The organism is Hoeflea sp. (genome assembly GCF_039975035.1).
Classification (GTDB): Bacteria; Pseudomonadota; Alphaproteobacteria; order Rhizobiales; family Rhizobiaceae; genus Hoeflea.
In genome coordinates, this window is record NZ_JBDWHW010000264.1 from 1 (window position 1) to 42,664 (window position 42,664).

The 42,664-nt window shown below is 61.0% G+C and carries 41 protein-coding genes and 1 pseudogene; 14 read left to right on the top strand and 28 right to left on the bottom strand.

The window, feature by feature from the left end; translation table 11 throughout:
• Together ABJN75_RS23635 and ABJN75_RS23640 are read right to left on the bottom strand one after the other, a co-directional pair.
• The coding region (locus tag ABJN75_RS23635) for a D-amino acid dehydrogenase (RefSeq protein ID WP_348442135.1) at nt 1–1,145 on the bottom strand (1,145 nt) is incomplete at its 3' end.
• 293 nt (nt 1,146–1,438) lie between these two features.
• Entirely contained in the window at nt 1,439–1,792 is a 354-nt protein-coding gene (locus ABJN75_RS23640; RefSeq protein ID WP_348442136.1) for a VOC family protein, read from the bottom strand.
• Nucleotides 1,793–2,071: 279 nt separating this feature from the next.
• On the opposite strand from ABJN75_RS23640, the gene ABJN75_RS23645 reads away from it, so the two are divergent.
• Nucleotides 2,072–2,680 carry a DUF938 domain-containing protein gene (locus tag ABJN75_RS23645; protein WP_348442137.1) on the top strand — a complete coding sequence of 203 codons (609 nt, stop codon included), beginning with the start codon at nt 2,072–2,074 and terminating at the stop codon, nt 2,678–2,680.
• Nucleotides 2,681–2,735: 55 nt separating this feature from the next.
• On the opposite strand, the gene ABJN75_RS23650 is transcribed toward ABJN75_RS23645, so the two are convergent.
• Nucleotides 2,736–3,599 carry a universal stress protein gene (locus tag ABJN75_RS23650; protein ID WP_348442138.1) on the bottom strand — a complete coding sequence of 288 codons (864 nt, stop codon included), beginning with the start codon at nt 3,597–3,599 and terminating at the stop codon, nt 2,736–2,738.
• Between the two features lie 182 nt (nt 3,600–3,781).
• Between ABJN75_RS23650 and ABJN75_RS23655 the strand changes: the two genes are divergently transcribed.
• The 8 genes from ABJN75_RS23655 (at nt 3,782) to ABJN75_RS23690 (ending at nt 9,925) form a co-directional block, all read left to right on the top strand.
• Nucleotides 3,782–3,928, top strand: coding sequence for a hypothetical protein (locus ABJN75_RS23655; RefSeq protein WP_348442139.1), 147 nt, complete (start codon nt 3,782–3,784; stop codon nt 3,926–3,928).
• Between the two features lie 63 nt (nt 3,929–3,991).
• The gene (locus tag ABJN75_RS23660) at nt 3,992–4,969 is read left to right on the top strand and encodes a PaaX family transcriptional regulator C-terminal domain-containing protein (RefSeq protein ID WP_348442140.1); all 978 of its coding nucleotides are present in this window, start codon (nt 3,992–3,994) and stop codon (nt 4,967–4,969) included.
• 95 nt (nt 4,970–5,064) lie between these two features.
• Nucleotides 5,065–6,060: a 1,2-phenylacetyl-CoA epoxidase subunit PaaA gene (paaA, locus tag ABJN75_RS23665; RefSeq protein WP_348442141.1), complete on the top strand. Its 996-nt coding sequence runs from the start codon at nt 5,065–5,067 to the stop codon at nt 6,058–6,060.
• Entirely contained in the window at nt 6,057–6,350 is a 294-nt protein-coding gene (gene paaB / locus ABJN75_RS23670; protein ID WP_348442142.1) for a 1,2-phenylacetyl-CoA epoxidase subunit PaaB, read from the top strand. The genes paaA and paaB overlap by 4 nt, the downstream gene beginning before the upstream one ends.
• Nucleotides 6,350–7,126, top strand: coding sequence for a 1,2-phenylacetyl-CoA epoxidase subunit PaaC (gene paaC, locus ABJN75_RS23675; protein WP_348442143.1), 777 nt, complete (start codon nt 6,350–6,352; stop codon nt 7,124–7,126). The genes paaB and paaC overlap by 1 nt, the downstream gene beginning before the upstream one ends.
• A 5-nt stretch (nt 7,127–7,131) precedes the next feature.
• Entirely contained in the window at nt 7,132–7,686 is a 555-nt protein-coding gene (paaD, locus tag ABJN75_RS23680; protein ID WP_348442144.1) for a 1,2-phenylacetyl-CoA epoxidase subunit PaaD, read from the top strand.
• Nucleotides 7,687–7,699: 13 nt separating this feature from the next.
• Entirely contained in the window at nt 7,700–8,776 is a 1,077-nt protein-coding gene (locus ABJN75_RS23685) for a 2Fe-2S iron-sulfur cluster-binding protein (RefSeq protein WP_348442145.1), read from the top strand.
• A gap of 960 nt (nt 8,777–9,736) precedes the next feature.
• A complete protein-coding gene (locus ABJN75_RS23690; RefSeq protein WP_348442146.1) occupies nt 9,737–9,925 on the top strand; it encodes a hypothetical protein in 189 nt (62 codons plus the stop codon).
• Nucleotides 9,926–10,107: 182 nt separating this feature from the next.
• Here ABJN75_RS23690 and ABJN75_RS23695 read toward each other — a convergent pair whose 3' ends face one another.
• On the bottom strand, nt 10,108–11,052 hold the full coding sequence (locus ABJN75_RS23695; RefSeq protein ID WP_348442147.1) for a homocysteine S-methyltransferase family protein: 945 nt from the start codon (nt 11,050–11,052) through the stop codon (nt 10,108–10,110).
• 56 nt (nt 11,053–11,108) lie between these two features.
• Complete coding sequence (locus ABJN75_RS23700; RefSeq protein WP_348442148.1) at nt 11,109–12,503, bottom strand: FAD-binding oxidoreductase; 1,395 nt, start codon at nt 12,501–12,503, stop codon at nt 11,109–11,111.
• 145 nt (nt 12,504–12,648) lie between these two features.
• On the opposite strand from ABJN75_RS23700, the gene ABJN75_RS23705 reads away from it, so the two are divergent.
• Nucleotides 12,649–13,686, top strand: a complete 1,038-nt coding sequence (locus ABJN75_RS23705; protein WP_348442149.1) for a helix-turn-helix domain-containing protein — start codon at nt 12,649–12,651, stop codon at nt 13,684–13,686.
• Nucleotides 13,687–13,946: 260 nt separating this feature from the next.
• On the opposite strand, the gene ABJN75_RS23710 is transcribed toward ABJN75_RS23705, so the two are convergent.
• From ABJN75_RS23710 to ABJN75_RS23765, 12 genes and pseudogenes are all read right to left on the bottom strand, one after another.
• Nucleotides 13,947–15,755: an SLC13 family permease gene (locus tag ABJN75_RS23710; protein WP_348442150.1), complete on the bottom strand. Its 1,809-nt coding sequence runs from the start codon at nt 15,753–15,755 to the stop codon at nt 13,947–13,949.
• Between the two features lie 170 nt (nt 15,756–15,925).
• Nucleotides 15,926–16,537, bottom strand: a complete 612-nt coding sequence (locus ABJN75_RS23715; protein WP_348442151.1) for a DUF6656 family protein — start codon at nt 16,535–16,537, stop codon at nt 15,926–15,928.
• 261 nt (nt 16,538–16,798) lie between these two features.
• Nucleotides 16,799–17,728: an ornithine cyclodeaminase gene (locus tag ABJN75_RS23720; RefSeq protein ID WP_348442152.1), complete on the bottom strand. Its 930-nt coding sequence runs from the start codon at nt 17,726–17,728 to the stop codon at nt 16,799–16,801.
• 49 nt (nt 17,729–17,777) lie between these two features.
• Nucleotides 17,778–18,215, bottom strand: coding sequence for a TIGR01841 family phasin (phaP, locus tag ABJN75_RS23725; protein ID WP_348442153.1), 438 nt, complete (start codon nt 18,213–18,215; stop codon nt 17,778–17,780).
• A gap of 666 nt (nt 18,216–18,881) precedes the next feature.
• Nucleotides 18,882–19,127 carry a hypothetical protein gene (locus ABJN75_RS23730; RefSeq protein ID WP_348442154.1) on the bottom strand — a complete coding sequence of 82 codons (246 nt, stop codon included), beginning with the start codon at nt 19,125–19,127 and terminating at the stop codon, nt 18,882–18,884.
• Nucleotides 19,128–19,210: 83 nt separating this feature from the next.
• Nucleotides 19,211–19,816 (bottom strand): GNAT family N-acetyltransferase, encoded by a 606-nt coding sequence (locus ABJN75_RS23735; protein WP_348442155.1) that lies wholly within the window; start codon nt 19,814–19,816, stop codon nt 19,211–19,213.
• A 339-nt stretch (nt 19,817–20,155) separates the two neighbouring features.
• Complete coding sequence (locus ABJN75_RS23740) at nt 20,156–20,734, bottom strand: hypothetical protein (RefSeq protein ID WP_348442174.1); 579 nt, start codon at nt 20,732–20,734, stop codon at nt 20,156–20,158.
• Nucleotides 20,711–23,656: pseudogene (locus ABJN75_RS23745) on the bottom strand (sarcosine oxidase subunit alpha family protein); the annotation flags it as partial. The pseudogene ABJN75_RS23745 and the gene ABJN75_RS23740, both read right to left, overlap by 24 nt.
• Nucleotides 23,653–23,994: a sarcosine oxidase subunit delta gene (locus tag ABJN75_RS23750; protein ID WP_348442156.1), complete on the bottom strand. Its 342-nt coding sequence runs from the start codon at nt 23,992–23,994 to the stop codon at nt 23,653–23,655. The gene ABJN75_RS23750 and the pseudogene ABJN75_RS23745, both read right to left, overlap by 4 nt.
• An 11-nt stretch (nt 23,995–24,005) precedes the next feature.
• A complete protein-coding gene (locus ABJN75_RS23755; protein ID WP_348442175.1) occupies nt 24,006–25,256 on the bottom strand; it encodes a sarcosine oxidase subunit beta family protein in 1,251 nt (416 codons plus the stop codon).
• A gap of 126 nt (nt 25,257–25,382) precedes the next feature.
• A complete protein-coding gene (locus tag ABJN75_RS23760; protein WP_348442157.1) occupies nt 25,383–26,216 on the bottom strand; it encodes a DUF3883 domain-containing protein in 834 nt (277 codons plus the stop codon).
• A 158-nt stretch (nt 26,217–26,374) separates the two neighbouring features.
• The gene (locus ABJN75_RS23765; RefSeq protein WP_348442158.1) at nt 26,375–26,695 is read right to left on the bottom strand and encodes a hypothetical protein; all 321 of its coding nucleotides are present in this window, start codon (nt 26,693–26,695) and stop codon (nt 26,375–26,377) included.
• Nucleotides 26,696–27,303: 608 nt separating this feature from the next.
• Here ABJN75_RS23765 and ABJN75_RS23770 point away from each other — a divergent pair.
• Nucleotides 27,304–27,915: a rhodanese-like domain-containing protein gene (locus ABJN75_RS23770; protein ID WP_348442159.1), complete on the top strand. Its 612-nt coding sequence runs from the start codon at nt 27,304–27,306 to the stop codon at nt 27,913–27,915.
• Between the two features lie 414 nt (nt 27,916–28,329).
• Here ABJN75_RS23770 and ABJN75_RS23775 read toward each other — a convergent pair whose 3' ends face one another.
• From ABJN75_RS23775 to ABJN75_RS23790, 4 genes are all read right to left on the bottom strand, one after another.
• Entirely contained in the window at nt 28,330–28,794 is a 465-nt protein-coding gene (locus tag ABJN75_RS23775; RefSeq protein WP_348442160.1) for a DsrE family protein, read from the bottom strand.
• Between the two features lie 115 nt (nt 28,795–28,909).
• On the bottom strand, nt 28,910–30,238 hold the full coding sequence (locus tag ABJN75_RS23780; protein ID WP_348442161.1) for a PhnD/SsuA/transferrin family substrate-binding protein: 1,329 nt from the start codon (nt 30,236–30,238) through the stop codon (nt 28,910–28,912).
• Nucleotides 30,239–30,324: 86 nt separating this feature from the next.
• Complete coding sequence (locus ABJN75_RS23785) at nt 30,325–31,530, bottom strand: acyl-CoA dehydrogenase (RefSeq protein ID WP_348442162.1); 1,206 nt, start codon at nt 31,528–31,530, stop codon at nt 30,325–30,327.
• Nucleotides 31,531–31,678: 148 nt separating this feature from the next.
• Nucleotides 31,679–32,152 carry a hypothetical protein gene (locus ABJN75_RS23790; protein WP_348442163.1) on the bottom strand — a complete coding sequence of 158 codons (474 nt, stop codon included), beginning with the start codon at nt 32,150–32,152 and terminating at the stop codon, nt 31,679–31,681.
• Nucleotides 32,153–32,268: 116 nt separating this feature from the next.
• Here ABJN75_RS23790 and ABJN75_RS23795 point away from each other — a divergent pair, with 116 nt between their 5' ends.
• On the top strand, nt 32,269–33,297 hold the full coding sequence (locus ABJN75_RS23795; protein WP_348442164.1) for an AraC family transcriptional regulator ligand-binding domain-containing protein: 1,029 nt from the start codon (nt 32,269–32,271) through the stop codon (nt 33,295–33,297).
• A gap of 223 nt (nt 33,298–33,520) precedes the next feature.
• Nucleotides 33,521–33,757, top strand: coding sequence for a LuxR C-terminal-related transcriptional regulator (locus ABJN75_RS23800; RefSeq protein WP_348442165.1), 237 nt, complete (start codon nt 33,521–33,523; stop codon nt 33,755–33,757).
• Nucleotides 33,758–33,993: 236 nt separating this feature from the next.
• Here the strand turns inward: ABJN75_RS23800 and ABJN75_RS23805 are convergent, their stop codons facing one another.
• Nucleotides 33,994–34,680, bottom strand: a complete 687-nt coding sequence (locus ABJN75_RS23805) for a D-lyxose/D-mannose family sugar isomerase (protein ID WP_348442166.1) — start codon at nt 34,678–34,680, stop codon at nt 33,994–33,996.
• 152 nt (nt 34,681–34,832) lie between these two features.
• Here ABJN75_RS23805 and ABJN75_RS23810 point away from each other — a divergent pair, with 152 nt between their 5' ends.
• Nucleotides 34,833–35,327, top strand: a complete 495-nt coding sequence (locus tag ABJN75_RS23810) for a MarR family transcriptional regulator (RefSeq protein ID WP_348442167.1) — start codon at nt 34,833–34,835, stop codon at nt 35,325–35,327.
• A gap of 55 nt (nt 35,328–35,382) precedes the next feature.
• Here ABJN75_RS23810 and ABJN75_RS23815 read toward each other — a convergent pair whose 3' ends face one another.
• From ABJN75_RS23815 to ccoG, 6 genes are all read right to left on the bottom strand, one after another.
• Nucleotides 35,383–36,234, bottom strand: a complete 852-nt coding sequence (locus ABJN75_RS23815; protein WP_348442168.1) for a hypothetical protein — start codon at nt 36,232–36,234, stop codon at nt 35,383–35,385.
• 192 nt (nt 36,235–36,426) lie between these two features.
• Nucleotides 36,427–37,839, bottom strand: a complete 1,413-nt coding sequence (gndA, locus tag ABJN75_RS23820; protein ID WP_348442169.1) for an NADP-dependent phosphogluconate dehydrogenase — start codon at nt 37,837–37,839, stop codon at nt 36,427–36,429.
• A 206-nt stretch (nt 37,840–38,045) separates the two neighbouring features.
• On the bottom strand, nt 38,046–38,204 hold the full coding sequence (gene ccoS / locus ABJN75_RS23825) for a cbb3-type cytochrome oxidase assembly protein CcoS (protein WP_348442170.1): 159 nt from the start codon (nt 38,202–38,204) through the stop codon (nt 38,046–38,048).
• The gene (locus tag ABJN75_RS23830; protein WP_348442171.1) at nt 38,201–40,537 is read right to left on the bottom strand and encodes a cation-translocating P-type ATPase; all 2,337 of its coding nucleotides are present in this window, start codon (nt 40,535–40,537) and stop codon (nt 38,201–38,203) included. The genes ccoS and ABJN75_RS23830 overlap by 4 nt, the downstream gene beginning before the upstream one ends.
• Nucleotides 40,534–41,043, bottom strand: coding sequence for a FixH family protein (locus ABJN75_RS23835; protein ID WP_348442172.1), 510 nt, complete (start codon nt 41,041–41,043; stop codon nt 40,534–40,536). Before ABJN75_RS23835 ends, ABJN75_RS23830 begins: the two co-directional genes overlap by 4 nt.
• Nucleotides 41,043–42,626 carry a cytochrome c oxidase accessory protein CcoG gene (ccoG, locus tag ABJN75_RS23840; RefSeq protein WP_348442173.1) on the bottom strand — a complete coding sequence of 528 codons (1,584 nt, stop codon included), beginning with the start codon at nt 42,624–42,626 and terminating at the stop codon, nt 41,043–41,045. The genes ABJN75_RS23835 and ccoG overlap by 1 nt, the downstream gene beginning before the upstream one ends.
• Nucleotides 42,627–42,664: the final 38 nt, after the last annotated feature.

Genomic DNA, 42,664 nt, shown 5'->3' on the forward strand with positions numbered 1-42,664 from the left:
CCGTGGCCGGTGTTGAGATAGAGATTGTCGTAGCGCGAGGCCCCGAGCACCGGCGTGCCGTCCGGCGTCATCGGCCGTAAGCCGGTCCAGCCCTCGGCCTTGGAGATGTCACCGCCCTTGGGAAACAGGTCACTGATGACGTGTTTGACCGTGTCGGTGGCGTGCGGCCCAAGGCGGTCGGAATAGCCGGCGATCTCGGCGGTGCCGGCGACGCGGATGCGGTCGCCCAGCCTTGTGATCGCCACCTTGTGGGTCTCGTCCATGATGGTCGATTGCGGCGCAAACGCATCCTCGGTCACCGGCAGCGTCACCGAATAGCCCTTGACCGGATAGACCGGCAGTTTCATGCCGATCGGGTTGAGCAGCCGCGGCCCGTAACTGCCCAGCGCGCAGACATAGGCGTCGCCTGTAATCCGTCCCGCGATTTCGGTGTCCACACCGGTAATTCTGCCGTTCTCCACGGCGATCGCCTTGATTGATTGGCCATACTGGAACTCAACGCCCATCTCGGCGCATTTCTCTGCCAGCGCCATGGTGAACATGCGGCAATCGCCGGTCCGGTCCGCCGTCAGCCGCAAGCCGCCGACGAACTTGTTGCGGACCTCTGCCAGCGCCGGCTCGGCGGCAATGCAGCCATCGCGATCCAGCACCTCGTAGGGCGAATCATACTCGGCCAGAATCTCCTGGTCGGCCTTCGAATCTTTGAGCTGCTTGGCGGTGCGGAACAGTTGCAGCGTGCCCTGCGCGCGGCCATCATAATCGATGCCGGTTTCCGCAATCAGATCAGGCATCACATCGCGCGAATAGTTCGAAATCCGCACCATCCGGCTCTTGTTGGTGCGGTAGCTCTCCTCGTTGCAGTTTTGTAGCATCTGCAGCCCCCACTTCCACATGGTCGGGCTGATCAGCGGCCAGATGAACAGCGGCCTGCGCTTCATGAACAGCCATTTGATCGCCTTGAGCGGCACCCCGGGCGCGGCCCAGGGCGAGGTCATGCCGTAGCTCAGTTCCCCGGCATTGGCATAGCTGGTTTCCAGCCCCGGCCCGGTCTGCCGGTCAAGCACCACCACGTCGGCTCCCCCCTTGGCCAGATAATAGGCGGTGGTGACGCCGATAACGCCGGCTCCCATTACGACAACTTTCATGACTGGCAATCCTTCCCGGCATTTCACGCATACTTTGAAGCAAATCAAACCCGATCCTAGGGTAAATAACCTGCGTTGCAAGCGATGCAGTCACGCTCTCAAACGTGGTGAATGCTCATGGCCTAAAGCTCCTTGAAGACCTGCTCGCAATAGTCGACAAATGACAGCGTCAGGGACCCTGGGAGCGTGATCTGCTTTGCGCACACCCTGCAATCCCTGGCCATTGTCTCGGGATCATTGTCAGACATCACCGGCGCAAGCCCGGCATCGGCGTTCGGACCTTGGCCGTCAGATTAACGCCGGTGCGACAGCACGTTGAGCAGCTTGCCAGTGGGGTCGCGAATGAAGAAGCGGCGCACGCCCCAGGGCTCGTCGGTGAGGTCGTGCACCACCTCGCAGCCCCGCGCTTTGACGCGGGCATAGACGGCGTCGACATCATCGACTTCAATGGAAAGATCCGGCACCGGTGCACCGGAGCCGCCTTCGCTGAGAATGCTCATCTGCGTCATCGAGGTTTCACCCGAAGCCAACGTGACGATCCAGCCCAAATCCATGGCGGTTTCGAGATCAAACAACTCGGCATAGAAGGCACCGACGTCAGCGACGGCGTCTGCAGCGATATTGGCGACGATACGGCGTACAGTCATATTTTCCTCCGTATTGGGCGAGCGGCAATGGCTGATCCATAACCGGTCTTACGTCGACGGAATCTCGGTCGCCCTGTAGCTCGCGTCCACCCCCTCGATCAGAAAAAGCAGCCCCTTGCGCATTTCTGCTCCGCAAGCGACGAACGCCCTGACAGGCAGGTAGAGTGTATCAGGCCTCGGACGCGTGGCGTTGCAGATGCAAAATCCTGTCAGAACGTGTAGACCGGCTGTTGATGCCCGTTCAGCCGCCTCGCTTCGCACTGCCCCAAAGGATCAAAGATGCCGTCGCAAGACCCAAAACTGACCAGTCCCTCCGCGCTGCGCAACCGCGGCCCGATAGCTGATCTGCTGCGCCACGTGCTTCCTGACAGCGGAACCGTGCTCGAAATTGCCAGCGGCTCCGGCGAGCATGTCATCCATTTCGCATCCCTGTTTCCGCACCTTGTCTGGCAGCCCTCCGATCCGTCGCCGCAGGCCCGCGCCTCGACCCTGCATTGGGTGCAGGCCGAAGCCTTGGGCAATGTGCTGCCGCCGCTCGATATCGACGCGTCGAGCCAGACCTGGCCAATTGAACGGGCGGACGCCATGATAGCCATCAACATGGTCCACATCAGCCCCTGGCCGGCGACACAAGGGCTGCTCAAGGCCGCAGGCAAGCTGTTGCCCGCCGGAGGCATTCTGGTGCTTTACGGCCCCTACCGGCGCCAGGGCCGGCCGCTTGAGCCAAGCAATGCGGAATTTGATGCAAGCCTGCGCGCCCGAAACCCCGAATGGGGCATCCGCCTGCTTGAGGATGTGGCGCGCGCTGCAGAACCCGCAGGACTGGCCATGACCTCCGTCACCGAAATGCCCGCCAACAATCTCGGCGTGGTGTTTACGCGTCAGTGAAGCATGCAGATTTTGTCGCGGATCGTCGCACAATCGCGCTTTGTTTCGAAAAAATTCACGCGCTGCGGAGCGGTGGAAGCGCAAGAACGTCGACCGGCGACATCCGCAGCACCTGTTCGGTGACGCTGCCGATGAACAGTTTCGCAATTCCGGTTTGCCCATGGGTCGAAATCACGACGAGATCGGCTTTTTCCGCGTCCGCTGCTTCCAGGATTTCGTGCTGGGCCGTTGTCGCCTCGAAACGGACCATTGGCGCAACGCCACCAAAGTTCGCCGTAGCTAGAAACTCTGAAAGTCTGCGTGACGCATCCCTGCTTTCGTCACTCCGGTAGGTCTCGCGCTCGCTTTTTGGCATGGTGTGGCTGAAAGCCAGCCGCAGCGCCGGCGCATCGTAGACATAAAGCAATGAGTTTCGCGCCTCACCGGAAATCCCGAGCGAGGGAAACCTTTGCAGCGCTTCGCGCGAACCGTCGGACAGATCGGTGGTTTGCATCACATGACGGTAATTTCCGGCCGGCGGCGCATTGACCATCAGCACCGGGCATCCCACCGCACGGATTGTCCGCTCTGCCGTGGTGCCGATGAACACATCCCTGAGCACCTGTCGGCGATGCGGCCCGATGACCAGAAGATCGGGTTTTCCATCTTCGACGGCTTGAACGATACCGGCGAAGGGCGAGGCCAGAATGATCCGGGTTTCGCATTCCAGTTGATCGGCATCCCGCAGGGTTTCGCCCATCTGGCGCAGCAACGTCTCCGCTGCATCGCGCTCTGCCTCGACGATCCGCCGCTGCTGGTCGTCATCGACCACATGAACCAGGGTGATGCCGGCTCCAAGCTGCCTCGCGAGCAGGATCGCGCGCCTCAGCGCCCGGTCCGACCGTTCGGAAAAATCCGTGGCCATCATGATGTTTTTCATTGCATCCGGTCCCTGTCACCTGTCTCGATCTGGAAGCGCCAAGCGGGGAGTTCGCACCCAGCCCTGTCAGAATCAAGTATCTTTTACAATGTTGTGCCTTAGCAAGGCGGAATTGGTCAAAGGGCGTCCAAACGCCTCTGCGGCATCAGACCGCAAGGCAGATCGCGCTCGGCTTCCTGATCATGCAGGATCTTGTCGTGGTGTTGGCCATTGTGCTCGAACCGTTTCAGGATGCAGCCGACCGCGCCGTCGATATCCTGTGCGGCGGCAAGCAAGACGAACGCAGGGATTTCCCTTCAATCGAGACCGAGGAGAAACAGCCAAGTTGAACCTTTGCCTCCTGTAGCACGAGGCACGAGCCTTGCGTCGCTGCCCTCCCGGACATGTGCTTCGTGACCAGCCGGGCAATTGCGCCCGACACGTTCGCAAGGCTCCCCCTTTCCGCTCCGCCCAAATCCGGCTATTGCCTCGTCCCCATGCACGCACCCGATCCGATCACTGAGACCATCACCGCACGCCTTGCCGCACTGCATGCCGGCCAGCGCCTGTCGGCCTGGTCGCTGATCGTCAGCTTTCTGGGCGATGCCATAGGCCCGCGCGGTGGCGTGGTTTCAGCTGGCGCCTTGCAGACGCTGATGCAGCGGCTGGGTGTCGGACATGGCGCGGTGCGCACCGCGCTCTCGCGGCTGGCTGCCGATGGGTGGATCGAGCGCGACCGGGAGGGCCGCAACAGTTTCTACCGGCTCTCTGGCGATGTTGTCGAAACCGTGCTCTCCGCCGAACGCCGGATCTATGCCCAAAACTCGCTGTTGCCGGCGGGCGCGCCGCGATCGCTGGTGATCGCCCCCGCGCCGTTGCCCGATGCCACCCTGGATCTGATTGAGGCCGCGGGCGCATTGCAGCTCTCACCGCAGGTGTTTGTCTGCTTTGCCGCAGTATCCGGCCTTCCCGCCGCGCTCTACCTGCCTGGCGCGACAGTGGCGCAAACAACGGCGCTCACCCCGGGCGCGGCGATGCTCAACGCCATGGAGCACGCCCGGCAGGCCGCCGAGATGGCCCGGTTGCACGCTGCCTATCTGCCTGTCGCCGCAACGCTCAAAGCCGGCCCAGCGCCCCCGCCGGAAGACGCCATGGCGCTCAGATGCCTGATGATCCATGAATGGCGGCGGCTGGCGCTCAGGGTGCTCGCCATCCCCGCCGATCTGGTCCAGCCGACAGACCCCGAACCTGAAACCCGCGCGCTGATCGCAGCGATCTACGCCCGCCTGCTTCCGGCCTCGGAAAACTGGCTCGACGCCAATGCATCCACGCCTTCACGACCCTTGCCGCCGCCCGATGCGCGGCTGGCAAGGCGATTTGGCGGCGGCTGACCACCAAACGGGTCGCGGCCGGACATGTTACAGAATACCATTGACATTCTTTAAGCTTGTAACATATGCTGTCCTTCATAGTGGAGGATCTCGATATGTACAGCCAGGGCCTTATCGGCGCGGATTCAAGCACAACGGAATCGGAAGAGTTTCTCGCCGCATTCCAGGCGCGAATTGACCGCGAGGAAAAAATCGAACCCAACGATCCGATGCCCGAAGGCTATCGCCGCACGCTGGTGCGCCAGATCGGCCAGCACGCGCATTCGGAAATCGTCGGCATGCTGCCCGAGGGCAACTGGATCACCCGCGCGCCCTCGCTTCGCCGCAAGATAGCGCTTCTGGCCAAGGTCCAGGACGAGGGCGGCCACGGCCTCTATCTCTATTCCGCCGCCGAAACGCTGGGCGTCTCCCGCGAGCAGATGACCGGCGAGCTGTTGTCGGGCAAGGCCAAGTACTCGTCCATCTTCAACTACCCGACATTGACCTGGGCCGATATCGGCGCAATCGGCTGGCTGGTCGATGGCGCCGCGATCATGAACCAGATCCCGCTGTGCCGCTGCTCCTACGGCCCCTATGCCCGCGCCATGATCCGCGTCTGCAAGGAAGAAAGCTTCCACCAGCGCCAGGGTTACGAGATCATGATAGCGCTGGCCCGAGGCTCGGAAGATCAGAAGGAATTGGCGCAGGACGCCTTAAACCGCTGGTGGTGGCCGTCGCTGATGATGTTTGGACCGTCTGACACCGACAGCACCAATTCCGACCAGTCGATGAAATGGAAGATCAAGCGCTTTTCCAATGACGAGCTCAGGCAGAAATTCATCACCGCCACCGTGCCGCAGGCCGAATTCATCGGCCTCACCGTCCCCGATCCCGATCTCAGGTGGAACGAGGAGACAAAACTCTACGAGCACGGCGAGATCGACTGGGCCGAGTTCAAGGCGGTTGTCTCCGGCAACGGCCAGATGAACCGCGACCGCATCCGCGACCGCAACAAGGCCCATGACGACGGCGCCTGGGTGCGTGAAGCAGCGCTTGCCCACGCCGCCAAGCGGGCTGACCGCAAGCACATCCCCCAGGAGGCAGCACAATGAGCAAGACCGAAGAATTGACCCCGCTGTGGGAAGTCTTCATCCGCCCGCGCAACGGCCTGCATCATCGCCATGTCGGCTCGCTGCATGCGGCTGATTCCGCGCTTGCGCTGCAGGCAGCCCGTGATGTCTACACCCGCCGTGGCGAAGGCAACTCGATCTGGGTGGTCCGCTCGGCTGAAATCTCGGCCTCCGATCCGTCCTTTGCGGAAGCCAATTTTGAGCCCGCCGACGACAAGATCTACCGCCACCCCTCGTTCTACGAGATTCCCGATGAAGTGGGGCACATGTGATGAACGCGGCCGTTGCAAGCGCCGGGGAAACCGCAATCCGCGCCATCGTCGAAATCGCTGATGACTGCCTGATCCTCGGCCACCGGCTGTCGGAATGGTGCGGCCATGCGCCGACGCTGGAGGAAGATCTGGCGCTGGCCAATATGGGGCTCGACCTGCTCGGCCAGGCCCGCGCGCTCTACGCCCATGCCGGCGACCTCGAAGGCAAGGGCAGAAGCGAGGACGACTTCGCCTTCCTGCGCCGCGAACGCGACTATCGCAATTGCCTGCTGGTCGAACGCAGGAATGGCGATTTCGCCGTCACCATGGCCCGCCAGCTTTATTTCGCCGCCTTCATGGAACCGTTCTGGCGCGCCATTACCGCGACATCCGGCGACGAGACCCTGCGCGGCATCGCCGCCAAGGCCGAAAAGGAAATGGCCTATCACCTGCGCCATTCCGGCGAATGGGTGATCCGGCTGGGCGACGGCACCGCGGAAAGCGCGATGCGCATGCAGGCCGCAATCGACGAGTTGCACCGCTACACCGGCGAAATGTTCATGGCCTCGCCGGCGCGCGCAGACGCCATCGCAGCCAAGCTGCTGCCCGACCCCGAAAGCCTGCGTGCCGGGTGGGACCAGACCATAGCCACCGTGTTTGCCGCCGCCAGGCTCGAGCTGCCGGAAGTCCGCGTCCCGCAAAAGGGTGGCCGCGACGGCCTGCATGGCGAGGACATGGGCCATCTGCTGGCCGAATTGCAGTTCATGCAGCGCGCCTATCCCGGCCAGGCCTGGTGAGCGGAATGTCCGCCTCATCCGAGACGCCGACCATGACCGAGGGCCAAGGCAGCCGGGAGCGAGGCAACGACGTTGCAGATTTCCAGCTCGCCCGCGCGCTCGAAGTGGCAAGCACTGTCCCCGATCCGGAAGTGCCTTGCGTCACCGTTGCCGATCTCGGCATCCTGCGCTCGGTCAGCCGCGATGAGACCGGCCAGATCGTCGTCAAACTGACGCCGACCTATTCCGGCTGCCCGGCAGTGATTGCCATTGAGATGGCGGTGGAAACAGCACTTCTAACCGCCGGAATTGACTCCAGAATCGAACGCGTCATCACGCCGGCCTGGACCACCGACTGGATATCCGACGAAGGCCGCGAGAAACTGCGCGCCTATGGCATCGCCCCGCCGGCGGGCGCATCCGGCGGCAGGCGGGCCTTCTTTGCCGAAGACACCGTCGCCTGCCCGCGCTGCGGCTCGACTCACACCACAAAAGTCTCCGAATTCGGCTCCACCGCCTGCAAGGCGCATTACCGCTGCGACACCTGCGCCGAGCCTTTCGACTATTTCAAGTGCATCTGAGGGAACCTTCATCATGGCCGCACCGCGCTTTCACGAACTCGAAATTGCCGCCGTCCGCAACGAGACGCCGGATGCGGTCGCCATCACCTTTGCCATTCCCGGTGATCTCGACGAGACCTTCGCCTTCGTGCCGGGCCAGTATCTGACGCTGCGCGCCGACATCGGTGGCCAGGACATGCGCCGCTCCTATTCGATCTGTTCGCCGCTTGAGCAGACCGGCCGCCGCACCGTCGGCGTCAAGCATATCGAAAACGGCCGCTTCTCGGGCTTCGCCCAGAGCCTCAAGCCCGGCGACCGGATTCAGGTGATGCCGCCGCAGGGCCGGTTCACAGCTCAGATCGGCGGCGACCATGATTATCTGCTGCTCGCCGCAGGCTCCGGCATCACGCCGTGCCTGTCGATCGCCAGATCGGTGCTGGCCGGCGAACCCGGCTCCAGCGTCACCCTGCTTTACGCCAACCGCAATTCCGCAAGCGTCATGTTCCGCGATGATCTCAATGATCTCAAGGACCGCTACACCACCCGCTTCACGCTGCTGCATGTCATGGACGAGGAAATCCAGGACGTCGAGATCATGAACGGGCGTCTCGATGCCGCCAAGCTCGAAACGCTGGCAAGCCATGGCCTGATCGACCCGAAATCAGCCGACGCCATCTATATCTGCGGTCCCGAACCGATGATCCGCTCGGCCTCAACCGCCATGCTGGGGCTCGGCGTTGACCGGGACCGGCTGAAATTCGAGCTGTTCACCCCGGCTCCCGGCGCAGCCCCCGCGCCCGAGCCGAAGCCTGCCAGTGGCATCAAACACGGCGCCGCAGTCGAAATCATCCTCGACGGCGCCCGCCGCATGATCACCGTCGACGCCGAAGCCGACACGGTGCTCACCGCCGCCATGCGCGCCGGCCTCGACCTGCCCTATTCCTGCGCCGGCGGCATGTGCTGCACCTGCCGCTGCAAAATCGTCGAGGGCACCGCCACCATGGACGAAAATTTCTCGCTCGAACCCTGGGAAATCGCCGCCGGCTTTACGCTGGCCTGCCAGTCCCGCCCGACGACGGACAAGCTGGTGCTGGATTTTGATGCGCAGTAACCAGGTCGGGGACAGTTTCGTTTCGGGCTGACACCGGGTCATGGTCAGGCTGTCGGCTGATCGCCCGAAAGCTAACCGTCCCCTGCATTTAGACAGCCGCACACGCGGCCCGCGCGACATGTGCCGCCGGGGTGTGAGCAGAAGCAGGATCCGGAGGGCCGCACGCGGGCAGTGCCTCAGGTAAGCAAGCAATAGGGTGGCGCTACGCGCGCGCGGCCCGGAACTCGCCGGATGGCGTCCCCATCCGGCAGGCGGCAGCCTCGCATGACACGGAGGTTGGCTTCCTCACCTGCCCCTCTTCAGGGCCCTCCATCCGGGTTGCCCCGGCCGCGGTCTGGACAAACCGCGGGAGATGCTTTGGACGCGTGTTCCGGCACGGACCCTGCTCGCCTTGCGCAAACATGTCCGCCACAGGCCCGGAACCGGGGCTGCCGCCCTGCCCGCGTACCGCAGGCAGGAAACCTGGACCCCGGCCCGGTGGCTGGCTGGCGCGGCACTCCCGAAAGGAAAGCGCGCCGCCAGCGGAACCGCACTGGCCATCGCCTCGCCCCGCGGGCCACGCTGACGTTTGCGTGGCCGCATCGGGGGGCATTCCCTCCCGCCTGGCTCGAAACGTTCGCGATCCATCCGGCAGCGGGAGTGGACCAAGCATGGCACGGAGATGCAGGGTGGGGACAAAACGGCGACGATTTTGCGGCAAATGCCTGAAATCGCTGGGGTTGGGGTGTGGAATTGTCCTCATTTCGGGAGGAATTTTGCAGGTTGGCCGCCCGTTGACGCGGACCGCCCGCCGTTACGCGCGCGCTGCAGTCTCCGGCGGCATGCACGAGCCCCGACCAAGACAAGCGGAGCGACGTCGTTCGAGGTTCCATGCCGTGCCCCATCCCCACGCAAACCATTGGGAAGCATCACGGAATGGATCCTCGGGTCGGGGCCCGAGGATGACGAAACGTTGGATCGGTGCTTGATGACGACGCGGGTGCAGAGGGCGGCATGTATTGCATCTGCCGCTGCAAGATCGTCGAGGGCACCGCCACCATGGACGAAAATGTGTCGCTCGATCCTTGGAAAATCGAAACCGGCTTTACCCTGAGCTGTCAGGCGCTAACGGATACGGCCCGGCTGGTGCTGGATTTCGATGCGCAGTAGGGGTGGGGGTGGGAGGCACTTTCGGCCCGTTTGAGACCTTTGAGGAATTCAGTCGCACTCGCACTCATGGCCCTTTGCAGACCTTCGTTCTCTACGCAGCGGACCGCTTCGAGCCCATTTTTCGAATGCCGCGCATTGCACGAATGGCAGCTAGCTGTCTCAAATACGTTGGTACAGGCCGCTCACGCAGCAGCCAACAGGGCCCGCCCGATTTTCTCGACATGCACATAGTCCGTGCCGCAACACCCACCAAAGACATTCATTTTCGGATGGGCCGCTCGGAGATCAACGTACTGGCTCGCCAATTCATCAGGATTGCCTTCTTCGAGATGACCCAACTGGCACAAGGTACCATGATCCAGAGATGACGCGTTGGCACGCAATCCACGAATGCGATTTGCCCAAGGTTCGGTCGCAAGTGCAGGGCCGAAATCGACGGGATGCGAACAATTAATCATGTAGTACGCAGGGGCGTTTTCGGTTCCCGCATCGACCGTTTCGATAGCTTGTTTCAATGTTTCACCGCTTCGAAGTCTACGGTCCTTCTCAATCGTAAACGCAATAACCGACGGTATGCCCGCTTTGGCAGCTGCCCTTGCTATGCCAATAGCCTCGTTCGTTGTGTTCAACGTCAGCGCCGTTACGATATCAGCACCCGCGGCCTTGAACGTCTCGATCTGTTCGCCGTGGTATGTTTCGGCACTCTCGACGGTTAAGTCCTGATTTGTTTGGTAGGCGTCGCCCTTTGGGCCAATGCAACCGCTGATCAGGGTGTCTTCCGGTGCCAGCCCGGCGGCGGCGGCGCATTCACGATAAAGCTCAAAACACTTGTGGTTCATCTCCGCCAATCCTTCGGTCGAATACCCAAGCAAAACACCCCAATCACGACTGGCCCGGTAGGTCAGGCTGTCAAAGATGAAAGGGGTTCCCAGCTTCACGGCGACTCTCGCAAAGGCAGTATAGTATTCTCGCAATGCCTGGGCTGACCGCTCATCATTCAGCAGATGAAATGCGCTAAATTCTGGAAGCTCGAAGCCACGTTTATACATAAGCCAAGTCTCGGTGCCGCCATCGGTCAAGAAAATGTCGTCCGTCTGATGCGGCAATCTGGTTGTCGGCTGGGACATGTTATGCTCCTGTCGAAAAAATTGATGTGTGCCTGTGGGAAAATGGTTCGCTGGTCCTACGCCTCAGGTGCAATATTTTGATTGAAGCGGAACCGATTTTTCGGATCGTATTTGGTCTTTATCTTGACAAGCTGTTCATAGTTCGGCCCGAAACTTGTCCGCGTCAGCGCCGCGTTGTCCTCACCATGTCCCGCAAAATTTAGGTAAGCACGCCCATGATGGCCAAATCGTTCGGAATTGGACCAGCCTTCACGAGACCAAGCAATGTTTGCCTCATCGTCACTGGGATCGGACCACACGCTATCGAGTGAGTACATCCATCCCATGGATCGGTCGCCAAAAGCGGTGGCGTCCGCTGCAACTCCGGCGGTTGCTCCACCAAAGTTCCAAAGCGATGAGAGTGAGTTGTCCGAAGGCGCTGCCAAAGCGTTGGCCATGGCAAGGTCAATCATCTCATCTGTTAGTTCTGTCAGATAGCGGGCTTTCCAGTAGCAGCGAAAATCTCCGGCGGGCATGAGTGTGTCAAACAGCTGCTGCACATCGCAATAGTTCATCCGTCCGGAAAAATCGGTCGACAATTCGCCAAGCTCGCGAAGTGGTTGAAGAAGCGTTTCACCTTCAGCAGCATCACCATTGTAAACGCAAGCCAGCGTAAAGACCCGCTTACCCCAGTGTTCCTCAGGGAAATCCTCACCGCCTGCCGTGGAAAACTCGCAAAGCGATCCAACTCTATCGCCATGTTTGGCAACAAAGTCGCGCCATGTCCGAATGGGTTCGGGGCCGTCTTCGACGAGGTAGATTGGAGCAGCGAACATTACTTCGGGGCCTATTGGGTGCAGCGCGAATTCGAACTGCACCACGACACCGAAGTTGCCACCCCCACCTTGAAGGGCCCAAAGCAGTTCGGGGTTTTCGTCGGCACTTGTGTGGATCAGATTGCCGTCAGCGGTGACAACGTCGGCGGACATAAGGTTGTCGATCGACAAACCATGCTGTGCGCGCAGCCAGCCAATGCCACCCGAAAGCGTTAATCCTGCTACACCGGTATCGGAAATCAACCCACCTGGCGTCGCCAGCCCATGAACCTGAGTTGCAGCGTCCACGTCACGCCACAACGCGCCGCCTTGCACCTTTGCCACCCGTGCAGTTGCATCAACCGTCACGCCGCGCATCAGCGAAAGGTCGATCATAACGCCGCTGTCACAGACCGCATGGCCCGCAACGTTGTGCCCCCCGCCACGAATGGCAATGGGCAAATCAAAGGCAACCGCGTGCTTGACAGCGGCCTGCACGTCGCCAGCAGTTCTGCATTGAGCTATCAAAGCCGGGCGGCGATCTATCATCGCATTCCATACGGCCCTTGCTCCGTCAAATCGCGCATCTTCTGGGCCGATCATCTCGCCACGAAAATCAAGCGAAAGGGTTTCTGGCGTGTTTCTGAAATCATTCATCGTAGATATCCTCTTTCCAAATTCACTTTCACCTAACCCAATACCCGGAAGCATCAGAGTGGCATTGTGGCCAAGCACAAGGCATACTGGACAAGTGACCATGGCAAATCTGCCAATACCGTGCCCAATTGGACAAGGAGCAGTCATGACCCAGGCTAAGAAGCCCCTGATTGTGCTGCTCGCTGCGCCGGAAACATCAGCATCCGTTCTCTATGGTTTGTATGATGTCTTGCTGTCCGCTGGTGCCGTATATTCTGACATGGTCACAGGATCGCCAGGCGATGAACTGTTGGACATCAGGATTGCGTCGGCAGACGGAAAACCATTCCATTGTATTGGAAATATTCCGGTTGAACCGCATATGTCGGCGAACGATCAAGTGACACCAGATGCCGTTGTCATCTGCGACATGTATACGTCGATCTACGATGTGCCGAAGGGCCGATACCCCCGAGAAATTGCGTGGCTGCGAAAGATGCACGCGGAAGGCGCTATGTTGACTTCGGTCTGCTCAGGATCGCTCCTTCTTGCAGAAGCAGGGCTTTTGGACGGGAAAGAAGCGACAGCGCATTGGGCGTACCGTGACATGTTTCAACGCCATTATCCAAAGGTTGCATTTCGCAATGAATCCATTCTGTGTTTGGCAGCCGAAGCAAACAGCATTGTGACCGCAGGTGGAGTCAGCGCGTGGCATGATTTGGCTGTATACCTGATCGCCAGATTTTGCGGTTACCAGCATGCGATTGAAACCGCGAAGGTATTTCTGATTAGTGGCCACTCTGAAGGCCAGTCACCTTACTCAGTCATGACCCGTCCAATGGAAACCTCGGATGCGCAAATTTCTGACTGCCAAGTTTGGATAGCTGATAATTACGCTCTCGCTAGGCCGGTCGAACAAATGGTTGCCCGATCCGGCCTGAACCCTCGTACTTTTTCACGTCGATTTCGTTCTGCAACTGGCTTTGCGCCCATCGAATATGTGCAGGCGCTCAGGATAGAAGAAGCCAAGCAGATGCTTGAAACCGATATGCATTCAGTGGATGACGTTGGCGGTTCAGTTGGTTATGAAGACCCAGCATCGTTTCGTAGGGTATTCAAACGAGGCGTTGGTCTATCACCAGCCGCCTATCGAAAGAAATTTCAACGCATCTCGCAGATCGCCAAGCCAATTGCGGCGGGGTGACGTCGAGGTCTTCACGAAGCGGACGTTGGCGCAGCTGCCGCGAATGTCTCATAAATCCGCTTAGTTGCCGTAAGTCCAATTCGCAACGAACGACCGCTCCCCGCCCGAAACCGACCTCAACTCACGATCAGTAAGAGCACCTGTCTCCCCTCACCGCCCCGCAAACGCCAGATACACCGCATGCGCATCACCCCATCGAGATGCGCGCCGCAGCCGCTCTTGACCACGGTGATCTCCCCGGTCGCCCCTCGCCCCCCCCATCAAATCCCGGTAAACGCCCAGATCGCCAGGCAGCTGGCGATGCCGACGACCAGGTTCATCACCAGTCCGACTTTGAGAAAATCGGCAAAGCGGTAGTTGCCGGCGGCATAGACCAGCGTGTTGGTCTGGTAGCCGATGGGGGTGGCGAAGCTGGCGGAGGCGCCGAGCATGATGGCGTAGATCAGCGGTTTCGGGTCGATGCCGAGCGATGTGGCGAGACCGATGGCCATCGGCGTCAGGATCACCGCCACCGCATTGTTGGAGATCAGCTCGGTCAGCACCGAGGTCAGCGCATAAAGCACAAACAGCACCACCAGCGGCGACACGGTTTTCAAAAACGGCGTCACCGCATCGACCAGGCTTTGCACCACGCCGGTGTTGTCGAGCCCGCGGCCGATGGCGAGCATGGCGAAGATCAGCACCAGGATCGAGCCGTCGATGGATTTCCAGGCGTCCTCGGCCTCGACGCAGCGGGTCAGCAGGATCATGCCGACGCCGAGCAGCGACAGGGTGACGATCGGCGCCACGTTGAAGATCGACAGCACGATGACGCCGATCATGGTCAGCATCGCCAGTCCGGCCCGGTGGCGCTTGTAGGGTCTGAGTTTCGGCACGGCGGCTGCGACAAAGCTTTCCGACTGGAGAATATCGGCCAGATCGCCGGGGCTGCCTTCGAGCAGGATGCGGTCGCCGGCGCGCAGCCGCACCTCCGACAGTTCAGGTCCGGGATTGTGCTTGCGCCGGGAAATGCCGAGCACCCGCACGCCGGCCTTGAACCAGCCCAGATCACGCAGCTGCCGGCCGCTCGAGCCCGCGTCGCCGGCATAGACCGCCTCGATCTTCTCGGTCTTTTGCTGGTCCGCCGCGGCGAGCAGTTTCTTGTAGTAGCCCAGCTTGTAGTTGGGGTGATCGCGCAGCGTCAGCAATTCGGACTGGTTGGCCTGAAAGATCACCAGATCGTTGGTGTTGAGTTCAAGCCCGGGGTCGGGTTTCAGCCGCTCGCTGCCGCGCAAAATCGCCAGCACGCGGGTTTTCGCCAGCGCGCTGAAATCCTTCAGCGGCCTGCCGGTGGAATTGCCCTCGTCCGCGTTGGCCGCAGGGGCGATGATCTGCGCCTCGGACATGAATTCGGTGGCGCTGTCGTCGATGGCGTCGCCGGAGACGATGTGCGAGGGCAGCAGTTTCGGCCCCAACAGCAGCAATGTCAGCGCCCCCACCACCAGCGCCACCAGGCCGAACGGCAGGATCTCGAGCATCCGCATCGGCTCCATGCCCTCGCGTTGCGCCACGCCATCGATCAGCAGGTTGGTCGAGGTGCCGATCAGGGTCAGCGTGCCGCCGAGGATGGACATGTAGGACAGCGGAATCAGCACCTTGCTCGAGGCGATGTTGAGCGCGCCGGCCATTTTCGAGATGATCGGGATCAGCACGATCACCAGCGGCGTGTTGTTCATCAGACCTGACGCCAGCGCAGCACCGAGCAGCAGCAGCACAATCGCAATCGGTCCGCGCCTCTCGGACAAGGTGACAAAATACGAAGACGCCGCGTCGAGCACACCGGTGCTGACCAGCGCCGAGGACAGGATGAACATCGCCGCGATGGTGATCGGCGCCGGGTTGGAAAACACCGCCAGCACTTCCTCGGTCGAGACATAGCCGAGCAGCAAAAACGCCGCCGCGCCGGCGGTGGCGACCGCCGCGGGTGGCAATTTTTCGAACAGGAACCCCAGGAAAACCAGCCCGAGAATGACAGCGGAAAGACCCGACGGCGTGTCTCTCATGAATTCAGCGTAAAAACTTTCAACCATGAAACCGCCCGGAGCCGAGAGTGCAAGCTGATTGACAAACGCGCCGGCAGCCGGAGAGTTGCGTGACCGGACATTTTATTCAGCGTGAGCGCCAGCCCGTCTGATGGCTTCCGCCTGACAGACCGATTGCGCGATCACCCCGTCGGGAGCGGCGCCGCGCTTGCAGCTTCTCAGCCGATCGCCGCAACGATTTTGCGCAGTTCGGCGGTTCTTGCGCCGAGCAGCAGCACGTTCTTGAGCGCGGTCCTGGGGTCATCGGTTCGAAACAACACACCGTTGTCGCGGACCTCGCGGTTGATCACCTGCTGGCGCGTCCCGTCGGCTTCGCGGTTTTTCATGGCCACCGCAAAATACATCCGCGCGTAGCGGTGGTTGATGCGATTGAAGAATTTCTCGTCAGCGGTGATTTCGGCCGAAAAATTGGCGATGTAAAACCCCCAGGTGACGTCCTTGTAGTCGGCAAAATCGGTCTTCGACGCCGTCACATGGATATAGCCAAGGTGCGGTGCCTGGGCCAGCGTCTTGTGAAAGATGATCTTCGGGAACTGGATGTCCTTGTGGAACCTGTTCAATCGCTGATGCGTCTTCCTGCCGGCGTTTTCAAGCCGGATTCCGGTTCGCGCCGCGACCTCCTCATAGGTCAGGAAGCGCCGTTCTTCCTCGACCCAGTCCTCCGCGTTGCGGACAATCCGCCCGGTTCTGAGAAAGTTGGTATGGATCGCCTTTGCAGGAACAGCTGCCTGTCCTGTCGCCTTGGCCGCGTAGTATCTGAACTTCGACATGTCGACAACGAGCTCTGGTTTCCAGAGCGGAATAGTGACCGTAAACGGTTAATGGATTGCTGCAGCCACCGCAAAATCCGGCGACGCGACGACACCTGATCGCGCGAGGCCACCGCAGCGGACATTGAGGACCCCCGCAGCATCCGCGTTCAAAACCGGCAAGGAACCTCGGCAGCAGGCGTCAATGCCGCCATGAACCGGTGCGCAGCCGGCGCGCGCATCATTGCCACGCTTTGATGGCGTCAGGAGCGCCGCGTCGCCTCACCGCCCGGCAAGCGCCAGATACACCGCATGTGCCATCATCACGTCGAGATGCGCACCGCCGCCGTTCTTGAACACGGTGATCTCCTCGGGAGACTGGCGCCCGGCCTTGCCCTGCACCAGATCGTGCATGTCGCCCTCGATGTCCGCCTCGGTGATCGCGCCCGAGGCGAGCGGGATCATCAGCTCGCCGATATGGGCAATGGTGGTGGCGCGGCTGTCAACAAACAGCCGTCCGCGGGTCAGCGTCGCATCGTCGGCCTCGCGCATGGTGGGCGTATAGGCGCCGACCAGATCGACATGGGTGCCGGGCCTGAGCGCCGCGCCGCGGATCAGCGGCTCGGTCGTCATGGTGGCCGACGAGATCAGGTCGGCGCGCGACACCGCCTCGTCGAGATCGCTGACCACTTCTGTGGCAACCCCGTCAAGCGTCGCCGCCAGATCCTCGGCCCGCGCCGCGCTGCGGTTCCAGATCATCACCCGGTCCAGCGAGGGCCGCACCGCGCGGTGCGCGGCAATCAGCGGCCCCGCCATCGAGCCCGCGCCCACCATCAGCATGGTTTTCACGTCCGCGCGCGACAGGCACGACGAGCCAAGGGCTGAATCTCCCGCCGTCTTCCACGCCGTCAGATCCACACCCTCCAGCACCGCCACTACATTGCCTTGCGCCTCGTCAAACAGCAGCACCTGCCCCTGCACCGAGGGCAGGGCCTGCTCGGAGGACGGATTGTCGGGATAGATCGTCACCGCCTTGACGCCCGAGGCCAGCCCCGGAATCCAGGCGGTGCGCACCAGCATCTTGCGGCCGGCGCTCTCGATCAGCGAGTCCCGCAGATCCGCCGGCGGCATCAGGTGCCCGGCGCGCAGCGCCTCCACCGCGAACGGCCAGGAACAGACCGAACCGATATCGTCTCCGGTAACAATGCGCATGATAAGTCCTTCTGAATGCAAGTCTGTCTGTGCCGGTCCTGCTGCCGGTCTATTTCCTGGTCTGCCTGGTCATGGCCGTGCGCACATCTTCAAGCGTTTCCTGCATGTTTTTCTGCAGCACCTTGAAGGCGTCGGTTGATGATTTCTGCGCCAGGCCGGCGATCTCGCTGGTGTTCTTGATCGCCATCTCGAACGACCGCTTGGCGAAGTCCGCCTGCGCCGTCATCATTGCCGCCGGATCGCCGCCGGATTTCATGGTGTCCGCCATGGCGGAAATTTCATCCAGCGCTTGTTGCACCATCTCGTGCTGCCGCGCCATGATCGACGTGGCGCCCGAGCCTGCCGTCTTGGCGGCCTCGTCCAGCGCCTGCAGGTTCTTCTTGTGCCGCTCGACAAGGGCTTCGAGATCCTGTGAAGGCAGCTTCATGTCCTTGCCGAAATTCATGAACATGGAAACCAGATCGTCGGTGGAGTTCTTCTCGGCCATGGTATTCCTCCAGGTTGCGGCGGACGCCTGCCCGCCTGATGCTGTGGTCAACTATACAGCCCTAACGTCGGTGGCCCAACGCTAATTTCAACCCCCGCGCGGTCGCAACGCTGCACCTGCCGATTGCACATCCGTATCCTCAGACCACAGCGCATTTTGCGTGAAGCCATGAACCAGCCGCGCGAAAAGCGAACCGAATCTCCTGCTGCGTCGCAACAATTATTGCGACGCACAATTCATTTTGGTACTGTGAGAATATCCGATTCGCTGGCCCGGAGCCGCATAAACCTGCCATGGCATGTGCCAAAATCCGGCGGCCCGCGCCGCGCCGGGCGCAGTCATGATCTGCACCCCACCGTCACCCGCAACAGCCAGAACCGGCAGTCTCGGGATCGCGGCCGATCATCGTCATAAGCTTGCCGGCTGCGTCGGCAGCGGAAGTCCCCGACGCCGCCTTGCGGTTTCGGCCTGCGCCGCGCCAACCTGCCGTGGCGCTCGGACTGCGTCGGTCAGACACCTGCCCGGCACGGATCCGGCTTGTCGCTCAAAACCGCATTGAACCGATCCGGGCCATATGGAAAAGGTCTGGTTGCAGCAGCGCCGCCCCTGTCGAAGGCCGGTCCCGCCGGGTCCGTTCACCCATCGCGGCCGAGCGCATTTGCCGCCTTACCTGCCGACGCCGTGCGGGTCCAGTCCAAGCTGGGCATCAAACACGATCCGCTCGACGCCGAGCGCTTCGAGGGCGCCGCCGAAGTCGCCCGGAAACTGTGTCCTGAAGTTGCCGCAGCCGCGCTTGACGCCGCAGCCACAGTAATGTCGTGGCGCGGAAAATCTGTTCAGGCCGCATCCGGAAAATCGGCCGGCAACTCCAAAATCGCTTTGCACTGTCTCTGCCCTGTCAATTTTTCGCATCACCCGGAACACCTTTTTCTCAAATTTTCAAATGGCTTGCGGTAAATTCCGGACTCTTGTTGCAAGCCAGTTGATTCAAAGTCTCAATTCATCGTCACGGCGGCCGAAGTCATTTCCGGCGCAGGCAACGGCACGCTGGGAAATTTCCTGTGCGTGCGGTCACGCGCCGCCAGCCGCAAGCCGTCGGCGACATTGATCCGGCCAACGGACTGGTCGCTGGAAAACTGCATCTTGGCGCCGAACTTGCGCGCCAGCGCCTTCATCGCGTGGTTCTGCGACCCCGTCTCGACGATGATCTCGGAGATCTCGTTTTCCGAAGCCGCCCGCAGAAGCGCCTTCACCAGGATGGTCCCCAGCCCCTTGCGGCGCCAGTCCGACGCCACCGAGAAAGCCGACTCGCCTTCGCCTTGCGAAATCTGTCCACCGGTGTGCAGCTCGGCCACCGCAACCAGGTGGTCGCCGACATAGGCGCCAATGACGATGGCTTCGTTGAGCGAGCGGGCGATGTACTGATCGAGCCACGGATCGGAGACCAGACCGTTGAACCGGTCCCGGAAATCCTCGTAGTGAAGCTCATGAATATGGGCGCAGAAATCCCGGGCATCCGACGGCCCCAAATATTTGAGCGTGACGTCGCTGCCGATAACTAATTGTGGGTCGCGCGGTTTAAACAGAAACCGGAAGAGCATGGTCGACCTCCAAAGGTCATTCCTCCCGAATTCACCTGAACCCTACATAATTGTGCAGCGCAACAAAATCAAGACAAGCTTTTGTGACAATGGAAATAAGCCGTGTTCGTGCCTGCTCTGGCGATATCGTCAGGGCCTCGATCGATCTGCCGCTCACGGGCGCCGCGGCGGTTGTCTTCAAACCGCAGGACTGCCTGCAAAGGCGCGGGCACCCGGCCATGAGCGCGCGTGCTCTTGCCGGCGAGCGGTCAATGCGAACGCGCCCGCAGGTCAGGTGAAACAAACCAGCCCGCTGCCGCGGATGATTTGCAGCCCCCGCTGTGCCCACGCTGCGCGGCCTCAGTCGATGAGGCCAAGCGTCCGCGACAGGCTTTCGGCGAGATCCCGCGCGTAAGTCGAAAACGCCATGATCTCGAAACTGTCATCCCCGGTCCGGGTCAGTTGCACCGGCACATGACCAAACAGGGTCGGCGCGCTTGACCCAGGCTTGAACACGGAAAGTCCCGTGTCCATGCCCGACTGGGTGGCGATAACGTCTTCAGCCCGGGGCCCGGAGAGTGACAACCTGATCCGCGCATCCGACAGATCGCACAGGCTCACCTGAGCTGGTGCGCCAAGCCGTTCGACGAGCGCCGAAAAGCTCTCGCCTGCGGCACCGACCGCCAACGCCTGGCCGGGCTGCACCGCGCGAACAACTCCGTCCCCCGCCTTGGCTGCCTTGCGCACCACGGCAGAACTCGCCACAGGCCCCGAGATCAGACAGACCGGCGCATCGGGCAATTGCGTCAGCGCCACCTGTTCGCAAGCGCTGACCGTCAGACCGGCAAGCAGATCCGGCGAGCCGGCATTAGCTGCAAGCACAGGCTGATCGGCACGAACCGGACGAGCCCCGCTCTTCGAACTCGTATCGATAAACACCGGATCACCGACAATCGCCCGGGTCTCGATGCCGCGCAGCCCATCCCACACCGTCAGAATTTCACCATGCCGGTCGCGCCCGTCCTTGAGCATCGCCAGCGCGATAGTGGATTTGAGATGCGGCGACCAGCAGGCCGAGGTGACATGGCCCTGATCATTGGCCATGGTCGGCGCGGCATCCGGTTCGATAAGATGCCCGCCGGCCAGAATACGGTGCGCCGCATTGACCGGCCTGAGCCCCACCAACTGCTCACGATTCTCACGCTGCAAGCCTTCGCGCGAAAGCATCACCCGGCCGATGAAATCATCCTTCTTGGTGCTGACCATCTTGCCCAGCCCCAGATCGCCCGGCGTGGTGCGCCCGTCGATCTCGGAATGGGTGATAAAGCCCTTCTCGATCCTGAGCACATTCAGCGCTTCCAGCCCGTAAGGCGTAATGCCGAAGGGCACTCCAGCCTGCATGATCGCATCGGCTATCGCCTCGCCGTGGCGCGCCGGCACCGCCAGCTCGAACGCCAGTTCGCCCGAAAACGAAATCCGGAACAGCCGCGCCTCAAGCCCCGAATAGAGCCGCACTTCGCGCGCCGCCAGAAACGGCATCGCCGCTTCGCTCAGATCCGCATCGACGATCCGCTTGAGCACATCGCGCGAAGCCGGCCCTGCAACGGTGATCTGCGCCCACTGGTCGGTGACCGAGGCCAGCCGCACATCGAGTTCCGGCCACAGCGCCTGGGCACAGAATTCCAGATGCGCCATCGCCTCGCCGGCCGCAGCTGTCGTGGTGGTGATCAGATAATGGCTTTCCCCCATCCGGCTCACCGTGCCGTCATCCATCAAAAGCCCGTCTTCGCGCAGCATCAGGCCGTAGCGCGCCTTGCCGATCGCCAATGTCGACATCTTGCCGGTGTAGATCAGATCGAGGAATTTGGCCGCATCCTTGCCCGACAGATCGATCTTGCCCAGCGTCGAGGCATCGGAAATGCCAACGCTCGCGCGCACGGCAAGCGTCTCGCGGTCACAGGCCTCTTTCCAGCTCACTTCGCCGTCCCGCGGAAAATGCGATGCCCGCATCCAGGCCCCGGCCTCGATAAACACCGCACCGTGTTTTTCGGCCCAGCCATTGAGCGGCGAGCGCCGCACCGGGCGGTAATGGCTGCCGCGATGTTCGCCCGCCAGCGCGCCGATGCTGACCGGCGTGTAGAACGGCCGGAATGTGGTGGTGCCTACCTGGTCCGGGCTCACGCCACGGTTTTCCGCCAGGATGCCGATGGCGTTGACATTGGACAGCTTGCCCTGATCGGTGGCCATGCCGGTCGTGGTGTAGCGCTTGGCCAGCTCGACATGGCCATAGCCCTCGCGCACCGCCAGCCCCAGATCCGACACGGTGACATCGTTCTGAAAATCGACGAATGCCTTGCCGCGCGCTTCGGCGACATGCCACAGCGTTTTAAACCCGCTCGATCCGCCACAGGCCTCCCGCACATCGGGCACATCGGCCTTGCGCGGTTTGAAACCAAGCTCGCCTGCGGCACGAGCCCCGGCTTCGGCGCCACTGTTGAGGCACCCTGCCAGATCGAGAACACCCGCGGCACTGCCCGCAGAACTCAATCCGTCGCGTTCAGCCGGCGGCAGGAACATGCCTGTGCCTGCGTCCCACACCGGCCTGTCGCCACGATGGCAGGCAAGACCCACCACCGGGTTCCAGCCGCCCGACATCGCCAGCGCGTTGGCCTTGATCCTCTGCCGCTTGCCCGAGACCCGGTCGATCACCTCAATACCCGACACCGCCCTGCCACCCAGCGCGTCGGCCACAACATGGCCCGAAAGCACCCGAGCGCCGTCTGATGCCGCAAGCTCCGCAGCCGGCACATCACTGCGCCCATCGACAAGCGTCACCGCAAGCCCGCGGGCAAAAAGATCGCGCGCCGTTTCGTGGCCCGACCCACCGGTGGCAAATACCGCCACATGGTCCCCCGGCCGGATCGCCTGAGCATTGACCAGCCCGCGCATCGCCGACGCCGTCATCACGCCCGGCCGATCATTGCCGCCAAACACCAGCGGCCGTTCCTCGGCACCCGCCGCCAGCACGGCGCGCTTGGCCACAATCCGCCAGACCCGCTGCGCCGGACCGGAAACCGCGCCATCGCGCCGTTCGACCGCGCCATAGACACCGCTGTCATAGGCGCCGAACACCGTGGTGTTGGAAAGCAGCCGCACATTCGGGCTCGCCGTCAGTTCCGCGATCACACCCGCGACAAAGCCCGGCCCGTCGGCATCGCCGATCTCGACACGATCCTTCAGCAACCGCCCGCCAAATTCCACATTCTCGTCGCACAGCACCACCCGCGCCCCGGCGCGCGCAGTACTCAGCGCCGCCATCAGGCCGGCCGGTCCGGAGCCGATCACCAGCAAATCGCAATGGGCCCAGCGCTTTTCATAGTCCTGCGCGTCGGCAACGTGGCTGGCGCGGCCCAGCCCGGCGGCGCGGCGGATCAGCGGCTCGTAGAGCTTTTCCCATAAGCTCGCCGGCCACATGAAGGTCTTGTAGTAAAAGCCTGCACCAAGAAACGGCGACAGCGTCTGGTTGACCGCACCGACATCAAAGCCCAGTGACGGCCAGCGGTTCTGGCTTTCGGCCACCAGCCCGTCGCGCAAGCCCACCATCGAGGCGCGCAGATTGGGTTCCCGCGTCGCGCCGTCGCCAAGTGTGACCAGCGCATTCGGCTCCGACGCCCCGCCGCTCAAAAGCCCGCGCGGCCGGTGATATTTGAATGATCTGCCCATCAGGCTGACGCCACCCGCCAGCAATGCCGAGGCCAGCGTGTCGCCGGCAAAGCCTTCAAACCGCTTGCCATCAAAGGAAAAGCCGAACGTGCGCGACCGGTCGATCAGCCCGCCATCGTCAAACCGGGAGAAGCTCATGGTTTCGCCCTCCCCTTGGCGGGTTTCGCCGCTTTGTCTGCTGTCCCGGCCTTGGTGCCCTTGGAAGCCCGCGCCAGCGTAAATTCCGCCGCATCCGTCACTGCGTGCACATCATGGCTAAACGTATCGCGCTCCACCACCAGCCAGCGCCGGCAACCGCCCGAATGCTGCCAGTGCTCTGCCATCACGCCGCGCACATTGTCGCGGATGTGCACATAGTCGTCCCAGGCCGCAAACTCCGCCTCCGGCGCCGGCCGCACCGGCTTGGCATCACCGCGAATGGTGAATTCTTCCTTGGGCCGAACCCCGCAATGGGGACAGGTGATCAGACTGGCCATATCTCCGCCCCCTAGTGCAGGTTTGCCTGGGCGCCATGCCCGGTTTCATCGATCTGGTGCCCGCGCGAAAACCGGTCGAGCCGGAAGGCGCGTGCCAGTTCATGGGTCTCGCCGGTGGCCAGCAAATGCGCAAAACACCAGCCCGAGGCCGGCGTCGCCTTGAAGCCGCCATAGCACCAGCCGGCATTGAGATAGAGATCGTCGACCGGCGTCTTGTCGATAATCGGCGAGCCATCCATCGACATGTCCATCACCCCGCCCCAGGCCCGCAGCACCTTGACGCGAGACACGGCGGGCACCATGGCGCAGGCCGCCTCCATCACGCTTTCCACCGTCGCCAGATTGCCACGCTGGGCGTAGGAATTGTACAGATCCAGGCTGCCGCCGAACACCAGCCCGCCCTTGTCCGACTGCGACATGTAAAACAACGCCGCGCCAAAGGTCACCACCTGGTCGATGAACGGCTTGATCCCTTCGGAAACGAATGCCTGCAGCACCTGGCTTTCGATCGGCAGCCGCATCCCGGCCATCTCGGCCACCCGGCCCGAATTGCCAGCCGCAGCCAGGCCAAGCTTGGTGCAGCCGATAAAGCCGCGCGAGGTTTCCACGCCAACCACCCTGCCGCCCTCGCGGCGGATGCCGGTGACTTCGCAATTCTGGATGAGATCGACGCCGCGGCTGTCGGCCGAGCGCGCATAGCCCCAGGCCACACCGTCGTGCCGCGCCGTGCCGCCGCGCCGCTGCAGCAGCCCGCCATGCACCGGAAACCGCGCATTGTCAAAATCCAGATACGGCACCAGCTCGCGCACTTGCTCGCGCCCCAACAGTTCCGCATCCTCGCCCGCCAGCCGCATCGCATTGCCGCGCCGCGCATAGGCGTCGCGCTGACCGTCGGAGTGATACAGATTGATCACGCCGCGCTGCGACATCATCGCGTTGAAATTCAGCTCCTGCTCGAGCCCTTCCCACAGCTTGAGCGAATGCGCAAAGAACGGCTCGTTGCCCTCAAGCAGGTAATTGGCCCGCACGATCGTGGTGTTGCGCCCGACATTGCCCGAGCCGAGATAGCCCTTCTCGAGCACCGCCACATTGGTGATGCCGTGGTTTTTCGCCAGATAATGCGCGGTTGCCAGCCCATGCCCGCCGCCGCCGACAATGATCACATCATAATGGCTCTTGGGCTCGGGCTCCCGCCACGCCGGCTGCCAGCCCTTGTTGCCCGAAAGCCCCTGCCGCAATATCGATAATGCCGAATATTTCATCGCTGTTCCCACGCCCGGAATTCGCTGCATAGGAATGCCCGAGGGGGTGTGGTGTCAATGGGGCGGGCGGGATGAAGGCGGGGATTGTTATGGGGGATGTGCGACGTATCTGCGTGACAAACCTGCTTAGGCTCGGAAATCCGCTCTAAATGTCTCGGTCGACAATCTTACAAAGTTTTCCAATGGACCCTGCAACTCAAATGCCCTCGGGCTTTTCCGGAAATCGAAAACCCTGAATAATCGGAATCGTTCAGTTTCCCGCTTTGAAAAATCAAACTCATTGCGACTGATAAAAAACGGTGTGGTGTTGCTACCAATTGTTGTTTTGACCTCGATAAACTTCTTTTCCCCACGACCATCAAAACTCAGAATATCGTACCCGGCACCATCACCTTCGATTTTTGACACCCACCGGACGTTTTTCGCGAGATCGTGCCGTTCGATCGCATGCAAGCATCGTTTTTCGTATTCGAGTGCAATTTCCTCACCAGCCTCGCCCAGAAGTCTATTCTTCCGGTCACGTTCAACTGGGTCGAATTTGCGTACAAGTTTCTCCATATATTCAGGGATAGACGTTTTCCCGATCGCCCTTTCAGGGGGCGATTCGACAAATAACCCGGCCAAGTCTTCGAGCCCCTTCGGCTCAGAAACTGTTGCAAGCGCTCTGACTCTATCTTCGTATTCATTGATCGTTTCGGCCAAAAGTTTTTGAAAATTCGCCAGAGGAGCGAGGCCGGTTAGCCAATCCAACCCCATCTCGTTCAGCACTGCCGATATGTTTTGAAACTTGAATTCAATTGACGAAGCGGTACGGCCCGTTTGCTGAGCAAGGTCTCGGTACACGTGAGCTTTTATAAAGGGCTCATTGGCGTTTTGCTTCTCAAGCAGATCAAAATAGTTTGCCACGCAGAGTTGGACCTCTGACCTTGTCCAGTCCGTTCCGCGCAGACCGTCACTCACTTCACACCACCCGTCATTCAGTTATGCTCGCTTATGATCGTTGATCCGCGCATCTTAAACATGTTGACTTCGGAAAACATGGGCCAGCAGATAGATGTCTATCGACCATTCAAAAATGCATCAGTCAATCTGAACATAATTCATTCTTGCAGTTGATGTCATATCAATTTGGAAAACCAACCGCGCTCATGGGCAGTCCTGAACCGGTCGACGAATTCCTCCACGGAACACAGAGGCTCTTGCCCGGATACCGATTCGAAATCAACAAAGGAGTGCAAATAGTGGTCATCCTCGTTCATCGGCTGATCAAGTAAGTGGTCAAGTCCGACTTCATGGGGAACGAAAAAATCGTTGTCGAACAGATATGGCTGCAGTTGCTCTAACGACAACTCTCCATCCACTATCGCTGCACCCCAAAACTTCCAATTCGAAGCATCGCGATACATGTAATGAACTCTTGTTTGGCCCGTATTTTCCATTCCAGACCTCGTTCAGGGAGATTTTATGCAAACCCGAAACCTAAGTGAAATAGTATCATATTACACTCTTTCACCCAATAGTTGCTCTCTCTATCCGCCCTTCCTCGAAGTGCGTTGCAAAGACTAATTGTTCCTCGTCATGCCGGACTTGATCCGGCATCCAGCCGCCGCGTGTCCACGCGGCGAGAGGCTTTTTGAATCACGCAACGATTCTTCCGCGCCGCCGACGCGGCGCTGCTGGACCCCGGATCAAGTCCGGGGTGACGGATTGTGTAGGGGTTCCGCGCAAGCGGCGCGTTTCACCTTTCCATTGGTGAGAGAGGACACAAAATCACGGTCTTGGACCATCCGGGCCAAGTCGTAGATTTTGTTGGTGAGGGGGATCGGGCGTGAAAAAGAAAACGCCCGCAGCCCGGCCCGTTAACAGCGCCACCGGACGCTCTGAAGGTCCCTCATGCCGGCGGCGGAATTTTCCGCGCGCAACGCTGTCGCCTGCACAATCCCATCATTGACCCGCCGGAAGCCAGGTCGTTACATAGGCGTATCTGAATATTTTACCCGGACCCGCATTTTGGGTGCGAGGCAACCGGGACAGTGAGGAGAATACGATGACCCGCATGATTGCTCTCATATCAGCGATGTGGCTGCTGCTTGGACCAGCCACTGCCTTTGCCGCAGACGAAACGAAAGAAGTCAAGATCCGCCCCGACATCGCCAGTGTCGAGGTTGAGACTGCAGACGGCGCGGTGACCATCGAGCGCATTCAGGACACCGAACACGAAATCACCGGCTATTTCGCCCAGACCTCGCGCGCCTGTCCGCCGTTCTGCATCCAGCCGTTCCAGGTTGCCGAAGGCGTCGCCACCATCGGCGAGCTGGAATTGCTCGACATGCTCACTGATCCCGATGCCATGGTCATCGACGCCCGCACGGTCGACTGGCACGCCGAGGAAACCATTCCGGGCTCACTCAACATTCCCTACACCGAAATCGCCGGACGTCTGGATGAACTCGGCTGCGTCGGCAGCAGCGCAACATGGGATTGCAAGGATGCCAAAAGCGTTGCGCTTTATTGCAACGGCCTGTGGTGCGGCCAGTCGCCCACCGCCATCCGCGCCATGCTGCGTGAAGGCTACCCGGCGGAGCGTATTTTCTATTATCGCGGCGGCATGCAGTCCTGGAAGATCCTCGGCCTGACCACGGTCGAAGGCGGGCTGTAAACATTTCGGGCTCAAGTGAAGTTCACTTGAGCCCGAAATCGGCAGTTTCACATTGCAGAAGCGGCCAACCCCTCGGAAAAACGCCTGAATGCCGGTCTGCGCATGGCGCATGGCGCATGGCGCATGACGTGAAATTCGGTCTGCCGCCTTTAGCGGTGCATCCTGCGCCGACCAAGCACGGGCCGCGTGTCCATGCGCGCGCCGCAATGTGATCCGCTTTCAACGCGGCAACCGGCCCTCGAAACGCCTCAAACCGCCGGCGAAACTTCTCGCGCGCGGAGTTCAGTGTGGGTAAAGCTCATCACAGCCCCGGCCCCGGGTCCACCCCGGCATGTGCAACGCGGCACACATCACGCGCCGGGCGGGCATGTGCGGCCCGTCCTCCAAGGAAGACCGGGCCGCCCCGATGCCTGTTCAGGGCTTGATATAGGTGTAGCCCATTTGCTGAAGCCGCGAGAGTTCGGCTACGCCGCTGGGGACGATATCCTCCTTGAACACATCGAACAGATCGTTCTCATAGCTGATATTGCGTCCTTCAAGGGTGTTGTTGCAGACATTGATCTCCACATTCTGACCCTTGAGCCCCAGAACCTGACCCTGCAAGGCCTCGTTCGTCTTGGCATGGGCCAGCAGACCCAGGCCGTTGCCATGCAACACCAGTTTGATGTCAATGTTTTCGGCGCCAACCGCGTTGATGTGGTTTTGAATGTTGATCAGCGCGCCGCGATAGGCCTTGTCGGCGTCGCCGCCATCGTAATTGATGTGATAGACCACCTTCTGCTTGCCGTATCTGTCATTGGCACTGGCATTGCCGAACACGGCCAATGCCAGGGAGATCGTCAGTGTAACAGCGGTGAGTATTCTGGTTGAAAGTCGCATTGTGTCCTCCCGGGAAAGTCTTTGCTGCATGAGGCTGATAATCAGCCTCATGCAGCAAATTGTCGCATGCGGGTCGCCTGAAATTAACTGGAAGGAATGCGGGTTTCAGCCGCCGTCACCCTGGGGAAACCCCTTGGTCATACCCCAGCCGGGTGGCAATCTGCACCAGATGGGCCATGGTTCCGGCTTGGGTTTTCTGCAGCAGATTCGTCCGGTGAAACTCCACCGTTTTCGGGCTGATCCCGAGCACGCCTGCAATGGCGCGTGTCTGCTTGCCGCCGCAAATGAGCTGCAGGATCTCCCGCTCCCGCAGCGTGAGACTTTTCATCTTGTCCTCGTATTGCTGGAACCCGGCGGGCGCGCGAGGATCGATATCGGTTGCCCGGTCCACCGGCAAGGCCGCGCCGCGGCGGGAATAGGCCATCGCGAACGCCAGCGCCGCGAGCACCGCAAATACTGCCAGCGGCACAAGCGAATAGGAAGCGGCAGACACCGGACCCGCAACGGGTGCGGCCAGCCGCGCTTGATACGCGCCGACCAGCTTTCGGGTGCTTTCGTAAGACAGCGGCGCCGACCACAGATCGCGCAACCCGTATTTCGCCGATATTTCAGGGTCCTGGCTTTTCAAAAGCGCGGTCAACACCTGCTCGCACATCCTCTTCTCCACCGAGGGCAACGCGGCGAAGGGCCATTCGGCAAACAGCGGGCTGCTCACCTGATAGGGAAACCCGTCAAACTGCTGCGCATTGAGAACCCGAAAATCATCCAGCTCTATCTTGCCTTCGCCGGCCAGAATTTCCAGAAGACCGCCACGGATGATACCGGCGTCGACCTCCTTGCGCGCAACGGCGGCGATCACCTCGTCATGCGGAAAGCCCAGAAACCGCAGGGAGGCAAGATCGCGAAACGCATCGACGCCCTGCAACTGCATCTGGCTCCAGGCAACCTGAAACCCACCAAAGGCATCGGGGCTGATCGCCGCCAGCCTTGTGCCCTTCAGGTCATTGAGCGACGCAATCGGGCTGTCGCTGGCGACGATGATCGCGGTGCCAAATTGCGACAAATGGGAACCGGAGATGTCCGCCCAGCGCTCCCGCGTGGCAATGACACTCAAATCATGCCGGTCGGCCAGCGCCACGTAATGACCCGGATTGGTAATCAGGAAGTCGAGCCGGCGGGCTTCGATCTCGCCCTGGACCGACGCCAGCGTCACCGGCACCAGTTCGAACCTCCAGCCGTCAATGCTGCCGGTCAAATAATCGGCGAGCGGCCGCCACTCGACCATCGCGGCGGCGTTGCCGCGATAGGCCAGCACGCCGATATGGGCGACCCGCTCGCTTTGGACCGCGTGATTGCCGGCGCCTGTTTGCGCAAGGCTTTCGCCAATGGACAAACAGGCCCACAGCGCCACAAGCGCGCCAATCAACCGCCTGGTCAGATGCAAGATAGTTTCCTCCCGGGAGACATCTTACATATGCAAACCCATGAATACCATTGCCCCGGAAACAAAGCCGGGGAAATCGCAACCCCTCAGAAAAACGCCTGAATGCCGGTCTGCGCCCGGCCCAGAATCAGCGCATGCACATCATGCGTGCCCTCATAGGTGTTGACGGTTTCAAGGTTCTGCGCGTGGCGCATGACGTGATATTCGGCCTGAATGCCGTTGCCGCCGTGCATGTCGCGCGACTGCCGGGCAATATCCAGCGCCTTGCCGCAATTGTTGCGCTTCATGATCGAGATCATCTCCGGCGCAAACCGGCCCTCGTCCATCAGCCGGCCGACGCGCAGCGAGCCCTGCAAGCCAAGCGCGATTTCAGTCTGCATGTCGGCAAGCTTCTTCTGGAACAGCTGCGTGCCGGCCAGCGGCTTGCCGAACTGGTGCCGGTCAAGACCATACTGCCGCGCCCGGTGCCAGCAATCCTCAGCCGCGCCCATCACGCCCCAGGAAATGCCGTAGCGCGCCCGGTTGAGACAACCGAACGGGCCTTTCAGACCCGAGACATTCGGCAGCAGCGCCTCTTCGGAAACCTCGACATTGTCCATGACGATTTCGCCGGTGATCGAAGCGCGAAGCGACAGCTTGCCGCCGATCTTCGGCGCTGACAGGCCCTTCATGCCTTTTTCCAGCACAAAGCCGCGAATCTGGTTGTCGTGCGCTTCGGATTTGGCCCAGACCACGAACACATCGGCGATCGGCGCATTGGAAATCCACATCTTCGAACCATTAAGCACATAGCCGCCGTCAACCTTCTTGGCGCGGGTCTTCATGCCGCCCGGATCGGAACCGGCATCCGGCTCGGTCAGGCCGAAGCAGCCGACCCATTCGCCGCTGGCAAGTTTCGGCAGATATTTTTGCCGCTGCTCTTCGCTGCCGTAAGCCTGGATCGGATACATCACCAGCGAAGACTGCACGCTCATCATCGAGCGGTAGCCCGAATCGATCCGCTCGACCTCGCGCGCCACCAGCCCGTAGGCAACGTATCCGGCTTCCGCCCCGCCATAGATTTCAGGCACGGTGATGCCGAGCAGGCCCGCCTGCCCCATCTCCGAAAAGATGTCACGGTCGGTAACCTCGTTGAGATAGGCGTCCGTGACCCTTGGCATCAGTTTGTCCGCCGCGAACGCTGCCGCCGAATCCGCGATCATCCGTTCTTCATCCGTCAGCTGATCAGCTATCAGGAACGGATCGTCCCACTGGAACATGGATTTGGTCGAAACGGCGGGGGAAACGGACATTGCAAAAACTCCAAATTGAACCAGGGGGCAGCGATCCGCCCCTTTCGGGGGCACATTACAGCCTCGTTGTTCTCTTTAACATGGATATTTCGGGATACTATAGGCTTAAAATGTTTTCCGCCCGTCGGCGCGGTATCGCCTCTTAAGTTCACACCGAGGTCGGCGGCTCCATCACTTCCCACAGCGCGATCAGTTCACGGCCAGAGCCTGCCGCAAGTGGCGCCACCAGCCGTGCCAGCGACAGGCTGTGCCCGCCATGAAACCATGATGTGGTTTCGAAATAATCCGGAATCCCGCTCTCGAGCGTCTCCTGAAAGGCGGCGATCACGCGCTTGACGCTGCGCGGCGGCACCGCTTCCACCACTGGCCTGTCCTTGACCGGCGGACCGAAAGGCCATTTTTGGTGATCCGCCAGATCGCGCCAGTGCAACTCCTGATCCGGCCCTTCAACGCAGATCCGCGCCAGCAGCGGGAAATCCGCACTGAGCTCGGTGACATCGAAAAGCGACGCATCGGGCAGTTTTCCGTCGGCTTTCTCCAACCAGATCTCGTGAAATCTGCGAATGCGCTCAGGTGCATGTCCGGGCAATTCAAAGCTGGAAGGAGGTGGAGAAGCGTTCATGCGAAAAAAACTCATACCAATGCATTTCAAGCAACCAGCATAGCTTTGTTCTCGACAGCGTCGCCACTTCAGCGTTTACTTGTCGCGCCGAACTCTTAACCTCGGACGCCAAATTCATGAGAACGACACAGGCAGACCAGTTCGAAGTTGCCGCCGGCCTGGCCTCCGGCATCAGTCGTTATGCGGCCAGCCAGGGCATCGATGCCGACCCGATTGCCCACGCCTGCGGTCTGGATCCCCAACGCTTCGATGTCTTCGGCGAGCGGGTCAGCCTCAATCGGGTTTGCCGCTACATGGAGGCACTGGCTCTGATCTCCGGCGATGACGTGTTCGGGCTTAAATCCATAGCCGGGTTCGAGAGGGGCGCATCGGGTCCGTTCGGTTACGCCATGATGAATGCCCCCACCCTGCGCGATTGTCTGGTGTTCATGGGGCGCAATCTCAACAAGATAAGCGAGACCAGCATTTGCACGCTGGAGTTCGGGCCGCGCGCGGCGCATTTCGAGTGGACCTATTCTCCGCTGATCCTGCATCGCGATCAATTCGTGGATCTGGGAACCGCACAGACCTTCAATCATCTGCGCGCCATTCTCGGCGACGACATCAGTCAGATACGTGTTGAACTGGAGCGGAAGAAACCGATAAGTACAAATTTACACAAACAGTTACTATCTCCCAACGTGAGTTTCGGCGCGCCGGTCAACTCGCTCATTCTGCCCAAGGAAATTCTTGGCAGAACCAATGACCAGGCAGATCCGCGGTTGTTCGCCATGATGGCGCAGCAGATGGAGGCGATTGCGCTACACCGCACCGACATCCTTGATCCCGTGTCTGCCATTCGGCTTCATGTCGCAGAAAATCTCTCAAGTAGTACACTCACCCTGGCGCTCGAAGCCGAAAGGCTTGGCATGAGTTCCCGCACGCTGCAGCGCCGGCTGACGGAAGCCGGAACCAGCATGCAGGCAATCGTCGATGAATGCCGAAAGGAAATGGCCGGGCGGTTATTGCTCGAAACCGACAACACACTTTCCAGCATAGGTTACAAACTCGGTTTCTCCGCACCCGCCGCCTTCACCCGGTCCGCGATCCGGTGGTTCGGCATGACGCCGAGTGATTTCCGGCAAAAGCACCGCAGCACGACCTGAGCCGCATCCGGTCTGAACCGGCGCACGCTATGCGTTCATTTTCCGTTGACCGATCCAGCCATCAATTTTGGCGCGCCGTGTGAAGGCGGTCGTTCGCAGGACAAGGCATAACCGCTCCAACATATCACACACATTCCGGTGTCGCATCACGGCGGGCTTTTGGCCACGCCGCATTGCCCGGTTTACTGGCATCACGGCAGACTTCCCGCCTTGAAAGGACAGCATGATGGATCTTGGAAACGAACGCGGATCTCTTCCGTTGACCCGAACCGAAATGAGGTGCCTTCGCAAGTGCGCGGAAGGACTGAATGACACGGAAATCGGCGCCGGGCTGGAACTGACAGCCGGCGAAGTTGCCTCGGTGCTCTCTGTGGTGATGTTGAAGCTGCGCGTTCCCAACCGCATGGCCGGCGTGGCCAAGGCCGCAAGGCTTGGCTACCTGGGAACCGAACGCGACTGATTCGAACGAGAAACCGCTGCCCACTTGCCTTAAGGGGGCGGGATTGGGTCCGAGGCGCGGTTTTTCCAGGGTGTCAGCCCGAGCCTGGCGGGGCTCGGGCTGACGTCCACACTCCCGGCGGCCACCTCGCGCCACTAACGCGCGACGCGGTCAAACGGGTTCAGGTGACGCGCGTCAGCCTTTTTATCTTACAGGTCGTTGTCGCCAAACCGCTGCACCTTTTTGCGCAGCATGCCTCAGAGCCAGGTCTCGTAGTCCGACACCAGCAGGTGCCTGGGTCTTTCGTCTTCGATAATGGTCGAAAATCGTCCGATCGGTTCGCGAAAGACATTGTCGGTGAGATCGTCGTTGACGGTCGAAACCTCGCCGATCAGCACATCTCCGCCTTCTCCCCAGAACGCATGCCAGACGCCAGGCATTAAGGTGACGCTCTCACCCGGCTCCAGCTTGAGCAATCCCCCGGCCTCGAATTTACGCACAACGCCATCGGTGTGAACCGAAACCTCCGAGGACAAATCGACGGACCCGTCTTCGGTGGAGGCGAACAGTTCCAGCACCAGCTTGCCGCCGCCGCGATTGATGATGTCCTCGGCCTTGATGTTGTGCCTGTGCATTGGCGACACCTGATCCTTGCGCGAGATCATGATCTTTTCCGCGTAGAGCATGCCCTCGCCCCTTGCCAGATCCGCAGCAGATCCGTTTCGCACGGTAAACAGGAACAGGCCCAGATCCTCGAAATTTCCCTGTCCGTAATCGGTGATGTCCCAGCCCAGCCTGTTGGCGCGGATATTGCCGGCGTCAGTGCTGGTGCGGGCACGCAACTCCTCCGGGCTCCAATAGGCAAAAGGCGGCATGACATATCCGAAGGAGCGGATGAACCGGTCGCTCTCCTCAAGGATTTCGTTGATCTGGCTACGTTCCATATTGTCCTCCACCGCCGGGACCGGCTCTCAAATCGATTATATCAAGACCTAGAACCTTGTCCGGTGCATTGCAATTGCGCCCGGCATACTTTCGGTCTATGCGCACTGGGGAAATTGTTACAAAAGCAACGAACAGGAAGTGATCTCCGGGAATGAGTTCGACCCGCCGGCCACATACGGATATTTCGGAAAACCAGCCCCTGGCACTTGAAGGGTTCCTGCCTTACCGCCTGGCGCGCGCGGCGGAAAATGTCAGCCGGCAGTTCGCCGCGCTCTACCGCCAGCGCCACGGCATGACCCGGCCCGAATGGCGTACACTGGCCACGATAGGACAGTTCAACCGGATAACCGCGACCGAGATCGGCCTGCATTCCTCCATGCACAAGACCAAGGTAAGCCGGGCAATCAGGACACTGGAGGGCCGAGGCTGGATTGCCCGTCAGGTCGACAGGACCGATCGCCGGGTCGAGCATATTGAACTGACGCGCGAAGGCCGGCAATCCTACATGGAGCTTGTCAGCCTCGCCCGCAGCTATGAAGCCAAGCTGGTCGCCACACTCGGAGAGGCCGCTGCAAAGCAGCTCTCCGTCGGCATTAGCGCCATCGAAACCCGGCTCGATCCAGCCGGCTCTGATCCCGACGCCTGACCCTCAGTGGCGAGGCTGGTGATGCGCATCATCCGCCTCAACCCTTGAGCTGGTTTCATTGTGCAGCTTCCACCAGCTCCACCCGAATGTCCGCTATCTGAACACCAGCGCCACCACCGGACGTATCAGCCCAAATACCGATGAAATCCCGTCCCGGTTTTTGCTGACGCTTCGGCACGTCGTATTCAAAACTCCAACTTTTGAGCCCGGCATCAAGTTGGTATTTGTGCCAGCCACTGTTGCCAACAGCCGCGGTTGAATAAGCGACAGCAAACTCCTGTGACATCTGGTCTGAAACAGGCTCGACATCGAGAATTACCCGGATCCTCCGACCGCTGGCCTGATCTTCAACATCTGGTTCCAGTACGACAAATGCCCCGCCGGTCGTGCCGGCGCTTGTCGGGTTCTTCGCTGTCGAATACACGGAAAACGACGTCTCGCCGGGCGCGCGCTCGATGCGATTGTTCTTGCCTGGCCCAATGGTCGTGCCCGTATCGAGTGCAAAAAGTGGTTGTTGCGTGAAAAATGGAAACAACCCCGCGCTCAAACCAATGGTCACCAGGATAATCGCGGCAAACGCGATGACGGCCATGATACCGCGCATCCCGCGCAATTGCGTGGGTATCGCCGGTTTGGCCGGATCGTTAGCGCCGGACGGGCGCGATGTGTTCCCAGTGAGATCGGCAGGGGCAGGTTGCGGGATATCATGGCTTGATAGCTGTTTGCGCGCATCAGCAAGCACATGATCAAGTCTGATCTGAAAGTCGCGACGAACACCGTCATCGACCTCCCGTTCGTCAAGCCAACGGTTGATTTTCGAGACTGCCTTTTGCAATCCGGCTTCCATCCCCTCAGGGTGAGCCCGTGCAACGGCAACAATTTTTTCCAGCAACGGTGATTCACGCATTTCCTTGGATATACCCGTTTCATTGCAACTCTACCAGAGCAACGTCCACAAACGCACAGTCGGTCGTTGGACTGACTGAAGGGGAGTTTTCTACTTTTCTTTTACTAATGATTTGGCAAGGCGCGAAGATGACGGGGAGCCTGAGCCTTGACCTGCGTCAGCCGCAGCCAGGTGAGGGGAAGTTGCGCGTGATTATCCACCCCATGGTCCATGATGCGCGCCATTCCCATCAATCCGCTCGAAGCCGTGCGCACCGAAGAAATCGCGTTGCGCCTGAATGAGGTTGGCCGTGCCGCGCGCGCGGCGGTAGGTGTCGAAATAGCCGAGCGCACTGCCAAGCGCCGGAATCGGCATTCCGTTCAGAGCCGCTTCTGCTACGATTCTGCGCAGGCTCGCGTCGGTTTGCTCGATCATGGTTGAAAACGCCGGCGTCAGCGTCAGGTTTGGCACCTCGGGATCCTTGGCGAAAGCAGTGGCGATCTCGCCCAGAAACCGCGACCTGATGATGCATCCGGCCCGCCAGATCCGCGCAATTGTCTGCATCGGCAGGTTCCAGCCAAACTCTTCGGACGCCGCCGCCATGACCGCGAAGCCCTGCGCATAGGCGGCGATCTTGCCGGCAAGCAAGGCGTTCTCGAGGTCATTGACAGCCTCCTGTCCATCGCGGCGCTCCTGTTGCCGCGGCAGTCCGAAGCGCTTTTCGGCCCGCGATCTCTGGTCGCGCATCGCCGAAAGACTGCGTGCCGCCACCGCCGCCTCGATTGCCGTTGCGGGCACGCCCATCATCTGGCTTTCGATCACCGACCAGCGGCCGGTGCCCTTCTGGCCGGCGGCATCGACAATGATATCGACAATCGGAAGGCCCGTCGCCGCATCGTGGACCCGGAGAACCTCGGCGGTGATATCGATCAGGTAGGAATCGAGCGGCCCTGTCGACCAGGCTGAAAACACCGCAGCCATTGACGGCGCATCCATCATCAGGTGATCGCGCATGACGCCATAGACTTCGGCGATCATCTGCATGTCGGCATATTCAATGCCGTTGTGGATGGTCTTGACGAAGTGGCCTGCGCCATTCTCGCCGAGCCATGCGGCGCAAGGCTCGCCCTGGTATTTCGCCGAAATCGCGGTCAGCACCGGCTCGACGCGCCGCCATGCTTCCTCTGCGCCGCCGACCATGATCGACGGTCCGTGCCGCGCGCCTTCCTCTCCGCCCGAAACCCCCATTCCGATGAAGGTCAGTCCCGACCCTTCCAGATCGGAAAAGCGGCGCATCGTGTCGCGAAAATTGGCATTGCCCGCATCGATAATGATGTCATTGGCTTGCATCAAAGGTTTCAGCGCGGCGATTTGCTGGTCCACCGGCTCTCCGGCCTTGACCATGATGATCACCGGACGCGGCGGTCTGATGGCGGCAACGAATTGCTCCAGCGTCGCGCAGGCCGTAACCCGGTCGGACAACTCGCCGGCGGAGGCGGCAAATGCCTCGGTCCGCGAAACCGTCCGGTTGTAGACCGCGACATGATAGCCATTGTCGGCGATGTTGAGCGCAAGATTGGCCCCCATGACACCCAGTCCGATAACGCCGATTTCCGCTTCAGCCATGCAAGTTACCCCTTCAGCACATTCACAGAATGACGTTGTGACCGATGCGGCGCCGGGCGGCAAGCCTCAAGCCAGGCCGCACGAGGGAGAACCAAAGATTGCGCTGCGTGAATTCGATCAAACGATGCCGCTGAAGCGACACTTGCCCCCGGCCTTTTCCGGCAGAAGTGGGCGAAGCCGTGGGTTGGATGAGCTGTCGGCCCGGATCAGTCCGGTTTCGGCTGATCATCGCCATCATCGAGAATCCGCCAGGCCGCCCCTTCGAGATCGTCGTATTGTCCGCTTTTCATGGACCACAGGAATGCCCCCAGACCCAGCGCGCCGAGAAAAAGCGCAATCGGAATCAGGATAATCAGGTTGTTCATGCCGAGGCCCCGAGACCGTGACCGGTCGTGGCGTGGGATGTCCGGCCGGGCGCGGTCTGGGCGAATTGCTCGACCCTGGTCTTGCGCCTCAGCCTCAGCGAATTGAGCACCACCAGAACCGAGGACGACGACATCGCAAGCGCCGCGATCAGCGGTGTTGCATGGCCCAGAACCGCGGCCGGCACAGCCACGCAATTGTAAAGCACTGCAAGCGCGAAGTTCTGCCTGATCAGGCTGCCGGCCTTGCGCGACACTTCAATCGCCAGCGGAACCGCCTCGAGCGAATCATGCAGGAACACGAAATCCGCCGCCATGCGCCCGACATCGGCAGCACTTGCCGGCGCCATCGAAACTTGCGCCGCCGACAAGGCCGGGGCGTCATTCAGCCCGTCACCGACCATCAGCGGCTTGCCGCCTGCCTGCGCCAGCGCCTTGATGCGATCCACCTTGCCGCGAGGCCGGACGCCGGCGACATAGTCTGTCACGCCAAGTTCGGCGGCCAGCGCCTTGACCGGTGCTTCGCGGTCGCCCGACAGGATCTCGGCACTGACGCCAAGCGCCGACAACCGCGCCACCGCCTGCGCGGCGCCGCGGCGCAATTGATCGGAAAACAGGAAAATCTCCAGGAACAAGCCGTCTTTCGACAGAACGACCTGACTGGCCTCAGCGGTCCGGGCAGTCCCCTCGTCGCGTTCATCGAGCGCGAACACGGCGCGCCCGAGCCGGTAGACATCGCCCTGCGGCGAGATCGCCTCCACTCCCTCGCCCGGCGTTTCGACGATATCGTAATCCGGCAGCGCATCGCCGGCGACATCGAAACCTGCCAGCGTCTGGCTCAACGGATGCCTGGATGCCCGGGCGATCCGCGCCGCGATTGCCAGATGTTCCGGCGCCACCGAGGCGGAATTGATCAGCTGCGGCTTGCCTCGCGTCAGGGTGCCGGTCTTGTCGAACACCACATGATCGCTCTGGGCTAGCCGTTCCATGGCGGAGCCGTCCTTGACCATGATGCCATTTTCAAACAGGCGCCCGGCCGCGATCACCTGCACCACCGGAACAGCCAATCCCAGCGCACACGGACAGGTGATGATCAGCACCGCAACCGAGGTCAGCATTGCCATGCGCCAGTCGCCGGAAACCATCATCCAGCCGATGAAAGTGCCAAGCGCCAGCAGATGCACCGCCGGCGCATAGATCGCCGAAGCGCGGTCGGCCAGACGCCGGTAGCCTGCCCTGCCGCTTTCCGCCGCCTCCATCATCGAGACCATTTCGGCCAGGAACGAATTGCTGGCGCTGCGGGTGGCTTCCAGCACCAGCGGGCCGGTCAGATTGAGCGTTCCGGCCGGCGTCAGCGAGCCTGCTTCAACCAGGTGTGGCGCGCTCTCGCCATTGACCACGGCAAAATCCATGTCCGAACGGCCCGACACAATCCGCCCGTCGACGGGGATGCGGTCGCCCGGTGCTATCGCCAGCCGCATGCCGGGTTCGATTTCGTCGAGCGCCAGATATTCGCGAGTGCCGTCATCGCGGATGACCATTGCCCCTCTGGGCGACAACCGCACCAGATTGCGCACGGCTGAGCGGGCTTTTTCCCGCATCATGTGGTCAAGCGTGCGGCCTGCAAGAAGGAAGAACAGCAATGTCACCGACGCGTCGAAATAGGCGTGTTCGCCATGGGTGATCGTCTCGTAGAGCGAGATCGCATAGGCCAGGCTCACCCCCAGCGATATCGGCACATCCATGTTGGCGCGGCCATGCCGGAGCGCGCCCCAGGCCGAACGGAAGAACACCCGTCCCGAATAAGCCAGTGCCGGCGCCGCGATCAGCGCCGAGATCCAGTGAAACAGATCCCGTGTCGCAGCCTCCGCCCCCGACCAGACCGAGACCGAAAGCAGCATCACATTCATCGAGGCGAACCCCGCCACCGCGAGCGCCTTGAGCAGTTCACGCAATGCCGGGTCGCTGCTCTCGTCAGCGCCACCGGGCAAATGCGCCGGATATCCCAGCGACTTCAGCTTCTCGCCGAGCGCGGTCAGCACCGCCTCGGGATGATCAGCCCCGTCCCTGCCTGCATCCCTGTCCTTGAAAACCACCGACACACGGCGGGTGGAGAGATTGACGCGCGCGTGATCAATGCCGCGGGTCCTGGGAAGCTCCTTCTCCAGCAGCGCGATGCAGGCGCCGCAATGAACGCCGGGAACGATCAGATCGACCTGCCGCAAGCCGTCACCGAGCGGGCGGCTCGACAGCCACATTTCCTCGGCAGACGGTGCTTCCGATTTCAGCGCCTCAAGTTCCGCAGCGCTTTCCGTACCCGCCGCGCAACAGCTCACGGTCTCATGCTCCCGTCGGCCTTGACGTGGAACCTGCGTCCGCGCTTGTACAGCGTCTGGCCGTCCCTGGTCGCCGTCACCGTGGCGATCCATTCGCCTTCCGCAAGTTCGCCAGCGCCCCGGTAGACCCCGTCGCTCCCGCGCAGCAGAACCATCTCGCGGTCCTGATGCTCGCCCACCGGGCGGCGCAATTGTGCGACCATGCTGTCGGCCAGCGCCGGATTTCCATCGGCATCGATGAAATCGATCGCAAGCCCGTCGACATTCGGCGTCAGCTTGATCTGATACCCCAGCGCGGCGATGGCCCGGGATTCAGCCGCCTTGGTGTTGAATTCCTGGCTGGCCACGTAAGTATTGGGCACAACCAGACCGCTCCAGGTGGTGATCGCGAACCGCGCCATCACCAGATTGACCGTAATGATCACGCCGAAGAACGCCACCATAGTCGCCAGCATGTGCTTGCCGGTAAATTCCTTGGGCTGGAATATCGCACGGATCATTTGCATCACTTCGTCTCTGGCACATGGAAGCTGGCGGTATAGCTGTCCCGTTCGAAGCTGGACCTGTCTTCAGCAACGATCCGGAACGTGGCGGTCCCGGACGCCAGGAATTCTTTCGGTTGGCTCACATTGACCCTGAGTTCACGCAGCCGGTCGGGTTCGACCGGAATCGCGAAGGAAACGCCGGCGGGCTGATCGATGCCGGGGATCTTCATAGTAGCACCCGGCAGGCCTTCGATCGACAGAAAGATCACCCGCGGTTCCGGAATCATGTTGAGTATCTTGACCGAGTAGCCATTGCGGATGTCGCCGTTGGATTCGAGCACGAATTGCGGGTTGCGGTCATGCAGCACATTGACCTCAAGCCGGTCACGCGACAACAGCGCAACCACAAGCCCGATGCCGACCGCGGACCACACGCCCATATACAGCAACGACCGCGCGCGGAAAATGATACGCCAGTTGAAATGCTTGACCTGATCGATAAAACCGCCGTTGGCAGTGCGCACCCGGCGAGGATCAAGGGCGCCGGTTTCGGGAACGGTGGCCAGCGCCATGTTGTCGGCATAATCGGCCAACGTCGCATAGGAAATCAGCCCGCGTGGCCGGTCCAGCTTGTCCATGACGCTGTCACAGGCATCAATGCACAATGCGCAGGTGATGCACTCCAGCTGCTGGCCATCCCTGATGTCGATGCCCATCGGGCAGACGGCGACGCAGGCATTGCAATCCACGCAATCGCCCTGGACCAGCCCTTGTGCCGCGGCCTTCTTGGCGTGACGGCCACGCGGCTCACCGCGCCAGTCATTGTAGGTCACCACCAGCGAGCTTTCATCGAGCATCGCAGCCTGGATGCGCGGCCAGGGGCACATGTAGATGCACACCTGTTCGCGCATGATCCCGCCGAAGGTATAGGTCGTCGCCGTCAGCACAGCCACGGTGATATAGGCCACCGGCGCGGCATTGCCGGTGACGAAATCCATCAGCAGGGTCGGCGCGTCGGCAAAATAGAAGATCCAGGCGCCACCGGTTGCGACCCCGATCAGGATCCAGATTGCATGCTTGAGCAACCGCTTGGATATTTTCGACACCCCCCACGGCGCCTCTTCAAGCTTCATGCGCTTGTTGCGGTCGCCTTCGATGGCGCGCTCGACAACCAGGAACAGGTCAACCCAGACCGTCTGCGGACAGGTGTATCCGCACCAGGCCCGCCCAACCGCGGAGGTGATCAGGAACAGGCCGAAGCCGGCCATCACCAGAAGACCGGCGACGAAGAAAAACTCCTGCGGCCAGATCTCGATGAAAAACAGATAGAAACGCCGGTTTGCAACATCCAGCAGCACCGCCTGGTCCGGGGCGAACGGACCCCGGTCCCAGCGCAGCCAGGGCGTGATGTAGTAGATCCCCAGCGTTACCAGCATCACCAGCCACTTGAAGCGCCGGTAGCTCCCCTCCGCGCGCTTGGGGAATATCTTCTTGCGCGCTTCATAAAGCGGCTTGCGCTTCCAGGCGGCATTCACCGCCTCGGCCTCGATGTGTTCGATCTGGTCGAGTTCTTCTGCGACGTCAGGGGACGTTTGCGTGTTCATATTTCAGGCACCGTTGATTTGGACCGCACAATGCTCCC

Excerpts from the sequence above, each read along its gene's own strand:
- ABJN75_RS23640 (WP_348442136.1), bottom strand. The coding sequence starts at position 1,792 with ATGACTGTACGCCGTATCGTCGCCAATATCGCTGCAGACGCCGTCGCT.
- ABJN75_RS23645 (WP_348442137.1), top strand. The coding sequence starts at position 2,072 with ATGCCGTCGCAAGACCCAAAACTGACCAGTCCCTCCGCGCTGCGCAAC.
- ABJN75_RS23650 (WP_348442138.1), bottom strand. The coding sequence starts at position 3,599 with ATGAAAAACATCATGATGGCCACGGATTTTTCCGAACGGTCGGACCGG.
- ABJN75_RS23655 (WP_348442139.1), top strand. The coding sequence starts at position 3,782 with ATGCAGGATCTTGTCGTGGTGTTGGCCATTGTGCTCGAACCGTTTCAG.
- paaA (WP_348442141.1), top strand. The coding sequence starts at position 5,065 with ATGTACAGCCAGGGCCTTATCGGCGCGGATTCAAGCACAACGGAATCG.
- paaB (WP_348442142.1), top strand. The coding sequence starts at position 6,057 with ATGAGCAAGACCGAAGAATTGACCCCGCTGTGGGAAGTCTTCATCCGC.
- paaC (WP_348442143.1), top strand. The coding sequence starts at position 6,350 with ATGAACGCGGCCGTTGCAAGCGCCGGGGAAACCGCAATCCGCGCCATC.
- paaD (WP_348442144.1), top strand. The coding sequence starts at position 7,132 with ATGTCCGCCTCATCCGAGACGCCGACCATGACCGAGGGCCAAGGCAGC.
- ABJN75_RS23685 (WP_348442145.1), top strand. The coding sequence starts at position 7,700 with ATGGCCGCACCGCGCTTTCACGAACTCGAAATTGCCGCCGTCCGCAAC.
- ABJN75_RS23695 (WP_348442147.1), bottom strand. The coding sequence starts at position 11,052 with ATGTCCCAGCCGACAACCAGATTGCCGCATCAGACGGACGACATTTTC.
- ABJN75_RS23700 (WP_348442148.1), bottom strand. The coding sequence starts at position 12,503 with ATGAATGATTTCAGAAACACGCCAGAAACCCTTTCGCTTGATTTTCGT.
- ABJN75_RS23705 (WP_348442149.1), top strand. The coding sequence starts at position 12,649 with ATGACCCAGGCTAAGAAGCCCCTGATTGTGCTGCTCGCTGCGCCGGAA.
- ABJN75_RS23710 (WP_348442150.1), bottom strand. The coding sequence starts at position 15,755 with ATGGTTGAAAGTTTTTACGCTGAATTCATGAGAGACACGCCGTCGGGT.
- ABJN75_RS23715 (WP_348442151.1), bottom strand. The coding sequence starts at position 16,537 with ATGTCGAAGTTCAGATACTACGCGGCCAAGGCGACAGGACAGGCAGCT.
- ABJN75_RS23720 (WP_348442152.1), bottom strand. The coding sequence starts at position 17,728 with ATGCGCATTGTTACCGGAGACGATATCGGTTCGGTCTGTTCCTGGCCG.
- phaP (WP_348442153.1), bottom strand. The coding sequence starts at position 18,215 with ATGGCCGAGAAGAACTCCACCGACGATCTGGTTTCCATGTTCATGAAT.
- ABJN75_RS23730 (WP_348442154.1), bottom strand. The coding sequence starts at position 19,127 with ATGCGAAAAATTGACAGGGCAGAGACAGTGCAAAGCGATTTTGGAGTT.
- ABJN75_RS23735 (WP_348442155.1), bottom strand. The coding sequence starts at position 19,816 with ATGCTCTTCCGGTTTCTGTTTAAACCGCGCGACCCACAATTAGTTATC.
- ABJN75_RS23750 (WP_348442156.1), bottom strand. The coding sequence starts at position 23,994 with ATGGCCAGTCTGATCACCTGTCCCCATTGCGGGGTTCGGCCCAAGGAA.
- ABJN75_RS23755 (WP_348442175.1), bottom strand. The coding sequence starts at position 25,256 with ATGAAATATTCGGCATTATCGATATTGCGGCAGGGGCTTTCGGGCAAC.
- ABJN75_RS23765 (WP_348442158.1), bottom strand. The coding sequence starts at position 26,695 with ATGGAAAATACGGGCCAAACAAGAGTTCATTACATGTATCGCGATGCT.
- ABJN75_RS23770 (WP_348442159.1), top strand. The coding sequence starts at position 27,304 with ATGACCCGCATGATTGCTCTCATATCAGCGATGTGGCTGCTGCTTGGA.
- ABJN75_RS23775 (WP_348442160.1), bottom strand. The coding sequence starts at position 28,794 with ATGCGACTTTCAACCAGAATACTCACCGCTGTTACACTGACGATCTCC.
- ABJN75_RS23785 (WP_348442162.1), bottom strand. The coding sequence starts at position 31,530 with ATGTCCGTTTCCCCCGCCGTTTCGACCAAATCCATGTTCCAGTGGGAC.
- ABJN75_RS23790 (WP_348442163.1), bottom strand. The coding sequence starts at position 32,152 with ATGAACGCTTCTCCACCTCCTTCCAGCTTTGAATTGCCCGGACATGCA.
- ABJN75_RS23795 (WP_348442164.1), top strand. The coding sequence starts at position 32,269 with ATGAGAACGACACAGGCAGACCAGTTCGAAGTTGCCGCCGGCCTGGCC.
- ABJN75_RS23800 (WP_348442165.1), top strand. The coding sequence starts at position 33,521 with ATGATGGATCTTGGAAACGAACGCGGATCTCTTCCGTTGACCCGAACC.
- ABJN75_RS23805 (WP_348442166.1), bottom strand. The coding sequence starts at position 34,680 with ATGGAACGTAGCCAGATCAACGAAATCCTTGAGGAGAGCGACCGGTTC.
- ABJN75_RS23810 (WP_348442167.1), top strand. The coding sequence starts at position 34,833 with ATGAGTTCGACCCGCCGGCCACATACGGATATTTCGGAAAACCAGCCC.
- ABJN75_RS23815 (WP_348442168.1), bottom strand. The coding sequence starts at position 36,234 with ATGCGTGAATCACCGTTGCTGGAAAAAATTGTTGCCGTTGCACGGGCT.
- gndA (WP_348442169.1), bottom strand. The coding sequence starts at position 37,839 with ATGGCTGAAGCGGAAATCGGCGTTATCGGACTGGGTGTCATGGGGGCC.
- ccoS (WP_348442170.1), bottom strand. The coding sequence starts at position 38,204 with ATGAACAACCTGATTATCCTGATTCCGATTGCGCTTTTTCTCGGCGCG.
- ABJN75_RS23835 (WP_348442172.1), bottom strand. The coding sequence starts at position 41,043 with ATGCAAATGATCCGTGCGATATTCCAGCCCAAGGAATTTACCGGCAAG.
- ccoG (WP_348442173.1), bottom strand. The coding sequence starts at position 42,626 with ATGAACACGCAAACGTCCCCTGACGTCGCAGAAGAACTCGACCAGATC.